The organism is Amycolatopsis sp. NPDC048633 (genome assembly GCF_040650695.1).
Classification (GTDB): domain Bacteria; phylum Actinomycetota; class Actinomycetes; order Mycobacteriales; family Pseudonocardiaceae; genus Amycolatopsis.
Map to the genome: position 1 here is coordinate 166,336 of NZ_JBEZHS010000011.1, position 55,256 is coordinate 221,591.

Here is a 55,256-nt window from a genome sequence, read left to right on the forward strand (position 1 = left end):
CCGGAGACGATCGTCCAGCGCCAGCCGTTCCCCGGCCCCGGCCTGGGCATCCGCATCATCGGCGCGGTCGACGCCGAGCGCCTCGAGACCCTGCGCGCGGCCGACCTGATCGCCCGTGAGGAGCTGACGGCGGCCGGGCTGGACCGCAGCATCTGGCAGTGCCCGGTGGTGCTGCTCGCGGACGTCCGCAGCGTCGGCGTCCAGGGTGACGGCCGGACCTACGGCCACCCGATCGTGCTGCGCCCGGTGTCGTCCGAGGACGCCATGACGGCGGACTGGACGCGCCTGCCGTACGAGGTCCTCGAGCGGATCTCGACCCGCATCACCAACGAGGTCGCGGAGGTCAACCGGGTGGTCCTGGACGTGACGTCCAAGCCGCCGGGCACCATCGAGTGGGAGTAAGTCCCCAGACGGACTCGAGGCCCCGGCGTGGGATCCGGGGCCTCGAGAGTGAGTGGTGACTTCGGCTCAGCGCCGGCGTTTGCTGCCGAACGACGCGCCCAGGAGCAGCAGCCCCACGAACACCGCGCCGCCGGCGATCACCCAGCGGAAGTCGAACTGGGGCAGCCAGCTCGCGCCGTCCGAGAGGACGTAGGCCGACACGAGCAGCGTCGCGACCCCGACGATCAGGGTGAAGACGTCCAGCCCGCCGCGCTTCGCCGGCGGCTGGGTCTCCGTCACATTGTCGTAGGCGTAAGGGTTCTGGTCAGCCACGGCGCACCTCCACGTTGCCCACGCTGTTCTTCACGTGCAGGGTGATCTTCTGGCCGCCGGGGCCGTCGGTGCCGTAGTCGGTCCCGGTCAGCGAGTCCTGGCTGATGCCGTCGGACGAGCGGTCGAAGCACTCGGTCGAGCCGGCGCCGGTGTGGCAGTCGAAGGTGACGTCCGCCGTTTCCGGCACGATGACCGTGGTGTCGCCCGCGCCGTTGACCACGTTGGTGGTGATCGGCGAGCTGCCGGCCGGCAGCTTGGTCAGGTCGAGGTCGAGGTCGCCCGCCGCGTGCTGGTAGAGCGGCTGCACGTCGGTCACGGAGTGCGGGGTCCACGTGCGGTCGCCGGCGCCGCCGCGGAAGTCGAAGTTCTCGAACGGCGCGGTCGTCAGGACCATCCCGGCGATCGCCAGCGGGACGGCGAGCCCGATCAGGCCGCGCCCGCCGCGGGCGAACGCCCCGGTGACCAGGCCGATCCCGACCACGCCGAGCACCAGGCCGATGATGTGCTGCGCGGAGAACCAGCTCGCGCCGTTGAGGTTCGCCAGCACGCCGCCACCGGCGGTCAGCACGGCGACCGCGAAGGTCGCCGAGCCCACCTTCGAGTTCCGGCGCCGCTCAGGCCGCTGGTACGTCGGCGGCGCGGGAGGCGGCAGCTGCGAGGACGGCGGCTCGGGCAGGTCCCAGCCGGCCGGGTCGGCGGCGAGCGGGTCCCAGCCCGGCTTCGTCTCCGCCGCCGCGGTCGCGGTGTCGGTCATGGTGAAGGCTCCGTTCCCGGTGAAGGCGGTCGACTGCGCCCGCGAGACGACCGGGGCGGGCCGGTTCTCCTGGCCGCGGCTGCGGTGCAGCAGGTAGAGCGCGATGGCGATGAGGGCGAAGCTGATGAGGGCGCCGCCGTCGAACCACGAGCCGCTGAAGCTGCCCCCGACGCTGACGACCGTGAGGACGCTCAGCACGACGGCGAAGGCCGGCGACACCGACGACCGGCCGCGCCCGATCAGGCTCTCGAAGCCGGACACCTCGTCGCTCTCGCCCGGCAGGAAGAGCCAGCCCAGCAGGTAGAAGGGAACGCCGAAGCCGCCGAAGATCGTCGCGACCACCAGGGCGATCCGCACGACGACGGGATCGATCCCGTACCGGTACCCGATGGCGGCGGCCACGCCGGCCACCTTCCGCCCGGCGTGCGGCCGCCGCGGCCTGCTGACCCAGAAGTCCTTGACGGTCTCCTCGAAGCCGTTCAACGGACTCGGCTTCGGTGCCCGTGTCTCACTCGCACCACTCATACCGAAGAGCATGCGGCACGCGGGATCGGCGGACATCCGGGATGGTCCCTGAGGTTTCCCGGAGGTGGGTTCCGGGGCGCGGAACCGGATCAGGGACTTCCCCGATGGAACCCCACGCCCCTGCGTGTGACCATGGACCACGTGCAGGAAGCCCTCGACCACGTCGCCACCGACCAGGTGGCCATCCCGGACAAGCCCAAGATGTTCCGGCGCCGGTCCGGACGGGCGATCGCCGGGGTCGCCGGTGGGCTCGCCGACCACCTCGGGGTGCCCGTCCTCTGGGTGCGGACGGCCTTCGCGCTGCTCGCCGCCCTGAACGGGGCCGGCCTGCTCGCCTACGGGCTCCTCTGGGTCTTCGTCCAGCAGCAGACCGAAGAAACCGCGAAGGCACCGACGTCGAAGGAGCGCCAGCAGGCGTTCGGCCTGATCGCGCTCGGTGTCGGCCTCGCCGTCGCCAGCGGGACGCTCACCGGGTTCATCAGCGGCTGGGTCGCCGTGCCGCTCGCCATCGCGATGATCGGCCTCGCGGTCGTCTGGCGCGAAGCCGACGAGTCGCAGCGCCGCCGCTGGCGGGTCGGCGCGAAGGACGGTTTCGCGGGTGCCTTCCTCGGCGGGGGCGGCTGGTCGGCCGCGATCCGGATCGTCGCCGGCGTCGCGCTGGTGATCACCGGCATCGGCGTCGTCGCACTCCGCAGCGGCAGCCTCGACCAGGTCCAGTTCGCCCTGATCGCCGTCATCGCGACGCTGATCGGCGTCGCCGTCCTGACCATCCCGTTCTGGCTGCGGCTGGTCCGGGACCTGTCCGACGAGCGCAAGGCCCGCATCCGCACCGACGAACGCGCCGAGATCGCCGCGCACCTGCACGACTCCGTCCTGCAGACGCTCGCGCTGATCCAGAAGCAGAGCGAGCAGCCGCGCGAGGTCGCGCGGCTGGCCCGCAGCCAGGAACGCGAGCTGCGCGGCTGGCTCTACGGCCCGAACGGCTACGGCAAGCCGGCCGAGAAGACCGAGGAAACCGCGGCCACCGGGCAGCTGTCCGAAGCGCTCGCGACGGCGTGCGGCGAGGTCGAGGACACGTTCGCGATCTCCGTCGGCCAGGTCGTCGTCGGCGACGCCGAGCTGGACGACTCGCTGGTGGCGCTGGTCCAGGCCGCGCGCGAAGCGATCGTCAACGCCGCCAAGCACGCGGGCGTCGAGGAGGTCAGCGTCTTCGCCGAGGTCGAGCCGACGGCGGTGACGGTGTTCGTCCGCGACCGCGGCAAGGGCTTCGACCCCGACCTCGTCCCGGACGACCGCCACGGGCTCGCCGACTCGATCCGCGGCCGGATGACCCGGCACGGCGGCACGTGCAAGGTGCGCACCGCGCCGGGGGAGGGCACCGAAGTACAGCTCGCCATGCCGGTGAAAGCGGGCAAGGGGGCCGCGTGAGGCGGCTATGCTCGGGGGTCAGGGCTAGCGAGGGAGAGTCGTGACTGAGAACCAGCGGGAACCGGTCAAGGTGTTCCTCGTCGACGACCACGCGTTGTTCCGCGCGGGGGTCCGCACCGAGCTCGACTCGATCACGGACGAAGTCCGCGTGGTCGGCGAGGCCGGTTCGGTCGCCGAAGCGGTGGCCGGGATCGCGCGCACGAAGCCCCAGGTGGTGCTGCTCGACGTCCACATGCCCGACGGCGGCGGCGCCGAGGTGCTGCGCCGCGTCCGTCCCGACCTGCCGGACGTGGTGTTCCTGGCGCTGTCGGTGTCCGACGCGGCGGAGGACGTCATCGCGGTCATCCGAGCGGGAGCGCGCGGGTACGTGACGAAGACGATCTCGTCGAAGGAGCTGGTCCGCGCGGTGGTCCGGGTTTCGGACGGCGACGCGGTGTTTTCGCCGCGCCTGGCGGGCTTCGTCCTGGACGCGTTCGCCGACCGCCCGGGCTCGGCCCCGATCAACGACCCGGAGCTGGACCTCCTGACCCCCCGCGAGCGCGACGTCCTGCGCCTGCTGGCGCGCGGGTACGCGTACAAGGAGATCGCGTCGGAGCTGTTCATCTCGGTGAAGACGGTCGAGACGCATGTGTCGAGCGTCCTGCGGAAGACCCAGCTCTCGAACCGCTACGAGCTCTCCCGCTGGGCCTCCGACCGCCGTCTCGTCTGACCTTCAGTCCGCCAGAGGAGCGAGAGGCCGGGGCGCGCGCCCGGTGGTGTCGTCACCAAGCCCATCCGCCTGGTCACCCGGCACGTCCAGGGCCCCTCGCTCCGGCTTCTGGAGGCGGGTCAGCGCGACCCCGCCGAGGACGACCACCATGCCCGCGATCACCCGCGGGTTCAGCTGCTCGCCCAGGAACACCGCGCCCAGCAGCACCGAGACCACCGGCAGCAGGTACCCGACCACCGACGCCGCGACCGCGCCCTCGCTCGCCAGGAGCTGGTAGTTCAGCGCGAACGCGATGCCCGTCGACCCGATGCCCAGCACCAGGACGGCCAGCAGCGGCCCGGTGGACACGTGCACCGGCGTGAACCCGCCCGCCGGCAGCGCCAGCACCAGCATTCCGCTGGCCAGTAGCATCTGCCCGGCCGAGATCGCGTACGGCGAAGAGGTCGAAGAAGACAGGTACTTGCCCTCGTAGACGAACGCGAAGCCGTAGCTCGCCGCCGCCGCGAGGCACGCCAGCGCGCCCCAGCTCAGCAGCCCCGACGCCTGCCACGGCGCGAAGATCAGCAGGATGCCGCCGAGGCCGACCAAGAGCCCCAGCAACCGGGCCCCCGCCATCCGGGACGACGCCCCCATCATCGGCGCGGCCAGCAGCACCCACAGCGGCGTCGTCGAGTTCAGCACCCCGGTGATCCCCGAGTCGACGGTCGTTTCGCCGATCGCGAACAGCAGGAACGGCAGCGCGTTGTGGAAGAACGCCGCGACGGCCAGGTGACCCCACGTCCGCCGGTCGCGCGGCAGGCGGACCCGCTGCAGCCGGCACAGCGCCAGCAGCATCACCGCGCCGAGCACGAGCCGCGCCAGCACCAGCTGCACCGGCGAGAACATCCCGAGCCCCAGCTTGATCCAGAAGAAGCTCGAGCCCCACATCAACGCCAGCGCGGCGATCCTCAGCAGGGTCTTCGACTCGCCCACCCAGTCCTCCTTCTCCGATCAAGCGCCAGCTTCGCCCCGCCGAGACGTAAGGACAAGCGAAATTAACTGCAGGGACGCTTAAGCTCAGCTGTACGATCAGGGCATGCTCGACGTCCGCCGCATGCAGGTCCTCCGCGCGGTGATCACCAGCGGCTCGATCACCGCCGCGGCCCGCAACCTCGGCTACACGCCGTCCGCGATCAGCCAGCAGCTGTCGGCGCTGGAACGCGAAGCCGGCACCGAACTGCTCGAACGCGTCGGACGCGGCGTCCGGCCGACGGCGGCGGGCGCGCTGCTGTCCGAGCACGCCGAGACGCTGAGCACCGAGCTCGCGAAGGCCGAGGCGGCGCTGACCGAGCTCAAGGAGGGCCGCATCGGCCGCGTCTCCATCCGCTACTTCGCGACGGCCGGCGCGTCCCTGGTCCCGCCTGCCATCGCCGCGGTCCGCCGCGAGCACCCCGGCGTCCGCCTCGACCTCAAGCTGGTCGAACCCGACGACCCGATGATGGACGTCGAAGCGGGCAACGCCGACGTCGCGATCACCGTCTTCCCGCGCAAGCGCCAGCCCGGCAAGGGCGTCGAGCTCGTCCACCTGCTCGACGACCCGTACCGGGCCGTGCTGCCGAAGACCCACCCGCTGGCCCGCAAGCGCGTGCTCGACCTGACGGAGTTCGCCGAGGAGCCCTGGGTCGGCGTCGACGGCCTGCCGGGCGTCTGCCGCGACATCCTCGAGAGCGCCTGCGCGTCGGCCGGGTTCGCGCCGAACGTCGTGGTCGAGTCCGAGGACTACCAGACGGCGCAGGGGTTCGTCGCCGCCGGCATCGGCGTCAGCCTGATCCCGGAGCTCGGGCTCGGCGCGCAGCACCCCGGCGTCGTCGTCCGCAAGATCCGCAACCCGGAGCCGATCCGCGCGATCCACGCCGCGATCGCGTCGCGCGCGTCGGGCCACCCGGCCGTCCGCACGCTGCTCGAAGCCATGCGCGCGGCGACCGCCAAGGTCGCTTAGACGAAGAACAGCTCCGAGACGAGGATGCCGACCAGCACGGCCGCGAGGATCGCGGCCACCGTGATCAGCGTCTTCTTCGAGACCGGCAGGTTCCACGCCTGCGCTTGCGGCTGTGCCTGCGGTTGCGGTCCCGGCGCGTACTGCGTCGGCGGCGCCACGGGCTGCATCCGCTGCGTCTCCTCCGCCGAGGAGTAGCCGGGCGCGGCGACCGGGACCTGCTGCTGGAACTGCGGTCCCGACGGCGGCATCGGCGGCCCCGCGGGCGCCAGCCCCGGGTTGAACGGCGGGGGCGGGGGCGGCGGCATCCCGGGTGCGGTCGGCGGGATGAACGCCGTCTCGCGGCCTTCGGTGATCGCGCTCAGCGAGCGGACCGTGTCGGCCATCGTCGGCCGGGTGGTCGGATCGGACCGCAGCATCTTGCGCAGCGCCGCGGTCAGCACGCCCGCGTTCTGCGCCGGCCGCTCGGACGACTGCCCGTCGTCCCCGAACGGCGGCACGCCTTCGACGGACGTGTACAGCGTCGCGCCCAGGGAGAAGACGTCCGCGGCCGGTGTCGGCGGCAGTCCCCGCGCGACCTCGGGCGCCACGTACGCCGCGTGGGGCCCGCCGCCGCTGATGCCGATGTCGGTGAGCTTCACGCCGCCGTCGTCGGCCAGCAGCACCGTGCCCGGCTCGAGCGTGCGGTGCACGAACCCGGCCGCGTGGATCGCGGCGAGCGCGTTGCCGAGCTGGATCCCCAGGTGCGACGCCTGGTCGGGGGTGAGCCGGCCGTGCTCGGCGAGGAACGTCGCCATGCTGCGCGACGGGATGTACTCCATCACCAGCCAGACGTCCTGGCCGTCGGGCAGCACGTCGAACACCTTGATCGCGCTGGGGTGCTCGATGCGGGCGGCGTCCTTGCCCTCCTGCATGGCGCCCGCGCGCGCCTGCTCAGCGCGGTCGCCGCCGCCGACGGGGAGGTACATCCGCTTCATCGCGACGGTGCGGAACAGCCGCGTGTCGAACGCCAGCCACACGATGCCCGCGCGGCCGCGGCCGATCGGCTGGTCCAGCCGGAACCGGCCGCCGACGATGGTGCCTTCAGAGCTCAACACAAACCTCGGGCGGTCAGGGGTTGTTGCCGGTCGGAGGGGTTTCCGACGTGACCGGCGTCGTTGTCACTGGTGTCGTCGTTTCCGGCGGGGTGGTCTTCGGCGTGGTCTTCGGAGTCGTGGTCCGCTCCGTCTCGGTCTGCCGTGACGTGGTCCGCTTCGACGACGAGGTCGTCTCCGAGACCGGAGGCGGCACGTCCGCCGTGCTGGGCGACTCCTCCGTCGTCGACGGCAGCGACTCCGACGTCGCGGCGGGCGTCGGCTTGTTGCTCGAGATCGGCGAAGCCGGCGCCTCAGGATTGTTCGGGCTCAGCAGCCAGACGGCCAGCGCGACCAGGCCCACGACCACGATGCCGCCGATGATCGCCGGGCGCTTCCAGGCGCCGGGCTTCTCGTCGTCATCGTCGACCGGGCTGGTCTGCGGGCGCCGCGGCGGGGGCGGCGGGGCCGGCTCGTCGTCGTAGTCGTCGTAATCGTCGTCCGCGTACGGGCCCTGCTCGTGCGGGGGCACCGGCACCGCGCGGGTCGCGGCCAAGCCGGGTGGCACGCCGCCGGCGTAGTGCTGGTCGTCCTCGGGGTAGCGCCGGTACCCGTCGTAGTCGTCTTCCGGGTAGCCGGTGCCTTCCGGGTAGTCGTCCTCGTCGTAGTACGGCACGGCCTGCGTCGGGGCCTGGCCGCCGTCGAGCAGGCTGCCCGAGTGTCCCGCGGGGATCTCGTCGAACATCTGGGTCGCGTTCGGGTCCGCGAGGGCCGCCGCGCCCAGGACGCCCGCGGACGGCGCCAGCATGGTCTCTTCCGACGGTCCGCCGAGCGGCAGCTCACCGCGGGCGACGGCCGCCAGCAGCTCTTCGCACTCCTCGGCGGTCGGCCGGTGCTCGATGTCCGGGTGCAGCAGCACGGCCAGCACGCTGGCCAGCGGACCGGACTGGCGCGGCGGGTTGATCTGCCCGGCGGCGACCGCGTGCAGCAGGCTCAGCGTGTTCTCGGACAGCCCGAACGGCGGCTGGCCCTCGCACGCGGCGTAGAGCGTGGACCCGAGGGAGAACACGTCGGACTCCGGGCCGGGATCGCCGCCGATGGCGACCTCGGGGGCCAGGTAGGCGGGGGTGCCGGCGATCATCCCGGTCTTGGTGACCGTGACGTCGTCCTTGGCGCGGGAGATGCCGAAGTCGGTGATCTTCACGACGCCGTTGGCGCCGAGCAGGATGTTGCCCGGCTTGATGTCGCGGTGGACGATGCCGACCGCGTGCGCCTCGCGCAGCGCCGCGGCGACCTGGGCGCCGATGCGCGCCACCTCGGGCGGCGGCAGCGTGCGGCGTTCCTGCAGCACGGCGGCCAGGCTGGTGGAGTTGAGGTACTCCATGATCAGGCACGGCTGCCCGTTGTCGTCGGTGACGACGTCGAAGACGGAGATCGCGTTCGGGTGGTGCAGCCGGGCCGCGATCCGGCCCTCGCGCATCGTCCGCTGCCGGGCGTCCTCGGCGTCGTGCTCGTCCAGGTGCGCCTGGAGCAGGAGCTGCTTGATGGCCACGGTGCGGCCCAGGACCTCGTCGTGCGCCCGCCAGACGGCCCCCATCGCGCCCGTGCCGATCCGGCCGTCGATGCGGTACCGATCGGCGACCAGGCGACCCTCGTCGCTCACGCGACCTCCCTTTGGGCTCCGACTTCACCAGGGCGTGAGGATCGGTGCCTGGTGACGCGGCCACACGCACGCCGCTTCGCTGGAGCGTATGCACATGTCGTGGGCTGTGTGCCGACTCTCTCGAGATCGGCCCGTGACAAGGCTAGGCGCTCACTCTGCGCACACGAATCCGGTACGGGCACTTGAACCACGGGTAAAGGGGTGATCGCCCAGGGCTACATGTATTGGGCCGAGACGAGCTCGGCTTCGGTGATCAACCCGCCCGTGTCCGCGACCCGGAACAGCTGGGTCACGCGCACCAGGGCGCCGTCCGGCCGGTGGAGCGTCGCGACCGCGAGGATCGAGCCGTCCGGCTTGATCTGCGTGTCGGCTTCCTGGACGTCGATGGCGTCCATGGCGCTCCAGCTGCGGACGAGCTCGCCCGCAGCGCCGTCGGCCAGCGAGGGGCTCAGCAGCGAGAGCGCGCCCGCCGAGTCCCGCGCGATGGCGGCGTAGAAGTCTTTGACGGCCTGGATCTTCCGGGCCGCGCTGCGCGCGTCGGCGGCCTTGTCCGGCACCGCGTCCTTGGTCTCCGGCACGGCCTGGGTGCGCGGGGTGCCGCCGGTCGACTCCGCGGCCGACGGTGCGCCACCGGAGTGCGTGCCCGGCGTCGAGGCGCTGTGCTGCTCGGGCGCGCCGCCCCCGGCCTGGTGCTGCGGGACGGCGAGGCCGCCGAGCTCCGCGGCACCGTTGAAGCCGGCGGGCGTGGACTGGCCGCCTTCGGACACCGCGCGGTTCGCGCTGGTCAGCATCGGCGCGGCGACCACCGCGCCGGCGACGAGCGCCCCGGCGGCGACCAGTCCGGCCAGCTTGGCGCGGCGGACGAACCGGCTCTCCGGCACGTCGGCGTCGGGGTCCTGTGCGGGCTCGCGGACGGGCTCCGGACGCGGAGGCAGGAACCTCTGCGGGTCGCGGAAGACCTGCTCGAGATAGTCGCGGTCGGCGTCGCCGACACCGTCGAGAATCTCGGCCGGGATCACGTCCTCGACGCGGACGGCGTTGGGTACCTCACGCCGTGTGCGCTGCCGATCAAGCACGAATGTCCTCGCTCTGGGGTTCCGGGGACGGTCGCTCGGCCGTTCGGCCGGGCTTCCGTTGGTCCGGATGGCCGACTCGTGGCCGGTTCCGGATCCGCTGTCGTCAGGTAACCCTGTGCGGACGGACACCACCAGGCTCTGTCGCCGGAATGCCGTCGCCATACGACGAGCGGCAGCTTATGTCACCCACCCGGACCAGGGGTAACCGCTCGGCGCACCGCACGTGCATCGGAACGGGCGAACCGCACGTGCAGGGTTGGTTACTGGCCGTCAGCGGCGATTTTGTCGCCGTCCCCGAACGTCAGCGTGCGTTCTTCGATCGTCTTGGAACCGTCGGTGTGGGTGATCTCGACGGTGTTCACCGTGACGCCGCGCTGCTGGTCGATGCTGATCTTCCGGACCTCGAAGTAGGCGACGCCGGCGTACCGCTCGGCGAGGGCCTGCGGGCCCTGGTCGTGCAGGTCACCCGTGGTCACCGCCGACGCCGCGGCGGGGTCGGTGGTGACGGTGTTGAAGAACTTCTCCGAGTTGTCGCCCATGGTCTGGGCGTCCGGCGGGAAGGAGTACCACCAGGGCGGTTTGACCGGGGTTTCGCGCTGGGCGGGCGCGACGGGTGGCTTCTGCGGCCGCCCGCTCGGCGTGGTCGTGCCGGTCGTCTTCGAGCCGGCGGTGCTGTCTGCCGGCGGGGGCGGGGGGACGCCGTCGACGGGGCCGGCCCCGCCGCCACTGGTCCGCCCGGCGGGCTTCTCGGACGACGGCGTGCTGTCGTCCGGTCCCGGCGCGGAACCGCCCTGCCGGGACGGCGGCTCGGCCTCGCCGGTCGGGTCGATGACGGTCGGCGCGCCCTGGTAGCCCGGCCACGCGCCCTGCACGGCCTGGTCCACCGGCGGCTTCCCGACCATGTAAGACCCGGCGAAGAGCAGCCCGACGACCACGGCGCCGGACGCGCCGGTGGCGAACCAGGCCGCCTTCCGCCACGTCTTGGGCGGGGTCACGGACGCGGGCACCGACCCGATGGTGAAGCCGCCGAGCCCGTCGATCGGGGGCGCCGCGTAGATGCGGACGTCGTCGTCCTCCTGGTCCACCTGGTCCACGCAGCGCGGCTGCGGGGTGGCGAGCTTGACGCGGGTGCGCCGGGCGGCCTGGTCGGCGCGCGTCTCGGGCCGCGGCGGCTCGACGGGCTCGAGGTCTTCCTCCAGGGGGAGGCTGCCGTGCGAAGCGGGGAACAGCGGGGGCGCCGGCCGCCGGTCCCGGGGCTGGGGCAGCGACGGCTGGGGGAGCGGGAGCGCGCCGGACATCGGCTGGGCGAGCGGATACTCGCCGGACCTCGGCTGCGCGAGCGGATGCGTCCCGGACATCGGGTGCGCGAGCGGATACTCGCCGGACCTCGGGTGCGCGAGCGAGTACTCCCCGGACGACGGCTGGGGGAGCGGCTGCGTCCCGGACCTGGGCTGCGCGAGGGGAAGGGACCCGGACACGGGCGGGTCGACCGGCGCCGGGCCGGCCGCGTGGCGCCGCCCGGCGCGGTTCGGGGGCAGCGGGGGCGTCCAGCCGTCCGTGCCGCCGAGCCGGTGCCGCCCGGGATGCGCGGGCGCGCTGCCGCGTCCGTGGAACTCCGTGCCGTGGGTCATGTCAGCTCGACCATCCGGCGGTCCGGTCGTGACGCCGTCCGGCGGCGGGAAGACCCGATCGGAGCACTGTCCTCACGAGCGGAATCTCGTTCGGAATCCTGCGCAGATGCACGCGCATGCGACACTGGGCGCGCGGGGCCGATGCCCCCGCGCGTCCTCCGGGCTTCGCCCGACCCAGACGCAAGGGTCCTCACGTCGTCAACCCTAGGAGCATCCGGCGTAGAAAGTCGCCCCCAAACCTGCAAGTTGCACAGGTTTCACTCGGTCGGGCGCGACCGATAGGGGGAAGGTGACGCTCCGGATTCTCACCCAGCGAAATCAGCCCAGCTCAGGCGATTCAGCCTCCGGTGCGGTAACGGTCGCGGGTCGACTGCAGCGCCTTCGTCGCCACCACACCGCTACCCGCCGCGACGAGGATCGCCACGATGTCGAGCGTCGGTCCCCCGGCCGTGAGCAACCAGGCGAACAGCGCCGCCGCGGTGGTACCGCCGGCAACAGCCCAGCGGCCGCGGACGTACTGCGCGACCGGCGCGCCGCCGGCCCGCTTACCCGCCGCGTTGTTCAACATCGCCAGATACCCCACATGGCCCAGCGCGGCCAGCACGCTCGCGAGCGCGACGATGACGGCGATGAGGTTCACGAGCCAGTCCATGACCACAGTCTGCCTGCCGCCGGGTCACCCCTGCCTCAGGGAAGACCCGGAATTCGGACAACCGTTACCGGCCGAGCCTGCCGCGGCCGAGGTTCAGCAGCGCCATCGCCAGCTGGCGGCCGTCCGGGCCGAGCTCGCGGTAGCGCGCGAGCACGTCCATCTCGCGGTTGTAGACGATCCGCGTGCCGCCGGCGGCCATCCGCGCGGCCCCGATCGTCTTGGACACCTCGACCCGGCGTTTCACCAGCCGCAGGATCTCCTTGTCCAGCCAGTCGATCTCCTGCCGGAGCGACGCGATGTCGTCCCCGGCCGGGGTGTCTTCGGCGGGCTGGCCGTCGGCGTTCGTCGCGTGTGCGTTCATCGGGACCTCTCCCTCGGGGCCCGGACCCGGCCCCTGGGACGGCGACAGCCCCGGGTCCGTGGACTCCGGGGCTGGCGTGATGGCGGTTCGGGCACTACGCGATCACGGGAGCCGGAGTCCGGGTCCCGTAAAAAAATCGCTCTGCGTGCCGCATGGGTTCAGTATGGCACAGCCGCACCGGGCCGCTCCCGGAACGAGCGCACCCTGGCATGAACGAAGAGGCTCACCGCGAGCCAGAACATCGGGAACGCCGGCCAGAAGAACCCGGCGCCCAGCACCGCCCAGCGCACGATCACCAGCACCGCGATCGCGACCACCACGGCGAGGTGCAGGCGCAGTGCCGGGTGCCGCCGCAGCGCGGCCCGGGTGAGCGGGAAACCGGGCCGGGCCGGTGCGGGCCGCGGCAGGTCGGTGGTGAGCTCGGCCAGCTCGTCGGTGAACCGTGCGCGGTAGACGTGGGTGAGGCGCTCTTCGACCTCTTCGAGGGTGAGCCGGCCTTCGGAGCCGGCGGCCTGGACGGTGGTGGCGACGCGTTCGCGATCGGCGTCGGCGGCCCGGATGCGGGCGGTGCGGTTGTCTTCCATGTCCGCCGATGCTCCGCGCGGCGGGCCCGCCGCGCGTCGGGCGCCAGGCGACATCTCCCGCTACGCCTGCCGCGGTAGCCCACCCGCCCGGGGTAGCGTGGACAGACGATGGACACCCTCTTCGATCTCCCCGCCGAGACCCCCGCGCGCAAGCCCGCTTCCGGCGGGCCGGCCGATCTGCTCGAGGACCTGAACCCGTCCCAGCGCGAAGCCGTCACCCATGCCGGTGGCCCGCTGCTGGTGGTCGCGGGCGCGGGATCGGGCAAGACCCGGGTGCTGACCCGCCGGATCGCCTACCTGCTCGGGCAACGCCGCGTGCACCCCGGCGAAGTCATGGCGATCACGTTCACGAACAAGGCCGCCGCCGAGATGCGCGACCGCGTCGCCGCGCTCGTCGGGCGCCGCGCGAACGCGATGTGGGTGTCCACGTTCCACTCGATGTGCGTGCGGATCCTGCGCCGGGAAGCCAAGACGCTGGACATGTCGTCGAGCTTCTCCATCTACGACTCGGACGACACGAAGCGGCTCATCACGCTCGTGGCGCGGGACCTCGACATCGACCCGAAGCGTTACGCCGCCCGCACTCTCGCCATCCACATCTCGAACCTGAAGAACGAGCTGGTCGACCCGGACGAGGCGGCGGCCAACGCGGCCAACGACCTCGAGCGCCGCGTCGCCGAGGTCTACGTCGAGTACCAGCGGCGGCTGAACCAGGCCAACGCCTTCGACTTCGACGACCTCATCATGCGCACTGTCTCGCTGCTGCAGGCGTTCCCGGCCGTCGCCGAGTACTACCGGCGGCGCTTCCGCCACGTGCTGGTCGACGAGTACCAGGACACGAACCACGCGCAGTACACCCTGGTCCGCGAGCTGGCCGGGACCACGCCGAACGAGTCGGGCGTCGAGCCGGCCGAACTGGTCGTCGTCGGTGACGCGGACCAGTCGATCTACGCCTTCCGCGGCGCGACGATCCGCAACATCGAAGAGTTCGAGCGGGACTTCCCGAACGCGCACACCATCCTGCTGGAGCAGAACTACCGCTCCACGCAGACGATCCTGTCCGCGGCCAACGCCGTCATCGAGCGGAACCCGAACCGGCGCGCGAAGCGGCTGTGGACGGATTCGGGCGACGGCGAGAAGATCGTCGGCTACGTCGCGGACAACGACCACGACGAAGCCGCGTTCGTCGCGGGCGAGATCGACGCGCTGGCGGAGAAGGGCGAAGCCGACTACTCCGACGTCGCCGTCTTCTACCGCACCAACAACCAGTCCCGCGTCTTCGAAGAGATCTTCATCCGGCTCGGCCTGCCGTACAAGGTCGTCGGCGGCGTGCGGTTCTACGAGCGGCGCGAAGTCCGCGACATGGTCGCGTACCTGCGCGTGCTGGCGAACCCGGAGGACACGGTCAGCCTGCGGCGCGTGCTGAACGTGCCCAAGCGCGGCATCGGCGATCGCGCGGAAGCTGTCGTGGCGACGCACGCCGAGCGCGAGCGGATCTCGTTCGCGGCTGCGCTGCGGGACGCCGTCGAAGGCAAGGTGCCGCTGCTGAACCCGCGCTCGGTCAAGGCGATCAGCGGGTTCGTGGCGATGCTCGACGAACTGGGCGTGCTGCTCGAGAACGGCGCCGAGGTGCACGACGTCCTCGAAGCCGTGCTGGAGAAGACCGGCTACCGCATCGAGCTCGAGGAGTCGGACGACCCGCAGGACCACACGCGCGTGGAGAACCTGGACGAGCTCGTCACGGTGGCGCGGGAGTTCACCGAGATCACCGCCGAGGTCGTCGCGGACGAGAACGCCGAGCTGGTCGTGGAGCCCGGGGTGCCGGCGCCCGGGTCGCTGCCGGCGTTCCTCGAGCGCGTGTCGCTGGTGGCGGACGCCGACTCGGTGCCTTCGCCCGACGGCGGCGAAGAAGGCGACGGCGGCGCGGGCGTGGTCACGCTGATGACCGTGCACACCGCGAAGGGCCTGGAGTACCCGGTGGTGTTCTGCACCGGCTGGGAGGACGGCGTCTTCCCGCACATGCGTGCGCTGGGCGACCCGACCGAGCTGGCCGAAGAACGGCGGCTGGCGTACGTCGCGATCACGCGGGCGCGCAAGCGGTTGTACGTCTCGCGCGCGATCACGCGCTCGGCTTGGGGCCAGCCGTCGATGAACCCGGCGTCGCGGTTCCTTGACGAGCTGCCGGGCGACCTCGTCGACTGGCGGCGGCTGGAGCCGTCCAGCGCCGGCTTCGGTTTCGGGTCCGGTTCGCGTGGGGGTGGCACCCCGCGGGCGGCGACCACGTGGGGCGGCCGCCGGACTTCTTCGCCGTCTTCCTCTTCGGGCACACCGTCGTTCGGCAAGGGCTGGAAGGAAACGGTGGCGCTGAAGCTGGACGTCGGCGACCGCGTCAGCCACGACAAGTACGGCCTGGGCACGGTGATCTCGTGCGACGGTGTCGGCCCGCGCGCGACGGCGACGATCGACTTCGGCGCGGCGGGCAAGGTCCGCCTGATGCTGATCGGCAGCGTCCCGATGGTGAAGCTCTAACACCCGTCCGAGTGAACCCGGCGGCGATCCCGGCGATCGCCGCCGGAATCGTCGTACCCCACCGGTAGAACGGACCCCGTAATCGAACACGAGTTCGACCGAGGGGGTAGTGTGGTGTGGACGCGGTGCTGTTTCACCTGTTGGCCGAAGGGGTACAAAAATACCTGCGAGGAGTCCTGGGGACGACGGTTCCGGATCGGGGTCCGGGCCCTTCGGGGGCTTCAGGAATTCCTTCGCGTGCGGGAGCGGAGGCGTGCCGGCTGGCCGCCGCCTGGCGAGCGCTGCTCAGGCAGCACGAGCTCGGAGCGGACGGGCGATGTGTCACCTGCGGCCGGGGACGCCGCTGGACGACACGTCGGGCCGCGCGTGTCCGCTCCGCGGGGGGCGCAGGGGGACCTGTGTCCTGGGGCTGGCTGCCGGTGCGCAGGTCCGCGGAGCTGTGCACGGTGTGGCAGGTCGCGGTGGCGTACTTCATCCGCCGCTTGCCGGGCGGGCAGCGTTAGCCGTTTCCGGGCGCTGAGACCCTTTCCGGCGGCTTCTGCGGGGCCGAGGGTGGTCCCGGGTGCTCCGGGACGTGTGGAGCGATCTGGAGAGCGTTCGGCTGCCGGCGTGGTTCCGACCCGTGTGCCGGCTGTGTTTCACCGCGCTGCGAGGGAGATCCGTCGCGCGTGGGCCGTCGTTGCGGCTGTCCGCCGTGTGCCGGCCAGGGTGCCTGCCTTGCCACTGCGGACCGTCGAGGTGTCCCGGCCGGAGCGAGTCCACTCGGCTGAGGAGCGTCATCGGCCCTCAGCGGCGAATCATGGCTCTACGGCCGGGTTTCCCGGTGCGGCGGCTTGTTTCGCGAGCCACCGGTCTGGAGCGAACGGATCAGAGGACGATGCCGCGCGAGGCCAGCCAAGGCCGGGGGTCGATCTTCTTGCTGCCGTTCTGCCACACCTCGAAGTGCAGGTGCGGGCCGGTGCTCTGGCCGCGGTTGCCGATCTCGGCGATCTGCTGGCCGCACTTGACCTTCTGGCCCTCCTTGACGGAGAAGCTGTTCATGTGGCCGTAGACCTGGATCGTGCCGTCTTCCATCTGGACGCGCACCCAGAGGCCGAAGCCGCTGGCCGGGCCGGCGTCGATCACGGTGCCGTCGGAGGCGGCGTAGATCGGGGTGCCGATCGAGTTGGCGATGTCGATGCCGAGGTGGCTCGTGCCCCACCGGGCACCGAAGCCCGAGGTGAAGGTGCCGTGGGCCGGCAGGCAGGTCTTGGGGCGAGCGGCTTCTTCGGCGGCGCGCTTGGCGGCGTCGGCTTCGCGCTGCTCACGGGCCTGGGTGATGGAGGCGCTGTCGGAAACCTTGGCGGCTTCGGCGGAGGCGTCGACGACGTGGCCGGTCGGCAGGAGCTCGGGGGCGCCCCCGGTGCCCGCACCTCCCGCGGTGAGCGAAGCGCTGGCGTCCTGGCTGTTGGCCAGCGGCGCGACGGCCGCGTCGGAGTCGGTGACTGTCTTGAGGGTCGAGCCCGCAGCAGCAGCGGCGAACGCACCGGCCGCGACAGCGGCCACCACGACCCGGCCACGAAGGGCCGAAGAGGGCGGGGCGATGCGGTGCGCACCCCGGACACGAACGACCGCACCTTCAAGTGCGTCCTTCAGTGCCGGGGAAGGAGCTTGGCCGCCGGGGGAGCGGTGTGAAGCCAAGACAGGGCCTTCCATCGTCGGGGAGCCGGGTCGGAGGACTGCGGGCGGGGGAACCCGGTGAGCCAACCTCGGGGGTGGTTCGCTCGTCGTCCTGCTTCGTGACCTGACTGTAATGGGGACCCGGGGACGATAACGAAGGGGCACCGCTGTAGGCAAGATCGGCCCCGCGCCTCGGCCGATCGGGTGGCGTGGATCTTGCGCCCACCTGTGGAAATTACTCAAAGTTAAAGAGGGTTTACTGCTTTGGTTGTGACTTGCCTTACAGGTCTTGCGGGCGGTTATGGACCGACCGACGGCTTCCGGGCACGAGGGGGCCGGAATAAGGGTTTGCCAGGGGATGTTTAAGCCTCTTCGACGCCCAGGGCGGGCTCGCCGGGGCCTCGGCAGTGGACTCGCCAAGGTTCGGGCGGCAGGTCGACGCGACCGTTCATCGACACCCGTGAACCGCTCACCGACTCGCGTTTGAACCTGGCTCACAAGTGCCGGTTTTGTCCGACTTCTCGGGTCGTCCGCGGCTGCGCAGGTCGCCCGTGACCGAGTCACGCCTCCGACCACCGCGGATCTACGCGCGCCCCCGGCAGCCTCAGGGGCGGCGTCGCCGACACACACACCAACCGGCACCGCTCGACGACTCGCGCCCCGCTGGGACGTCCCGCACCGCCGTGGCTTGCTAGCGTCGCGACCGATGCCCCCACGCTCAGAGCCTCCGACCGGGAGCACCCCCGGCTCCCCGGCCTCCCCGCAGGACCCCGCGGCCACCCGATCCACCGGCAAGCGGAAGCCTCCTCGCGCACAGACTTCCCGGCAGAAGCCCGCCGAAACCACCGAACGGGCAAAAGCCAAGCCCGCCCACCCCGCCCCAGCGACGGCCCGCCCGGAGCCCACCGGCGCAGGGAACACCCGCCCCGAACCCACCGACGCGGCGAAGTCCGGAGCCGGGCCTGCGAGCGCACGCTCTGAGAACACCCGGTCCGAGCCCGCCGACGCGGCGAAGGCCAGGCCTGCCCGGGCGGCGGAGGCAGGGGCCGGGCCTGCGAGCACCCGCGCAGCCACCACCCGGTCCGAGCCCGCCGACACGGCGACCGCCAAGCCCGCCCGGGCGGCGAAAGCCGAGGCCGGGCCTGCAAGCGCCCGCGCAGCGACCGCTCGCTCCGAGTCCACCGACGCTGCCAAGGCCAGGCCCGCCCGAGCGGCGAAGGCCGAAGCTGGCCCCGCTAGCGCCCGCGCAGCGAAGGCCCGACCCGCATCTCCTTCAGCGGCAAAAGCCCGCCCCGAGCCCGCCGACCCCACGCCAACCTGGGCCGAAGACACCACCCCGTCCCGCCCCCTGACCATCGCGGTCGCCCTCGCCGCCCTCGGCGCCATCTCCCTCACCGCCGCAGCCGTCGTCCCCGTTTCCCCAGCCGCCGCCCCCGGCTTCACCAGCTGGCCTTGGCTCGCCGTCCTCGCGCTGGCCCCCGCCATCGCTGCCGTCTGGACCGCCGCCGCCGGGAAGCCTGCCCTCGCCAAAGGCCTCCTCCTCGGCCTCGCCGCCCTCGCGCCCGGCCGGCTGGTCCTCGACCTTCAGTTCGCCGTCAACGGCCCCCTCGCCATCCGGCCCGAGCTCTACCTCGCCGACCGCTTCATCGGCGGCTCGGCCGTCGGCGGGGGGTTCTGGCTGCTCGTCGGCGGGCACCTGCTCACCGGGGCCGCCGGGGCCGCCGCCTGGAGCGCCGGCCGCCGGGACGAGGAACCCGAACGGCGGCGCTGGCGCCTGCTCGTCCCGCTGCTCTCGGTGGCCGCTTCGGTCGGGCTGCTCACCGCCCCCGTCGGCTCCGGCAACGGCTTCCTCCTCGCCCGCGCCGCCTTCGAAGGGCCCTGGCCCGCCCTCGGCGGCTACCTGCTGCTCGCCGCCGCGCTGCCGCTGGCCGCCGTCCTCGCGCTCGCCTCTCCGTCCGAAAGCACCGCCAGAGGCACCCTGCTCGGCCTCACCGCCGCCGCCTTCGGGGTCGCCGGGCCGCCCGTGCTGGCCGGGCTCCTCCGGGACGACCTCCACGTCACCTGGGGGCCCGTCCTGGTGCTCGCCGCGACCGCCGTCACCGCCGGGCTCGCCTTCACCCGGCTCAGCGAAACCCCGAAAGAAACCGAACGGGACGTCAAGGTCCCCGGCATCTTCTGGTGGCGGCTGACGACCGGCCTGCTCGGCCTCGCCACCGCCGTCGCCGCCCTGATCGGCACCTTCGCGCCGCAGGTCGCCGTCACCGCGCTCAACCCCGGTGCCGCCGCCCCGGTCAGCGCCGCCGCCGAAAGCCCCGCGCGGTGGTTCCTGCTCGTCGCCGCGCTCGTCGTCGCCGTTCCGGCGCTCGGCACGCTCATCCCGAAGACCGCACCGGCGGCCCGGCCCGTGCTCGGGCTCGCCTGGGCCGGGATCGTCCTGGCCGGCACCGCCGTCCTGAACACCGCGCTGACCGCCACCCAGGCCGGCAACCTCGCCGGGTTCGGGGGCGCGGACCTCGGCGGCACCTCCGGCGCCACCCCCGTCTTCACCTACGACCTCGGCGCCGGCGCCGCCTGGACGTTCGCCGCGCTCGTGCTCGCCGCCCTCGTCGCGCTCGCCGCCGCCGGGACCGGTGTCGTCGAACGGGAGGACGCCGACAACGGCAGCGAGCCGGGCAAGGACCTGCTCACCCCCGTCGTCGCCGGTGGGGTGCTGGCGGTCGCCGCGTTCGGGCTGCCCGTCTTCAGCGTGCCCGGCTACGTCGCGCCTGGGCTCTGGTCGAACTTCGACACGCCTTCGTGGGGCCTGCTGACCGCCGTCGTGGTCGTCGTCGGCGCGGCCGCGCTGGCGCTGCGGTCCCGGCCGAAGCCCGCGGCGGCCCTGCTGGCCGGTGCCGCCCTGCTCGCCGCGCTGCACGCCGCGGAGCTGCCGCTCGTCGGCGGCGCCCTCGGCGACGCGAGCCCGTCGACCGGCTTCTGGGTGGCCCTTGCCGCCGTGGTCGCGCTGCTCGTCGCGGCGGGCCTGTCGGCCGCCGGCGGACGCCGTGAGCCGTGAGCGGCTGCGGGTGCTCGTCGTCGAGTTCACCCGCCCGGACCCGGCCGCCGTCGCACTGGGCCGCGTGCTGCGCGACGAAGGCATGGAGGTCGTCCACGCCGGACCGCTGGACACCGTCGAGCAGATCGTCCGCACCGCCGAGCAGGAGGACCCGGACGCCGTCGGCGTGCTCGGCGAGCGCCCTCCCCAGGACCTGAACACCCACTTGAAGGACGTCCGCGTCTTCACGGCCGAGGACTTCGGGACCCCGGAAGAAGCCGCGAAATGGCTGTCCGGTGGGCGGTCTCACACCGCGGACGCACCGTCTGACCGCGTACGGTGACCGACTTCACCAGGTGCGGAGTCCCCTGCGTCTGCGCAGGTCGCTAACCTCGACTGGTCCGACAGCGCGGTCCGGTCGCGGACCACCTGCAGTGGCGTGTCGTCAGGAGACTGGAGTAGTGGACCTCTACGAGTACCAGGCGAGGGATCTCTTCGCCGCCCACGGAGTACCGGTTCTGCCGGGCTCGGTGGCTAGCACCCCCGAAGAAGCCAAGGCCGCCGCGGAGCAGATCGGTAACCAGGTCGTCGTCAAGGCGCAGGTGAAGGTCGGCGGCCGTGGGAAGGCGGGCGGCGTCAAGCTGGCCCAGACGCCGGACGAGGCGAAGGAGAAGGCGGAAGCCATCCTCGGCCTCGACATCAAGGGCCACATCACGCGTCGCGTGCTCGTGGCCGAAGCCTCGGACATCTCGTCCGAGTACTACTTCTCCTTCCTGCTGGACCGGGCGAACCGCACCTTCCTGGCGATGGCCTCGTCCGAAGGCGGCATGGAGATCGAGCAGCTCGCGGTCGAGCGCCCCGAAGCGCTCGCCAAGATCCCCGTCGACTCGATCGCCGGCGTGGACAAGGCGAAGGCGCTCGAGATCCTGAAGGCCGGCAACTTCCCGGCCGACATCATCGACGAAGCCGCCGACGTCGTCGTGAAGCTCTGGGAGACCTTCGTCTCCGAGGACGCCACCCTGGTCGAGGTCAACCCGCTGGTCCGTGACCCGCAGGACAAGATCATCGCCCTCGACGGCAAGGTCACCCTCGACGAGAACGCGGACTTCCGCCAGCCGGGCCACGAGGCCCTGGTGGACAAGGACGCGGAGAACCCGCTCGAGGCGAAGGCCAAGGCCAAGAACCTCAACTACGTCAAGCTCGACGGCCAGGTCGGCATCATCGGCAACGGCGCGGGCCTCGTCATGTCCACTTTGGACGTCGTGGCGTACGCGGGCGAGAAGCACGGCGGCGTGAAGCCGGCGAACTTCCTCGACATCGGCGGCGGCGCGTCGGCCGAGGTCATGGCGGCCGGGCTGGACGTCATCCTCAACGACACCGACGTGAAGAGCGTCTTCGTCAACGTCTTCGGCGGCATCACCGCCTGCGACGCGGTCGCGAACGGCATCGTCGAAGCCCTGAAGATCCTGGGCGACGAGGCCGCCAAGCCGCTGGTCGTCCGGCTCGACGGCAACAACGTCGTCGAGGGTCGCAAGATCCTGGCCGACGCGAACCACCCGCTGGTCACCGTGGTGGACACAATGGACAACGCGGCCGACAAGGCCGCCGAGCTCGCCGCGGCAGGTGCGTGAGATGTCGATCTTCATCAACGAGAACAGCAAGGTCATCGTCCAGGGGCTCACCGGCTCCGAGGGCATGAAGCACGCGACCAAGATGCTGAAGTCCGGCACGAACATCGTGGGCGGCGTCAACGCCCGCAAGGCCGGCCAGACGGTCACCATCGAGGGCAAGGACCTCAAGGTCTTCGGCACGGTCGAAGAGGCGATCAAGGAGACCGGCGCCGACGTGTCGGTCATCTTCGTGCCGCCGAAGTTCGCCAAGGACGCGGTCCTCGAGGCGATCGACGCCGAGATCCCGCTCGCCGTGGTGATCACCGAGGGCATCCCGGTGCACGACTCGGCCTACTTCTGGGCGCACGCGGTCGCGAAGGGCGGCACGACCCGGATCATCGGGCCGAACTGCCCCGGCGTGATCAGCCCCGGCAAGTCGAACGCGGGCATCATCCCGGCCGACATCGCCGAGGCCGGCGCGATCGGCCTCGTGTCGAAGTCCGGCACGCTGACCTACCAGATGATGTACGAGCTGCGGGACATCGGTTTCTCCACCGCGGTCGGCATCGGCGGTGACCCGATCATCGGCACCACGCACATCGACGCCCTCGAGGCGTTCGAGGCGGACCCCGACACCAAGGTCATCGTGATGATCGGCGAGATCGGTGGCGACGCCGAAGAGCGCGCCGCGGCGTACATCAAGGAGCACGTGACGAAGCCGGTCGTCGGTTACGTCGCGGGCTTCACCGCGCCCGAGGGCAAGACCATGGGCCACGCGGGCGCCATCGTCTCCGGCTCCTCCGGCACGGCCGCCGCCAAGAAGGAGGCCCTCGAGGCCGCCGGCGTCAAGGTCGGGAAGACCCCGAGCGAGACCGCCGTCCTGGCACGTGAGCTGTACAACAACCTCGGCTGAGTTCGAGGCGTAACTCCTGGTGAGGCCGGGCACCGCACAGGTGCCCGGCCTTTCCGCGTTTCGGGACGAAACCTCCCGAGGTATTCACACGTCTGATGGGCTGGTGGCCTGCGAGTGCGCTAGCGTTCGGCGCACACAAGCCGCCTCGTCTTTCCCGGGCGCCCTCGTGCCCCGGAGTGCCGGTCGAACCGACAGGAGTGCATCCCGATGACCTTCCCCAGCGGTGGGCCTGGCTACCCCCAGCAGGGTGGCGGCCAGCAGCCCCCCGGACCGCCGCCGTCCAGTGGCTTCCCCGCGCAGCAGCAACAGCCGCACTCGCACCAGTCGCCCTCGGGCGCCGCGAACCTGACGCAGAACCTGCCGCTGCTGCTCGCGCTGGGCGTCGCGGTCTTCGGCCTCGTCCAGTACTTCCTCGGCTTCTCCGACAACGCCGACGTCGGCAACGGCACGTTGCTCCTGCTCGCCGGTGGCCTGCTCGCCGCGATGCACGCGCTGCCGAAGGGGCCGAAGACGCTGCCGTTCGCGGCGCTGCTCAGCGTCCTCGGCGCGCTCGACGTCCTGGACACGCTCGTCTCGTTGCAGACGACGCCCGGCATCGTGACCGTCATCCTGATCCTGGGGATCCTGCAGATGCTCGCCGCGGTCGGTGCGGTGCTGATCGAGTACGACGTCGTCAAGCCGCCGGCGCCGAAGCCCGCCGCGCCCTCCTACGGCGGCCAGTACGGCCAGCCCGGTCAGCAGCAGTACGGCCAGCCGGGTCAGCCCGGTCAGCAGTACGGCCAGCAGCAGCCGGGCCACGGGCCGGTTTCCCAGGCCGGGGAGCCGTCGGCGCCGTTCTCGCAGGGCCAGTACGGCTCGCCGAACCCGCCGTCGACCACGCCGCCGCCGGGACCGCAGGCCACGACGTACGCCCCGATGCAGGGCCAGTTCTTCCAGCAGCCGCCGTCCGACAGCCCGGGCACGCCGCCCGGGGGCTTCGGCAAGTCGAGCTGACGCGAACCGCGTGAAAACACCCGCTGTGACGCTCCGTGTCACAGCGGGTGTTTTGCACTCCGGGGTTACCCGACCGGGTGGGTTAGCTTCGCCACGCAGGTCGGAGGCGGCGTGGCTCACCCGTACGGACCAGCCCGGATGTCAGGGTGCGGATCATGGACGTGCTCGCTGACTCCCGCGAGGAGCCGGTGGGCGACCTCGAACCCGACGTCGAACTCTCCCGGGCGGCACGGGTGCGGGTGTTGCTCGCCGCCGCCCTCGGTCCGCTGGTCACCGGCTACGCCGCCATCGCGACCGTGCTGACGCTGGTGGCGCTCACCGCCCCGCGCACCGTCTTTTCCGGCACCGGCGTGCTGCTGGCCGCCGGGCCCGGCTGGCTTGCCGCGCACCAGGTACAGCTCGACCTCGGCGTCCACCCGCTCGGGGTGCTGCCGCTCCTGCCGACGCTGGGCGCACTCGCGCTCGCCTCGCGGACGGCGTCCGGCGCTGCCGTGCGCCTCGGCTGCCGGTCACCCCGTGAAGCGCTGCCGGTGTTCGCCACGATCACCGGCGCGCACGCGCTGTTCGGGCTCGTCATCGCGCTCTGCGCGCAGGGCTCGTCGGTGACGGCGAACCCGCTGGTCGCCTTCGCCGTTCCGGGGCTGCTCGCCGCGGCGGCTTCGGCGGTGGGCATCGCCCGGTGCTGCGGGCTGCCGGACGTCGTCGCCGAGCGCCTCGACCCCCTCGCCCTGCGCGGGGTCCGGGCCGGCGCGCTGGGCCTCGCGGTGCTGGTGGCTTGCGGCGCCGTCGTGTTCACCGTCGCGACCGCGCTGTCCTGGCGGACGGTCGCCGACATGTACGAGCCCGCGCTCGGCAGCAGTTTCGGGATGTTCCTGCTCTCAGTTCTGTACCTGCCGAACGCCGTGACGGCCGTGCTCTCGTTCGTCACCGGGCCCGGCTTCTCGATCGGCGACCTGAACGTCGGGATGTTCGGCTACCGCGGCGGGGCCGTTCCCGGCATCCCGCTGCTGGGCGGCCTGCCCGAGCACCACGCGGCGTGGTGGCCGGCGCTGCTGGCCCTGCCCGCGGCGACCGGCGTGCTCGTCGGCTGGGCGCTGCGCAAGGTGGACGCGGACCCGGCGCAGCGCATCCGCGCCGTCGCGGTGGCGGGTGTGGTCGTCGCGCTCGGCTGCGTCCTGCTGGGCACGCTGTCCGGCGGACGGCTCGGCGACGGCCCGTTCGACCCGGTGAGCGTGCCGGTCGGCGTCGCGTCGGTCGTCGCGTTCTGCTGGATCGTCATCCCGGGCTCGTTCACGGCGTTCTTCGCGGGTGAGCACGAGCCGCCGGCGCCGCCCGAAGCGTTCGAAGACAACCAGGCCTTCGAAGACGCCGAAGAGGTCGACGTCGACGAAGCTGCCGAAGCCGTCGAGGAAATCGAAGCGTCCGAAGAGGACGAAGAAACCGAAGAGCCCGAAGAAGAACTCGACGAGGACGCGGAGTTCGAAGCCGAAGCCGACGCCGAACTCGGCCTCGAAGAACCGGCCCAGGACGTCCCCGCGGACGACGAGGCTGTGACCGGAGGCACCGAGACCTGCGGCGACGTCGGGCCGGCCGAGACCGACCGTTAGGGTTGACGCGACCTGGTGAAGCGCCGTGCGCCCTGGCTGCGCACCGCCGGCGGCTAAGGAGCCTGCTCTGTCTCAACGGTTGGAGCTGCCCACTCCGGTGAAGCTCGTCGTGCTCGCGTCGGGCTCCGGCACCCTCCTGCAGGCGGTGCTGGACGCCACCGGGCGGTCCGGCTTCCCGGCCAAGGTCGTCGCCGTCGGCGCCGACCGCACCGGCATCGAGGCCCTCACCCGCGCCGAACGCGTGAGCATCCCGGCGTTCACGGTCCGCGTCGCCGACCACCCCGACCGCGCCGCCTGGGACAAGGCGCTGGCCGAGGCCGTCGGGGCCTACCAGCCCGACCTGGTCGTCTCCGCCGGGTTCATGAAGATCCTCGGGAGCGAGTTCCTCGGCCGGTTCACGGTGGTCAACACGCACCCGGCGCTGCTCCCGTCGTTCCCCGGGATGCACGCGGTGCGCGACGCGCTGGAGGCCGGGGTCAAGGTCACCGGCTCGACCGTGCACTTCGCGGACGCCGGGGTCGACACCGGGCCGATCATCGCCCAGGAGGCGGTCGTCGTGGAGCACGACGACACCGAAGACGTCCTGCACGAACGGATCAAGGCCGTCGAACGCAGGCTGCTGGTGGAAACGATCGAGCGACTCGGCCGCGGTGGCTGCACCGTGGACGGACGAAAGGTGACATTTCGTGAGCACTGACCTGGGACGGCGCCCGGTCCGCCGGGCACTGATCGGCGTCTCGGACAAGGCGGGCCTGCTGGACCTCGCGACCGGCCTGCACGCGGCCGGCGTCGAGATCGTCTCCACCGGCGGCACGGCGAAGGTCATCGCCGACGCGGGTGTCCCGGTCACGCCGGTCGAAGACGTCACCGGCTTCCCCGAGTCGCTGGACGGCCGCGTCAAGACGCTGCACCCGAACGTGCACGCCGGCCTGCTGGCCGACCAGGGCAACGCCGACCACGTCGCGCAGCTGGAGAAGCTCGGGATCGCGGCGTTCGACCTGCTGGTCGTGAACCTGTACCCGTTCACGCAGACCGTCGCGTCCGGCGCGAGCCCCGAGGACTGCGTCGAGAACATCGACATCGGCGGCCCGGCGATGGTCCGCGGCGCGGCGAAGAACCACGGCAGCGTCGCGGTCGTCGTCGACCCGGCCCGCTACGGCTGGGTTCTGGAGCGCGTCGCCGACGGCGGCTTCGACCTGACCGACCGCAAGCGGCTCGCCGCGCAGGCGTACGCGCACACCGCGTCCTACGACATCGCGGTCGCGTCGTGGTTCTCCAACGTGTACGCGCCCGCGGACGACTCCGGCTTCCCGGACTTCTCCGGCGTCAGCTGGGAACGCGGCGAGGTGCTGCGCTACGGCGAGAACCCGCACCAGAAGGCCGCGCTGTACAAGGGACACCGGGCCGGCCTGGCGCACGCCGAGCAGCTGCACGGCAAGGCGATGTCCTACAACAACTACGTCGACACCGACGCCGCCCGCCGCGCCGCGTTCGACTTCGCCGAGCCCGCCGTCGCGATCATCAAGCACGCCAACCCGTGCGGCATCGCGGTCGGCACCGACGTCGCCGAGGCGCACCGCAAGGCGCACGCGTGCGACCCGGTTTCGGCCTACGGCGGCGTCATCGCGACGAACCGGCCGGTCAGCCGCGAGGCGGCCGAGCAGATCGCCGAGGTGTTCACCGAGGTCGTGCTGGCACCGGACTTCGACGCCGAGGCCCTGGAGATCCTGCAGCGCAAGAAGAACATCCGGCTGCTGAAGCTCCCCGAGGTCGCGCCGTCGCCGATCGAGTTCCGCCAGATCTCCGGCGGCGTGCTCGTGCAGACCGTCGACGCGATCGACGCCGCCGGTGACGACCCGGCCACCTGGCAGCTGGCCACCGGCAACCCGGCCGACGAGCAGACCCTGCGCGACCTCGAGTTCGCGTGGCGCTCGCTGCGCGCGGTCAAGTCGAACGCGATCCTGCTGGCCACCGACGGCGCGACCGTCGGCGTCGGCATGGGCCAGGTCAACCGCGTCGACTCGTCGCGGCTGGCGGTCTCGCGGGCGGGCGACCGGGCCAAGGGCTCGGTGGGCGCGTCGGACGCGTTCTTCCCGTTCCCGGACGGCCTGGAAGTGCTGGTCGAGGCGGGCGTCCGCGCGGTCGTGCAGCCCGGTGGCTCGGTCCGCGACGCCGAGGTGATCGCGGCCGCGGAGAAGGCGGGCGTCACGATGTACCTGACGGGGACGCGCCACTTCGCGCACTGACCCGCGCTTCGAGAGGGAGGGCTCGATGCAGCAACCACCGCCGTACGGACAGGGTCAGCCGGGCCACGGGCCGCAGGGGCCGTATCCCCAGCAGCCCGGCTACCCGCCGGGGTACCAGCAGCAGGGGTACCCGCCGCCCGGCTACGGCGGGCCGATGCAGCCGCCGAAGAAGAAGCGGACCGGGCTGATCCTCGGCATCGTCGGCGGCGTGGTCGTGCTGCTCGGCGCGGGCATCCCGCTCGGCATCTTCGCGAGCGACTACTTCGCGAGCACCGGCGCGGCACCGTCGTCGTCGCCGGTGCCCGCCGAGTGCCAGGTCCCGGCCCAGGCGCTGGAGAAGGCGGGCTTCCCGAGCTTCGCGCTGGGCGGCCCGGGCACCGCGAACGTGCCCGGGCTGAAGCAGGTCAACTGCAGCTGGAAGCCCGGCCCCGACGAGAACGTCCGCGACGCCACCCTGAGCGTCCGGCTCACCGGGTACTCCGGGGAGAACGCGCGGGACTCGGCGAACCACCTGTACGAGCCGATCGCCCCGGCGGTCCCGCCGACCGACGTGCCGGGCGTCGGTGACAAGGCGGTGCTGGTCCGGCTGGTCACGAAGAGCGCCTTCAGCGGTTCCGAACTACACGTCCTGAAGGGCACGACGGTCGTCATCGTCGAGGTGTCCGGCTGGGACAAGGGGTTCTTTTCGAACTCGCCGATGCCGCAGCAGGAGACCGACGACGCGGTGAAGGCGGTCGGCACCGAGATCGTCAAGAAGCTGCGCTAGGGCGGAACAACGCGTAGATCACTTCGTCGCGCCAACCGCCGTCGCGCCAGGTGACCTCGCGCAGCACACCTTCGCGGTGGAACCCGGCCCGCTCCAGCGTCTTCTGCTCGGCGGCGTTCCCGCCGTCGGTGAACGCCTCGAGCCGATGGGCGCGGGTGACCGAGAAGAGGTGCGCGACGAGCAGCCGGTGCGCAGCCAGTCCGATGCCCCGGCCGCGGTGGTCCGGCAGCAGCGTCAGGCCGATCTCGAAGCAGCCGCCCGCGGGCCCGCCGCGGTCGGCCGCTTCCCAGCTCGCCAGGCCGGCGACGACGTCGTCCGCCGTCACGGCCAGCGTCGAGTCGTGTGGGCCGAGGTAGCCGTCCTCGGCCCAGCGACGGCGGCGCACCCGCGGGTCCGTGAACCCGGTCCACTGGTGGGCGCCCAGCACCGCCGGGTCGGTCGCGAAACGGTCCAGGACCGGCAGGTCCTCCTCGCGGAAGGGCCGCAGCGCGACGTCGTTCACGCGGGGGCGGGCAGCGTCTTGCAGAGCGCGACGGGGAACTTCGGCTCGGCCGCCCGGATCTCCGGGCAGCCGGCCGACTTGACCTGCGCGAACGACGTCCAGCCCGTGGTGCCCCAGCGGAAGACCGCGCGGGCGGGCGGGTCGGTCTGGCGCACCAGCAGGTCGAGGACCAGCCAGTTCGGGTCGCAGACGCGGGTGGTGCCCGCGCTCTCGGCGCCCGCCGCGGACACCGCCGCGCCGATCCACGCCGGGTCGCAGTGGTCGGCGGGCGGGGCGCAGGTGCCCTGGGGAGCGCAGTGGCCCCAGCCGGCGCCGAGCTTGTGCCAGGCGTTGCCGTTGTCGCCGTTGAGGATCACCGTGCGGTCGGCGACCGGCGTGGACGTGGCCAGCCGCAGCTCGGCGGGCACCTTGTCCTGGCAGCCGCCCGCCGCGGGCCGGGTCGAGTAGACGACGTCGGCGCGGACGTCGGTCTTGGTCTCCACGATCTGTTCGATGCGCGGCTCCCGGACGCAGCCGGGGTCCTTGCCGGGCAAGGCGACCTGCACGAACAGGCTGCCGTCGTCCGGGCCTGGGCGGATCCCGGTGACGTCGGCGCGGAACGAGCGCCACTCGGCGCCCATCGTCGTCGGCCCGGAGGCCGCGGCCTTGGCGCCGGGCACCCCGCCGCCCGCGGTGAGCACGACGGCCAGCACCGCACCCGCCGCGACCAGCGCTCCGGCGATCCACAGAACCGGCCGTTTGGTCATCGCCCACCCCCAGAAGTCCACCGGGGAATCTAGCCGACGCCACAGCGTCAGGCGGGCGGACCGGGTTTTTAGCGCTGTGTGACGTCCTTCTCGAGGTAGACGGCGCCGCTGATGTGGCCGCCGGCTTCGGGCGCGTCGGTGAGCCGGTAGCCGGCCCGCTGGTAGAGCGTGATGTTGCGGGTGCTGCGGGCCCCGGTGAACAGGGCGAACCGGCGTGCTTCGGCGGGCACGTGCGCCTCGGCGTGCTCGAGCAGCCGGCGCCCGAGCCCGCGACCGGCGAGGTCCGGCGCGACCATCAGCCGGCCCAGCTCCCAGCGGTCGTCTTCCAGCCGGGCGCGGACCGCGCCGACCAGCCGGTGCTCGTCGCGCAGGACCCACACCGACCAGGTCTTCGTCCAGTCGCGGACGTCTTCGAGGGTTTCGTGCAGCGCGGGGATGTCGAGGGTGTCGTTGAGGACGGCCTCCTGGACCCAGCAGCAGCGTTGCAGGACGAGCAGTTCCGGGCAGTCTTCGGGCCCGGCTTCGGTGAGCTCCACGCGGTCTGTTTAGCGATCGCGGTTGGGCGCGGGCAACTTCATTACCTTGGCGGGGTGACCGTGCGGCGTCGGCTTTCGCCGGCGCGGGAATGCTGGCGTCGCCTTCCTGGGCACAGCACAGCACATGCCACGAGTGGGTGACTTGACACCTCGGGTGGTTCGCGGTTGACTCGTACACGTCGAACAGGTGTTCGACGTGTAACCGCCGCCTTCCCCGCGGCGAACCAGTGCCGTCGGTCGTGTTTTGGGAGAGGCCCGACCGCCGGCCTAGTCCGTGGTGGGGAGGTGCGTGCGGTGACCGCAGTGGTGGAGCCGCCGGTGGCCCGGCTGGCGGCCCTGCCCGGGGTCAGCACGGCGAGCCGGGTCGCGGCCCAGGCCGAGCGGGCGCGGGCGACGGGAAAGGTGCTCCCGGTCGTCCCGGCGCTCGCCGGGCTGCTGCCCGCCGCCGGGCTCCGGCGCGGGAGCACGGTGGCGGTCCACGGGGGAACGTCGCTGCTGTTCGCGCTGCTCGCCGAAGCCACCGCCACCGGATCGTGGGCAGCCGTGGTCGGCATGCCATCGCTGGGGCTGGCGGCGGCGGCCGAGTACGGCGTGGACCTCGGCCGGGTGGCGCTGGTCCCGCGTCCGGGCGCGGAGCTCCCGGCGGTGGTCGCGGCGCTGCTCGACGGCGTCGACCTGGTGGCGCTCAACGCGGAGAAGGTCCAGGCAGCCGTGGCGCGGCGGCTGTCGGCCCGGGCCCGGCACCGCGGGGCGGTGCTACTGGCGTCCGGCGCATGGCCGGGGGCCGACGTCGAGCTGTCGTGCCGGTTCTCGGCGTGGTCCGGTCTGTCGGACGGTTACGGCCACCTGACCGAGCGACGGGTCCAGGTCCGAGTCCACGGCCGCGGCGCGGCGGCCCGCCCAGTCTCGGCGGACCTCCACCTCCCCGGCCCCACCGGAACCCCCACCCCGCACCGCCTCCCCCTCGAAAAGGAGGCAACAGCATGACCATCCGTCCAAAGTGGACCCCCACCCCAACCCGGCCCGGCACGCTCGCCGGCCAGCAGCAGTGTCGACCCTCCGATCACGCGAGTCGACCGCTCAATCACGCGTGTCGACCCTCCAGGCACGCGGCCCGACTCTCTGGGTGCGCGGGGCGGCCCTCGGGGTACGTGTGTCGACCTTCCGATCACGCGAGTCGACTGCCCAATCACGCGAGTCGACCGTCCATGTACGTGAGCCGACCCTCCGGGTACGCGAGCCGACTCTCCAGGTACGTGTGTCGACCCTCCAACCACGCGAGTCGACCCCGCAAACACGCGTGTCGACCGCTCTGTCACACCCGCCCGGCGGGCGTTCGCCGGCCGCGCGAGGAGGGCGCATGACCGTCCCCGCGCAGCGTCGTTCCGCCGGCCTCCCCACCCGGATGCTCGTCCTCTGGTGTCCGGACTGGCCCGTGGTCGCCGCCTCGGCCGTCGGTGGGGTTCCTGTCACCGCGCCCGCCGCTGTTTTCAGCGCCAACCGCGTTGTCGCCGGCAATGCCGTTGCCCGGCGGAACGGCGTCCGGCGGGGGATGCGGCGGCGGGAAGCGCAGTCGAACTGTCCGGACCTGGCCGTCTTCGCCGCCGACGATGGCCGCGACGCGCGGCTCTTCGAGGCTGTCGCGAGGGCAGTCGAGGCACTCGTCGTCGGGGTCGAGGTCGTGCGGCCGGGGCTCGTCGCCGTTCCCGTCGCCGGCGCCGCCGGGTACTTCGGCGGGGAACACGCCCTCGTCGAGCGGCTCGTCGACGAAGTGTCCGCCGCGGCCGGCGTCGAATGCCAGGTCGGCGTCGCCGAAGGGCTCTTCGCCGCGACGCTCGCCGCGCGGTTCGGGGAGTTCGTCGAACCCGGGCGCGTCGCCGAGTTCCTCGCTCCGCTGCCCGTCACCGAGCTCGACCAGCCCGGCGCCGACCGCGCGGAACTCGTCGACCTGTTGCGACGGCTCGGGTTGCGGACGCTCGGCGCGTTCGCGGACCTCCCCGAGCGCGACGTCGTCAACCGGTTCGGCGCCACTGGCCTGCTCGCCCACCGGCTGGCGCGGGGCCGCTCCGAACGTCCACCTCTGCGGCGACGCCCGCCGCCCGAGCTGACGCTCGCCGAGGAGTTCGACCCGGTCGTCGAGCGGGTCGACGTCGCGGCGTTCCTCGCCAAGGGGCTCGCGACGCGGTTCTGCGCCGGCCTGGCCGGGCACGGCCTGGCCTGCACGCGGCTCGGCGTCTACGCGGTCACCGAGGAGGGCGAACACCTCGGCCGCGCGTGGCGGTGCGCGGAACCGCTGACGCCCGCCGGGGTCGCCGACCGCGTCCGCTGGCAGTTCGAAGGCTGGCTGCGCGCCGCGCCGGGCCGGCGTCCGACGTCGGGTGTGGTGCGGCTGCGGCTGGAGCCCGAGGAGATCGTCGAAGGGCGGTCGCTGCAGCTCGACCTGTGGCAGAACGGTCGTTCCGACGAGGACGACGAACGCGCGGCGCGGGCGTTCGTGCGGGTCCAGGGGCTGCTCGGGCCGGAGGGCGTGGTGACGCCGTTGCTCGACGGCGGGCGTGACCCGGCTGGCCGTGTCCGGCTGGTGCCCTGGGGCGACCCGCGCGAGCGGACGGCGCCGGCCGACGCGACCTGGCCGGGGCGGCTACCGGCACCGTCCCCGGCGACGGTCCTCGACCGCCCGGTGCCGGCCCAGGTCTTCGACGCCGAGGGTCGGCCGGTCGGCATCACATCGCGCGAGCAGCTCACGGCGGTCCCGCGCGGGCTGAGCATCACCGGCGGCCCGCAGCGGGAGGTCGTGGGCTGGGCGGGGCCGTGGCCGCTGGCGGGCGACCGCCGAAGACCGGGCCCGCGGCGGGCGCGGCTGCAGCTGCTGCTCGCGGGCGAGCCGGACGACCCGCCGGACGCGGTGCTGGTGCACTGCGCGGGCACGGAAAATCCACTGTGGACGGTCGAGGGAGTGTACGACTGAGCATGGACGAGGACTACGCACGAAAGCTCCGGTCCTGGCTGCGCGCCGAACCGGGGGCCACGCCCCGCCGGGCCGAGGAGGAGCGCGAGTGGCTGCGCGAAGTACCGGCTCCGGCGACCGACGGCGGAAGGGTGCCCGGCGAGCAGCTTCGGCCGGGCGCGGGCGACGGGAGCTGGGCGGCCGACGAGCGGCAACCGGCACCGGCGTACGACGGGGGATGGCCCGTCGGTGAGCAGCTTCCGGCACCCACCCCTGACGGAGGCGCTGCTGCCGACCACCTCCCGCCACCCCAGCCTGACTCGGACCAACGCTGGTCGGTCCGCGGCCAGCTGCCGGAGGTGCCCGCCACCCAACCCGATGCCGACGATGAGTGGGTGTGCCCGGTGATCGTGCTTCCGGTTCCGCGCTTGTCACAGGAGAACGGCTGCCGCATGAGCGCAGCCGAAGTCCGGAGCCGCCGGAATCATCCGTCGGGTCGGCTGCGCGAGGAGACCGCCGCTGAGCCGATCAGCGAAGCCGAAGCCTGGAGCCGCCGGAATCACCCGTCGGCACGACTGCCGGAGACAACCGCCGAGCCCTGCCCTCTCAGCGAAGCCGAAGCCGAAGCCGAAGCCGATGCCGCAGCACGGAGCCGCTGGAACCACCCCAGCAACTGGCACCGCCGCCGCCGGGAGGCACGAGCCGCCGAGCGGGACGAGCCCGGGAGCCGCTAGATGGGCTGGAACAACCCACCCGTCCGCTGGAAGGACCTCGCCCGCACCCTCGCCGGCGGGGTGCCTGCCGGCGACCACGGCGACAGCCCCGCCTGGGGCCGCCGTCGCGAGGCCTACCAGCGTCCCGATGACCTCCCCGCCCGCCGCAACGACGATGGCGGCGAGGCCGTCCGCGTCCCCTACGCCGAGCTGCACTGCCACTCCAACTTCAGCTTCCTCGACGGCGCCAGCCACCCCGAGGAACTCATCGAGGAAGCCGCTCGCCTCCAGCTCGACGCCATCGCCCTCACCGACCACGACGGCATGTACGGCGTCGTCCGCTTCGCCGAGGCCGCGCGGGAACTCGGCGTCAACACCGTCTTCGGCACCGAGCTCAGCTTCGGCCTCCAAAACCCGCAGAACGGCGTCGCCGACCCCGAAGGCGAACACCTCCTGCTGCTCGCCCGCGGTGACCAGGGCTACCGGGCCCTCTGCCGCGCCATCACCGCCGGCCAGATCCACGAAAAAGCCGAAAAAGGCAAGCCCAGCTACGACCTCGGCGCGGTCGCCGAGGAGGTCGCCGGGCAGTGCGTCGTCCTCACCGGCTGCCGCAAAGGCGCCGTACGCTCCGCCCTCGTCACGCACGGCCCAAGAGCCGCCGCCGAGAAACTGAAGGAACTCACCGAAAGATTCGGCCGCGACAACGTCTACGTCGAGCTCACCGACCACCGCCAGCCGCTCGACAGCACCCACAACGACGTCCTGACGCAGCTCGCCGAGGACCTCGGCCTGCCGACCGTCGCCACCACCGCCGCGCACTACGCCCGTCCGGAACGCGCCCCGCTGGCCGACGCGCTCGCCGCGATCCGCGCCCGCCGCGGCATCGACGAGCTGGAAGGCTGGCTGCCCGCGGCCGGGACGGCGTTTCTCCGCAGCGGCGCCGAAATGGACGTCCTGTTCCGGCGCTACCCCGGCGCTGTCCGCCGCTCCGCCCTCCTGGGCATGGAATGCGCGTTCCCGCTCAAGCTGATCGCCCCGAAACTGCCGCCCTTCGACGTCCCCGAAGGCCACACCGAGACGACCTACCTGCGCGAACTCACCCGAAAAGGCGCGGAGGAGCGCTTCGGAGGCAAAGAGCACGAAGAGAAGGCCACCGAACAGATCGCCCACGAGCTGGAAATCATCGAGAAGCTCGGCTTCCCCGGGTACTTCCTGATCGTCTGGGACATCGTGCGGTTCTGCAACGACAACAACATCCTTTGCCAGGGAAGAGGTTCGGCCGCGAATTCGGCCGTCTGCTACGCGCTCGGCATCACGAAGGTCGACTCGGTGGCCAACAAGCTGCTCTTCGAGCGCTTCCTCGCCCCGGACCGCGACGGCTACCCCGACATCGACCTCGACATCGAGTCCGACCGCCGCGAAGAGGCCATCCAGTACGTCTTCGAGAAGCACGGCCGCCTCCGGACCGCCCAGGTCGCCAACGTGATCACCTACCGAGCGCGGTCGGCGGTCCGCGACGCCGCGCGGGCGCTGGGCTACTCGCCGGGCCAGCAGGACGCCTGGAGCAAGCAGATCGACCGCTGGGGATCGTTGCGCAGCACCGAAAAGGACCACGACCACGACATCCCGGACGACGTCGTGCAGCTCGCGTTCGCGCTCGAGGACTTCCCGCGCCACCTGGGCATCCACTCCGGCGGGATGGTCATGTGCCACGAACCGGTGAGCCAGGTCGTGCCGGTGGAGTGGGCGCGGATGGCCGACCGCAGCGTCATCCAGTGGGAGAAGGAGGACTGCGCGGCCGCCGGGCTCGTCAAGTTCGACCTGCTGGGCCTCGGCATGCTCTCGGCGCTGCACTACATGCTCGACCTCGTCGCGGAGTACAAGGGCGAGAAGATCGACCTCGCCGAACTGGACCTCACCGACCAGAACATCTACGGCATGCTCTGCCGCGCCGACGCCATCGGCGTGTTCCAGGTCGAGAGCCGCGCGCAGCTGGCCACGCTGCCGCGGCTGCGGCCCACGGAGTTCTACGACCTCGCGGTCGAGGTGGCGCTGATCCGGCCCGGCCCGATCCAGGGCGGTTCGGTGCACCCGTACATCCGCCGCAAGCAGGGCATCGAGGAGTGGGACTACGACCACCCGCTGCTGAAAAACGCGCTGCACAAGACCAAAGGCGTCCCACTGTTCCAGGAACAGATGATGCAGATCGCGCTGGACGTCGCGAACTTCACCGCGGCGGAGGCCGACCAGCTGCGGCACGCGATGGGCTCGAAACGGTCGGACCGGAAGATGGACCGGCTGCGGCAGCGCTTCCTCGACGGCGCCGCGGCGAACGGCGTCGAAGCCGAGCTCGCCGGGAAGATCTTCTTGAAGCTCAAGGCTTTCGCGAACTTCGGCTTCCCGGAGAGCCACGCGCTGAGCTTCGCGCACCTGGTGTTTTCGAGCGCCTACTTCAAGTTCTACCACCCGGACGCGTTCCTGGCGGGCCTTTTGCGCGCGCAGCCGATGGGCTTCTACTCGCCGCAGTCGCTGGTCGCGGACGCGCGGCGCCACGACGTCACCGTCCACGGCCCGGACATCAACCGCAGCCTGCCGCACGCCACCCTGGAAGCGGGCGGCGGGAAGTTCCACGACGTGCGCACCGGGCTGAGCACCGTCCGGATGATCGGGGAGGACGTCGCCCAACAGATCGTCACCGAAAGACGAGCGAACGGCGACTTCGCCGACATGGCCGACGTCGCCCGCCGCGTGCGGCTGAAGACCCCGCAGATCGAGGCACTGGCCACGGCGGGGGCGTTCGAGAGCTTCGGCGGCGACCGCCGGCAGGCGCTGTGGACCGCGGGCGCCGTCGCCGGGGAACGCCCGGAGAAGCTGCCCGGCCTGATCGGCGGGCAGGCTCCGGTACTGCCCGGGATGGACGGCCTCGACCTCGCCGCGGCGGACGTCTGGGCCACCGGGGTGTCGCCGGACAGCTACCCGACCGAGTTCATCCGCGACCGCCTCGACGCGCTCGGCGTCGTCCCGGCGAACGGCCTGGCCGACCTCGAAGACGGCGCGCGCGTGCTGGTCGGCGGGGCGGTGACGCACCGCCAGCGCCCGGCGACCGCGGGCGGCGTCACCTTCCTCAACATCGAGGACGAGACGGGGATGGTCAACGTGATCTGCACGCTCGGCCTGTGGCAGCGCTACCACCGCGTCGCGCGCGCCAGCCCGGCGCTGCTGATCCGCGGGGTGGTGGAGAAGGCCGACGGCGTGGTCAGCGTCCTCGCCGACCGCGTCGAGGCGCTGCCGATGCGGATCAAGGCGAAGTCGCGGGACTTCAGGTGAGCGGGCGCCGGACGATCGTGACGATCTCGGGGCTCGTGTCCGTCACCGGGGTGCGGTCCCAGTAGCCGTACTGCTCGTCGACGACCAACCCGGCGTCGTCGATGAACTCGCCCAGGGACGGAACGTCGAGGAACCGCAGCGTGCTCTCGCTGTACCGCGGCGCGTCCCAGCTCGGGCTTTCGTACGTCGTCGTGAAACTGACGTACCCGTTCTCGAACGGCCCGACGTCGTTCCACGACCGCACTTCGCCGGCTTCCCAGACGTGCGAAGGTGTCCAACGCTCCCAGCCGCGGGCCGCCGGGTTGCGGGTGTCGAACCCGAACCGGGCACCGGGGCGCAACGCCCGCCGGATGGCGGCGAAGGCCGTGCGCAGCTCGTCGTCGGTCAGCAGCACCTGGAACGCGTGCCCGGTCATCACGGCGAAGTCGAACTCGCTGTCCCAGGCGGCGGTCGACAAATCGCCGTGCACCCACTCGACGTCGTCCCGGCGGCGGGCCTGGATGAGCATGCCCTCGGCGGGGTCGAGCCCGACGAGCCGTCCTTCGTGGCCGGACTCGCGGGCCCAGTGCAGCAGCGAACCGGTGCCGCAGCCGACGTCCAGCGCCGACTCCGCCGCCATGATCATCGGCAGGTAGAACGCGAAGTCGCCGCTGCTCTCCCGCGGGTTCATCGCGTCGTACAGCGAAGCGAGGTACGGGTCGACGTAGTCGTGGTCGGGCACGGTCGTCACCGTAGTGAGCGGGCCGGGAAAGCTCACGGGGTTTTCGGGGCCAGGCCGAGCAGTTCGGGGTGCGCGGCCAGCTCCTGCCAATGCGCGCCGGGGTCGGGGAGCAGCCGGCGCCGGTCGAGGTCCAGCAGGCCCGACACCGACGACACCGAGGCGACGAGCGTGCCGTCCGGCGCGTGGAACTCCTGCACCACCCGGGAAGTCTTGCCCTCGCCCCACTGGAACGCACAGTTGACTTCGACCTCGCCGTGCCTGAGTTCGCGGTGGAACCGCACGGTCGTCTCCAGGTTCACCGGGCCGATCCGGCGCGCGGCCAGCTCGGCCGGGTCGATGCCCGCGGCCTGAACGCACATCCAGCGCGCGTGGTCGGCGTAGGCGAGGTAGGCCGGGCCGCGGACGTGGCCGTTGACGTCGAGGTCGTCAGCGCGCACCGCGATGGTGACTCGGAACATGCGGACGATCGTGGCGCGGGGGCGCGGCTGCCGTCTGGAACTTTTCGGCCACCCGGACGAGTGCCGCGGGGGAGGAACCGGACAGGCGCCGGCATTCACGGCCGAGGTGGGACTGGTCGGCGTACCCGAGGTCGGCGGCGACACCGGCCAGCGACGCCCGCCCGGCGGCCAGGGGGTCCAGGAGACGCAGGAAGCGCTGGAACCGCCGGACGCGGTGCAGCTGCTTCGGTCCGGCGCCGACCGCGTGGACGAAGTGGCGCCTCAACGCGCGTTCGCTGAGCCCCACGGCGACCTCGGACGTCCGCGTGGTCGCGCCGAGGGCCTGAACGGCAGCCAGTACCCGCCGGTCCGGCGTCGCGCTCCGGCGGGCGACGAGCGTCTCGAGGATTCCACGCTGGGCCTCGGGATCAGCGGTCGCCGCCAGGACTTCTTCGGCGCGGCGGGCGTTCGCGCCCCAGAGGTCGCTCAGTCTCGTCACGGCCGACAGTTCCGGCATCGACGTGCCGAGCACGGCGGCCGCGGCCCCGCAGCGCAGCCGAACGCCGACACGGGACGCCGACGCCGGGACCCACAGCCGCAGGGGAGCGCCGACGGTGACGACCACCGTGAGCGCGTCGCCGTCCCAGACGAGGTCCGCGCAGCCGTCCGGGAGCACGCGCAGCGGCCGGGCCCAGCCGGTGCGCCCGTGCCAGCCGCAGGCCAGGACTCCGGTCAGCGCGGCGGGCGGCGCGACTTCGCGGTACACCGACCGCGCCCCGGCGACCGCCAGTGGCCGCAGCGGAACTCCCATGCGCCCAGTATGCAGCGGTCAGGAACTGTCCTATTTCGATCTTACGGTCATGACCACACCGACTGAGGAGGAACCATGGCCAACCCTGTTCCCGAGGGCTACACGACGGTCACCCCGTGGATCATCGGCCACGACACCGCCGGTCTGCTCGACTTCCTGAAGCGCGCGTTCGACGCCGAAGAGCTCGGCCGCGTCGCCGGCGAAGACGGGAAGATCGGCCACGCGGAGGTCCGCATCGGCGACGCGGTCGTGATGGCGTTCGACTCGCCCGGCGACTGGGCCGCGACCCCGGCGTTCCTGCGGCTTTACGTGCCGGACAGCGAAGAAACCCAGCGACGCGCGATCGAAGCGGGGGCGACCGAGGTGACCCGCCAGACGGTCTTGTTCTTCGGCGACCGCGTCGGCCGCGTGCGCGATCCCTTCGGCAACCTGTGGTGGATCCAGACCCGCCTGGAGAACCTGGACGAAGCCGAGATGGCGCGGCGCGCGCAGCTGCCCGAGTACGTCGAGGCGATGAACTACGTCCAGGGTGCGAAGCTCTAGCCGCAGGCGTGTGTGGCACCCTGGGGCCGTGCTGGAGACGGGGGAGGACTACCGCGAAGCGGTGTTGTCCGGGCAGTGGTGGGAAAAGCGCCGGTTCACCGGGTGCGACTTCACCGGGGCGGACCTGAGCGGGCTGCGCACGCGCGGCTGCACCTTCGACGACTGCCTGTTCAGCCGGGCCGACCTGTCCCGCTCGCGCCACGACGCGTCCGCGTTCCGTTCGTGCACCTTCGACCGCTCGGTGCTCGTCGAAAGCCGCTGGACGTCGTGCTCGCTGCTGGGCTCGACGTTCGCCGAGTGCGGGTTCGGCGGCATCGCCCTCACCGAGTGCGACCTCTCGCTGGCGTCGCTCGCGAAGGCGCGGCTGCGCAAGCTGGGCCTGTCCGGGCTGCGGCTGCGCGAAGCCAACCTGACCGAGGCCGACCTCGCCGGCGCCGACCTGCGCGGCAGCGACCTGACCGGCTCCCGGCTCCAGGCCGCGAAGCTCGACGGCGCGGACCTGCGCGGCGCGCGCCTCGACGCGAACGCCCTGGTCCAGGCCGATCTGCGGGGCGCCGAGGTCGACGTCGAGACGGCCATCGCCTTCGCCGCCGCCCACGGGCTCGTCATCCGCTGAAAACGCACTGACAGCACGAAGGCCCGGCAGACGAGCTGCCGGGCCTCCGCGGGAGATCAGTCGATCGGGGGTTCGCCCGGATCGAGCTCGATCAGGTCGCCCTCGGCGAGGAGCTCCTCGATCGACGCCGGGAGCAGGTACGCCGACCCGCCGCCCGGCTGGTTGAACCACGGGATCGCGACGCCGGCCAGCGCCTCGAGCGGCCGCTGCACCCGGTAGACGTGGTACGGCCGGTTCACCCACTCGGGCACCAGTGACCGCTCGGCGAACGGCGTGCCCGCCGCGTACGTCAGGTTTCCGGTCGGGCCGCCGAAGCGGTCCAGCTCGCTGCCCGCGGGCAGCTCGCGCAGCTCCTTGCCGCGGAACAGCGTCAGCGGCGGCTCACCGGCCATCGGCCCGATCGGCCACTGCTGCTGGCCACCGCCACCCCCGCCGTTGACGGCCGGGCGGGCCGGCTCCTCACGGCGCTGCGGTGCGGGTGAGGTGCCCGGCGGGATCATCGGGGCACCCTGCGGCGGCACCGGGGCCGCCAGGACGGTCGGCGCCGACGGCGGCTCACGCCGGGGCGGCGCGGGGGCCGCGGGCGGCGGACCGGCCTGCTGCCGGTCCATCGGCGGCGGTCCGGCCGGGACCGGCGCGGGCGGGGCGGGCTGACGCACCGGCGTCGGCGGCTCGTCGTCCTCCAGGTCGCCGAACAGCTCCTCGGCGCTCGTAAACGCCGTCTGCTCCTGGGCGGGCACCGGCTCCGGCTTGCGGACCGGGTACGACCCGGTCGCGACCTCCGGCGACAGCGTCGCGACGACCCGCTGCGGCACCGGTTCCGGCTCGGGTTCGGGTTCCGGCTCGGGGGCGGGCGGCTCGTCGGGCACGTGGCCCTCCGGGTTGAGCAGCAGCTTGCCGAGCATGAACGCGGCCGCGTCCTCGGCGTCGCCGAACACCGCGGGGTTGCTGAGCTTGCCGTCGTACCAGCCGACGCGCCAGCCGTCGTCGACCTGCTCGACGCTCCACCCGAGCTCGGCGGGCTCGCCCAGCTTGTAGCCGCTTTCGGGCACCTCGAGCTCGTCCAGCTTGCTCTGCAGGCCGGCGAGCACCGGGTGGTCCGGGGTCTCGCGGCGCAGCGCGCGGCGGCCCGAGCGGGGCGCGGCGGGCGGCTCGGCGGGCGGGGGCTGGGGCGCCGGCGGCTCCGGCACCGGCAGCACGCCGGGCACCTCGGGCTGGGTGATCATGGTCGGCGGACCGGGGTCGAACGCGGGGCGCTCCGGCGGCTGGAACCCGCCGCGGACCGGCTCGTCCGCCCGGGGCTGACCCGGGAAGGCCGCGTGGGCCGGCTCGTCCTGACCCGGGAAGGCCGGGTGGGCAGGCTCGTCGTCCAGCAGCTGATCCGGCTGGAAGGCCGCGTGCGCGGGCTCGTCGTCGATCCGGGCACCGGCGTCGAACGCGGGGTGTGCGTCGTCCTCGCGGTGCGCGGCCGGCTCGGGGAACTCCACGCCGTCGTGCGGGGTTTGGCCCGCGACCGGCTCGCGCGGCTCGTCCTCGTGCCCGATCGGCTGGTCGGGGACGTACTCCGCGGTCTCCTCGAGGTCGGGCACCCGGCCCGGCTCCGGCGACGTGCCGTTCGAGCCCGTGGCGTGCTCGGGGTACTGCTCCTCGCCGTAGGAGTCCTCCTCGGCGAAGCGGTCGTCGAACTCCTGGTCGTCGTAGCCCTCTTCGGCGAACTCGGTCTCTTCGGCGTAGGCGTGCTCCTCGGCCGGTGCCTCCGGCTCGGGGGCGTGCACCGCCGGCTCGACCGGCGCGGGCGGCTCCGGGTGCTGCTGGGGCGGCGGCGGCGCGACCGGCAGTGCCGGCGCGACCATGGTCGGCGGCGGTCCCGCGGGCGGCTGCTGCTGGGGCGGCGGGCCCTGCGGCGGCGGCCCGGCCGGGCGCTGCTGCGGGGGCGGCTGGTTGCCCCGGGTCAGGTACGCGCCGGCGGCCTGCAGCGTCGGCTCGTCGACCGGGGGCAGCTTGAAGCCGACCGCCCGGACGTGCTCGACCAGGTCGGACTCCGGCGAAACGCCGTACTTGCGCAGGTAGAAGTTCACAGCGGCGGGCCAGATCCACTGGCCGTCGCTGTGGAAGGCGACCGGGACGGTGGCCTCGGGCGTCGCGGCCAGCCGGTCGATGTCGTAGCCGCGCTCGGTGACGACCAGCGGCGCGTGGTCGAGGTACTCCAGCAGGCGGTCCTGCTCCTCGACCTCGAGGTCGGGCCGGTTGATCACCGGGCGGCCGGCGGGGCCGATCGTGTCGAAGATCCGGGCGATCCGGAAGTGCGGCCCGGGCTGCTCCGGGCCGAGCCCGGACATCCGCCGGATCAGCCACTCGGGCACGTTCTCCTCGGTGCGCGGGAACATCCGCAGCTCGTCCGAATAGGCCTGTGGCGGCGGCGCGAGGTTCCACACCGGCTCGTCACGGTTGTATTCGAGGTTGTAGCTGGACGGATGGTCGAGCTGGTAGCGCGCGTTGAACCACGTTCCGCGGCCGTCGCGGTACATGCCCCCGCGCAGCCTCCCGAAGAGGGTCGCGATGTCGTGGGTGGCGAGCCAGTCGTGCACCGTGCCGTCTTCGGTGACGATCTCGCCGGTCAGCTCGTGGTACCTCCCGACGGCTCGGTACTCCGCGGAGACCTTGCGCCAGTCGCGCGGGGCGGCACGGAGCAGGGCAAGTCCGATCTGCTTGACCAGGGTGTCCTGCTCGGTCGCGTTCAGCTGCGTCGTCGGTTGTGCCACGGAGACATTTTGACTGTTCGCGCGCGCGTGTGCACCCCGCATGTGGGTTTTGCCGCTCGGCGACCCGGCCGCACACGGTCTGACCTCGCGTGATGCGACGTGCGGTAGATCACAGCTTGATCGCGGGCAGCGTCGCGAGTGGACCGTGTGGGGTGACGATCACTCTACGGGCTGCGACCACCCGCGCCTGGAAGCGACGCGCGGGGGCCGCTTTGCCAGAATGGGCGTCGTGACGGCGAAGATTCTCGACGGCAAGGCCACCAAGAACGCCATTTTCGCGGAGCTCGAACCGCGCGTCGCGGCGCTGGCCGCGAAGGGGGTGACGCCGGGCCTGGGCACCGTCCTGGTCGGCGACGACCCGGGGTCGCACTCCTACGTGCGGATGAAGCACGCCGACAGCGCCAAGATCGGGATCAACTCGATCCGCCGCGACCTGCCGGCCGACATCACCCAGGAGAAGCTCGAGGCCGTCATCGACGAGCTGAACGCCGACCCGGCGTGCCACGGCTACCTCGTCCAGCTGCCGCTGCCGAAGCACCTCGACGCGAACCGCGTGCTCGAGCGCATCGACCCGGAGAAGGACGCCGACGGTCTCGCCCCGGTCAGCCTCGGCCGGCTGGTGCTCGGCCAGCGGGGCGCGCTGCCGTGCACGCCGTACGGGATCATCGAGCTGCTCAAGCGCCACGGCGTCGAGCTGAACGGCGCGCAGGTCACCGTCGTCGGCCGCGGCATCACCGTCGGCCGGACGCTGGGCCTGCTGCTGACCCGCCGCAGCGAGAACGCCACGGTCACCCTCTGCCACACCGGCACCCGCGACCTGGCCGCCGAGGTCCGCCGCGCGGACATCGTGGTCGCCGCGGCCGGCGTGCCCGGCATCATCACGCCGGACATGGTCAAGCCGGGCGCCGCGGTGCTCGACGTCGGCGTGTCCCACGTGGACGGCAAGCTCACCGGCGATGTTCACCCGGACGTGGCCGAGATCGCCGGCTGGATTTCGCCGAACCCCGGCGGCGTCGGCCCGATGACCCGGGCGATGCTCGTGAGCAACGTCGTCGAGGCGGCGGAACGCTCGGTCCAGGGCCGATGACCATGACCGAGGACCGGCGGGACGTCCACGACCGCCGGAGCCGGCGGGCCCGGTTCGCCCAGCTCCCGTTCACGGTGGTGCTGCTGGTGGTGGCCGTGGCCGCGGTGCGGATCGTCCAGTACCACTGGCGGGAGGGCACGGCGCTGATCGGCGTCGCGCTCCTCCTCGCCGGGGTGCTGCGGGCGGTGCTGCCGACGGAGCGGGCCGGGCTCTTGGCGATCCGCGGCAAGGTCGTCGACATCGTGACGTACGCCGGCCTCGCGGCGGCCGTGCTCTACGTGGCCTTGACGATCATCGGCGGCCCGTTCAGCTCCTCTTAGGACGCCATCGCGAGCTCACGCCGTTCGGCCTTGGCCTCGCGACGGTCCAAAGTGCCCGAGACGATCGCGAGCGAGAGTCCGAAGACGGCCAAGAGCGCGCCGACCCAGTTGGGGGCGACGAGGCCGAGGCCGCCCGCGATCACCAGGCCGTCGAGGTAGGCGCCGCATGGGGCACGGCGGCGATGGGGTCTGGTTTCGGAGTGGGTCAGGACGCCATCGCGAGCTCACGTCGTTCGGCCTTGGCCTCGCGACGGTCCAAAGTGCCCGAGACGATCGCGAGCGAGAGCCCGAAGACGGCCAAGAGCGCGCCGACCCAGTTGGGGGCGACGAGGCCGAGGCCGCCCGCGATCACCAGGCCGTCGAGGTAGGCGCCGCATGGGGCACGGCGGCGATGGGGTCTGGTTTCGGAGTGGGTCAGGACGCCATCGCGAGCTCACGTCGTTCGGCCTTGGCCTCGCGACGGTCCAAAGTGCCCGAGACGATCGCGAGCGAGAGCCCGAAGACGGCCAAGAGCGCGCCGACCCAGTTGGGGGCGACCAGGCCGAGGCCGCCCGCGATCACCAGGCCGCCGAGGTACGCACCGATCGAGTTGGCGATGTTGAACGCCGACTGCACCGCGGCCGACACCAGGGACGGTGTGCCGCCCGCCTTCTCCATGATCCGCGCCTGCATCATCGGGCCGATCATGAAGCCGGCGACGCCGACGAAGAAGATCGTGATCGCCGCGCCGACCTTGCCCTGCGCCGTGATCGTGAAGATGCCCAGCACGCAGGCCAGCGACAGCAGCGCGGCGTACAGGCCCGGCATCAGCGCGCGGTCGGCCAGGCGGCCGCCGAGCAGGTTGCCGATCGTCATGCCGACGCCGGCCAGGGACAGCAGCAGGGTGACGTTCGACGGCGAGTAGCCGGCGACGTCGGTCAGCATCGGCGTGATGTAGCTCAGGCAGGCGAACACGCCGCCCAGCCCGAACGTGACGATCGCCAGCGCGAGGTGCACCTGCGGCCGCTTGAACGCGCCGAGCTCGTTGCGTAGCGAGGCCTCCGCGGGGCGGCCCTGGTGGGGCACCAGCTTCGCGATGGCCGCCGCGGCGACCAGGCCGATCACAGCGACGACGCCGAAGGTGGCGCGCCAGCCGACCTGCTGGCCCAGGAGCGTGCCCAGCGGCACGCCGATGACGTTGGCCAGGGTCAAGCCGAGGAACATCATGGACACGGCCTTGGCGCGCTGGCCGGGGCCGACGAGGCTGGAGGCGACGACCGCGCCGGCGCCGAAGAACGCGCCGTGCGGCAGGCCGGCCAGGAACCGGAACGCGACGCCGAACTCCTGGTTCGGCGAGAGCGCGAACAGGACGTTGCCCAGCGTGAACAGGCCCATCATGGCCAGCAGCATGGTCTTGCGCGGCAGCCGGACGGCGACCGCGGTGAGCAGCGGGGCGCCGATGACGACGCCGAGGGCGTAACCGGAGATGAGGTAGCCGGCGGTCGGGATGTCGACGCCGAAGTCGGCGGCCGCCTGGGGCAGCACGCCCATCATGACGAACTCGGTGGTCCCGATGCCGAAAGCTCCGATGGCGAGCGCGAGCAGCGCGACGGGCACGGCACTCCTTCCAAGGTGGGTAAACGATTACTTGGCCGTTCCGGTCTCAGGTACTGGATCGGTTCAGTTCGCGGACACAAAAGAAGACAGCCATGCGGCCCCAGCGCCGTGGGCTGTCCTCAGCACAGTCCAACAAGGGAAGGGGTGCGTTGTCATCCCGATAACGGGTGACGATCCACACCGTAACGCGATGATCAGCGCGGAGCGGCCAGGACGCCGTCCAGCAGGCCGGGGAACAGCGCGTCGAGGTCGTTGCGGCGCAACGAGTTGAACCGGGTCGTCCCCTCCTGGCGGCCGGTCACGACGCCGGCCTGGCGCAGGATGCTCAGGTGGTGGGTGATTGTGGACTTCGTCACCGGCACGGTCAGCGCGCCGCACGCGAGCTCGCGGTCCGCCGCCGCGAGCTGGCGGACGATGCCCAGCCGCACCGGGTCGGCCAGCGCGCGGAGCACGCCTTCGACGGTGATCTCGTCCTGTGCCGGGTGGACGATCGGCGGCAGCGCGGCGGTCTTGGCCATGCGTCCATTGTACGACGCCGATCGAAATTGTCGGACCCGCGTAGTACGGTTGTTGTCGAACTACGACGTTCATCGAACCAATAGCTCGCTCGCTTGGGGGACCCACCCATGTCCACACCCTCGTCCTCGAGGATCTCGGTGCTGGCCTTCGGCGCGTTCGGCGTCGGGACCAGCGGCTACATCGTCGCCGGGCTGCTGCCCGCGCTGACCGGTGAGCTGCACGTCTCGGCCACCGCCGCGGCGCAGCTCGTCACGGCCTTCGCCATCGCGTACGCGGTCGGCTCGCCGATCTTCGCCGCCGTCACCGGCACCTGGGAGCGCCGGACGCTGCTGGTCGCCGCGCTCGTCGTCACCGCCGCCGGCAACCTGTTCGCGGCGCTCGCGCCCGGCTACGGCACCCTCCTGCTGGCCCGGGTGGTGACCGCGGTCGGCGCCGCGGTGTTCACCCCGGCGGCGAGCGCCGTCGCGGCACAGCTGACCGCCCCGGAACGCCGGGGCCGCGCGATCGCGCTCGTGTTCGGCGGGCTGACCGTCGCGCTCATCTTCGGCGTGCCGCTGGGCAGCCTCATTTCGCAGCACCTCGGCTACCGGACGGCGTTCGCGCTGGTCGCCGCGTTCTCGCTGGCGAGCGCGCTGGCCGTGCGGATGGCGCTGCCGTCGGTCGCCGCGCCGCCGCGGGTCACCCTGGCCGAGCGGTTCGCCGCCGGCCGCGACCCGCGCGTGCTCGTCATGCTGGCCGTGACGGTCCTCGGGTGCCTCGCCGCGTTCATGGTCTACACGTTCGTGTCCCCGCTGCTGGCCGCGACCGCGGGCGTCCACGGCACGGCGGTCACGGTGCTGCTCTTCTGCTACGGCGTCGGCGGCGCGGTCGGCAACTTCGCCGGTGGCCGGGCGGCCGACCGCTGGGGTTCACGCGCGCCGCTGCTCGTCGTGACGGCCGGGATCACCGTCGTGCTGGCGCTGCTGCCGATCGCGACGACGACGCCGATCGCGGCCGGCATCACGCTGTTCGTGTGGGGCGTGGCGACGTGGTCGTTCAGCCCGCCGGTGCAGCACCGCCTGATCGAGCTGGCCCCGGGCCACGCGGGTCTGGTGCTCTCGCTCAACGCGTCGGCGATCTACCTCGGCGTCGGCCTGTCCGGTGTGGTCGGGGGCGCGGTGCTGACGTCCGCCGGGCCGCTGGTGCTGCCCGAGGTCGCGGCGGCCCTGACCCTGGTGGCGCTGGTGCTCATCGGGACCGCGTGGGGCCGGGTCCGCGCGCCGCGGGAAGAGATCACCGTCTAGTCGGCGCGCGCCTGGACTTCGCAGTCCGGGCCCGGGAAGACGAGTGCCTCGTGCCCGTCGGCGAACCGCACCAGGTAGGGCGGGGCGCCGTCGGGCCCGCGGACTTCGAGGATTTCACCGCGCTGTTCCGCCGATCCGACGGTACGGCCGTGTACCTGGATTTCGTCTCCCACTCCTGCGTGCATGACGGCACCTCCGGGTCCAGGGTAGGAGCGCGGATCGTTCCGCGGTCCCGGCGAACGGGTTAGAATCCGGGCATGAGCACAGAAATCGGAGGCGCCGCGCCTCGGCGCCGGTGAGCCCCGCGGTCCGGGTCCGCACGCCCCGCGAGCTGCGGAAGTCCCGGCGCACCACCGCACATTCCTGTTGGGGCCACCTGGTGGCCGCCCCGCTCTGGCCGTTGCACGGCGCGAACCTCGGCACGCTCCTGCGCACCTGCGACGCGGTCGGCGCGTGCCTCGCGGTGCCGCGGTTCCCGTGGGTGCCCGAGGCGTTGCGGCGCGGAAACACGTTGCGGCGCCCGGCATGCGTGCACTGGGTGCACGATCCGCCGGGCTGGCTGGCCCGCGAACGGGCGGCCGGCACGCGGGTGGTCGGCGTCGAGCTGGCGGAGGAAGCGGTGCGGCTGGCGGACCTCCCGGCCGCCCGCGGCCGCACGATCGCCGTGCTCGGCCACGAGCAGATCGGCATCCCGCCGGAGGCCCTCGACCTGCTGGACACCGTCGTCGAAATCCCGATGGTGGGCACCGGAGCAAGTCTCAACGTCGCCGTGGCAGGGAGCCTCGTTCTGTACAAACTCGCTGGACTGCTGTGAGAAGGTCGGACGGTGGTCGAGGTGGTGGAGACGGTCCGGGGCCGGGGCGGCGAACTGGTCCTGCGCAGCGACGGCGAAGCGTTCGAAGTGATCGAGAACGGCGTCTTCCTGATGGACACGCGCAACGGCGAATCCGAGCGCCTCCTGGTGACCGGTGCCCTGTCCCCGGGGGCGAGCGTGCTGATCGGCGGCCTGGGCGTGGGGTTCTCCCTCCGCGCGGCGCTCGACGCGGGAGCGGCGTCCGTCGTGGTGGTGGAACGCGAGCCGGCGGTGATCGCCTGGAACCGCTCGGGTCCACTTCGGACAGTGCACGCGGACGCGCTCGCCGACCCCCGGGTTCGGGTGGTTCCGGCTGATCTCGTTTCGTGGCTTTTCCGGACGTCCGAGCGGTTCGACGCACTGTGCCTCGACGTCGACAACGGTCCTGAGTGGACAGTCACGGAAGGCAACGCGCACCTGTACTCCGACGCCGGGCTGGCGCGGCTGGCCGAGCTGCTGAACCCGGGCGGCGTGCTGGCGGTGTGGAGCGCCGGCGTGGCTCCGGCGTTCGCCGCGCGTCTTCGTGCGCACTTCGGGGACGTGCGCGAGGTCCCAGTCGAGGTCCCCCGCGGCGAGCCGGACGTGCTGTGGTTCGCCCGGAACTAGCGGTTGCGGAGAACGCGGCCTGGTGCGACCTGGTCTGCGGCGGGCGGTTCGGCCCGCTCGCGTGGACCAGCCGCACGCGCACGCCGGAGTACTACCCGGACGCGGTGACGCTCGACCCCGCCGCCACGGCCGTCGACGTCCTCCCGTTCGTCGACGGCTCGGCCGGCTGCTCGGTGAAGGACAGTTTCGCGACGCTGGAGCTGCCGGGCTTCTCGGTGCTGTTCGAGGCGACGTGGATCTCGTGCGGCCGGGGCGTTCCCGAGCCCGGCTGGCAGCGCACCGCTTCGCCGCTGGGGCTCTCGGTGGCGCTGCTGTCCCGCGGCGGGAACGGGGTCGTGGCCCATCGCGGCGACGGCGTGGTCGGGCTGTCGAACTTCTCGGGCCCGGACGAGGGCTGGCCCGGAGCGGTCGCGGCGGTGGCGGCCGCGTTCCCGGACGTCCCGGTCGTCGGCTACGAACACGGCGACACGCTGGAAGTCGCGCTGGCCCACGGCGCGGAGCCGCTCGGCGCGCTGAGGATCCTGGTGCGCTAGCTCGAGGCGGCCGCGGCCTTGGCGGCCTTCTTGAACGCGCGGACCTGGGCGAGCGTCTCGGCGCTCGTGACGTCGGCGATGGACCGCCGGGATCCGCGGTCCCCGTACGCCCCGGCCGCTTCGCGCCAGCCCTTCGGGGTGATGCCGCGCTGCTTGCCCAGCAGGGCCAGGAAGATCTTCGCCTTCTGCTCGCCGAACCCCGGCAACGCCCGCAGCCGCTTCAGGACCTCCGGGCCGTCAGGCTTCGGGCGGCCGTCGAGCCAGAGGCCCTCGGTGCGGCCGTCGTAGTTCTCGATGATGTGCTGCGCGAGCGCGTGGACGCGGCGGGCCATCGAGCCGCCGTAGCGGTGGATGGCGGGCGGCACGACGCACATCTCGACGAACGTCTCGACGTCGGTCGCGGCGATCTTCGCCAGGGAGAAGCCGTCCATCCGGTCGGCGATCTTGCGCGGGCCGGCGAACGCGTGCTCCATCGGGAACTGCTGGTCGAGGAGCATCCCGACGAGCAGGGCGAACGGGTCGTCGTTGAGCAGCTTGTCGGCGACCGGTTCGCCGGTCAGGTGCAGTTCACGCAGCATGCGGTCATCTTGACACAAGCGCCCGGCAGGTCAACGAGCCTTCGAGTACCGCGCCGGCGTCGTGCCCAGGTAGCGCTTGAAGTGCCGGGTCAGGTGGGCCTGGTCGGTGAACCCGGCGGTGACCGCCACTTCGGCGGCCGGCGCCCCGTCGAGCAGCAGCCGGCGCGCGTGGTCGACGCGGCGGCCCGTCAGGTAGCGGTGCGGCGGCAGGCCGAACCGGGCCCCGAAGCAGCGGACGAGGTGCGCCGGGTGCGCGCCCAGCGTCTCGGCCGCTTCGGCCAGCGTCAGCGCTTCGGGCAGCCTCGCGTCGAGGATGTCCCGCAGGTTCTCGGCGAGCCCCCGCTTCGGCTCATGGGACGCCGGCTGGCCCAGGTGGGTGCGCAGCCGCTCGGCGACGAGCGCGAGCCGGCTTTCGGCCTCGAGCGCGTCGCCCGGCTCGGCCAGGGACGCGTGCAGCTGGTGGATCCGGGTGCGCAGCAGCCCGTCCGCGACGCTCGGCTGGTCGACCGCCGCGCCGATGAGGTCCTCGCCCAGTACCGACGTGTCCAGGTAGAGCACGCGCTTGCGGAAGCCGTGGCTGGTCGCGGCGCGCCCGTCGTGCGCGACGTTCGGCGGCAGCAGCGTCACGGCCGGGCCGAGGGCGCCGTGGTGGTGGCGGTCGAGGTCGTAGCGGATGACGCCGTCGTCGACGATCAGCAGCGTCCACGTGTCGTGCGTGTGCAGCGGGTAGGCGTGCGTGATGAAGTGCGCGTGGAAGACCTCGGCGATCCCCGGGACCGCCGGCCGCCAAGCCGCGACGTGCGCCATGTCAAGAACGTACAAGACGCGGCGGTGACCGGCGGCGGAGTCTTTCCGGCATGACTTCTTTCGACACGAAGATCGCCGTCCTGCTGCGCGAGGACCTGGCGTCCTGGCAGCGGCTCAACGTCACCGCGTTCCTGGTGAGCGGAATCGCCCACGTGACGCCGGAGCTGATGGGCGATCCGTACCTCGACGCCGACGACACGGAGTACCTGCCGATGTTCGGCCAGCCGGTGATGGTCTTCTCGGGCACGGCGGACGTCCTGACGGCGGCGCACACCCGCGCGCTGGGCCGCGGCCTCCGGTTCTCGATCTTCACCGACGAGCTGTTCCACACGGGCAACGACATCGACAACCGGGCGGCGGTCCGCGCGGTGCCGGGGGAGAAGCTGGCGCTGGCGGGCCTGGCGGTGCACGGCCCGAAGAACGCGGTGGACAAGATCCTCAAGGGCGCATCGCTGCACCGCTGAGACCATCACGGGGCCGTCGCGTGCACCACGAAGACGCTGCTCACCCGGTCCCCGCGCTCGGCCGTGAACGTCCGCGCCGAAGCGTCGACGAACCCGGCTGACGAAGCCAAAGCCGCCGCCTCGGCGTCGTCGGTCGGGAACGTGATGTCCCTCGGCACGAACTCCGCGAACGCCCCCGAAGGCCGGAACCGCGCGCCCGACACGATCGAGAACGCCAGCTGTCCACCGGGGCGAAGCACCCGCAGCCAGTCGGCGAACGCGACCGCCCCGAGGAAGTGCAGCGAGGACGCGCACAGCACGACGTCGGCGGACCCGTCCGGCGAAGGCATCGGCACCGCCGGCCCGACCTGCCACGTGATCAGCCCCGAAGGATCCAGCGATGCGGCCTTCGCCGAAGCCTTCGCGACCATCGCCGGCGAAAGGTCGACGGCCAGCACGCGCTCCGGCTTCAGCCGCAACGCCGCGTAGGCGGCGAAGCCCGTCCCCGTGGCGACGTCCAGCACGAGCCCCGGCTCGGGCGGCAGGGGCGCGACCAGCGCGTCCGCCACCTGGGCGTGGAAGGTGTCTTCGTCGTAGTGCTCGGCCGTGCCGTCGAAAAGGGCAGCTCGCGATTCGTGGTCCACGGACCCAACCTAGCCGGGCCGACCAGTGGTTTTCAGCGGCCGGCGTCCCGCGAAGCCCAGGTCGGTGCGGTGGTACCAGCCCAGCTCGGGGTCACCTTCGAGCCAGCACAGCAGCACGTCGGTGCCGTCGAGCTCGGCCGGGAAGTCGACCAGCAGCGGCGCGAACCCCTTGAGCTCGGCGCCGGTGTGCTGGACCGTCGTCATCAGGTCGTCGAGCCGGGCCTGCGCGGCCTTCCACTCGGGCAGCCCGCCCAGCTCGGTCGCCCTCCCGCCCGGGCGCAATGACGCCGCGAGCTCGGCCGCGTCGGCCCGGACGCGCACCAGTTCGTCGAGGACCGGCCGCAGCTTCGCCAGTTCGTCGCGTGCCTCCGCGACGGTGAACAAACCCATCGGCCGATGATCCCACCGGCGTGGTTCAGGCCTCCCGGCGCCGCCGCACCAGCGCGTTGGCCAGCCCGCTGCCGACCAGCAGGAAGCCCACGCCGAGCAGGCCGCCGATGAACAGGAAGTCCATGACGCCGTACGCGATGTCACTCTTCGGCATGAGGTTCACCAGCCGGAAGCCCCAGTCGGGCACGGCCATCGCCGCGACCCCGGGCAGCACGCCGTAGATCAGCCCGCCCAGGATCGGGCCGACCGCCGACAGCGCGCCGAGCGACGCGACGACCAGCAGCAGGATCGCCCCGCCGGCCAGCAGCGCGATGCCCAGCGGGTCGCGGTTGGTGCTCAGCGTCGCCTGGATCAGCTGTTGCTGACGCAGCCCGCCCCAGCTCAGCAGGCCCAGCGCGACCGGGGTGAGCAGCAGCCCGCCCAGCGCGCTGACCAGGTGGGCGATCCCGCGGCGCGGCCGTTCGTCGAGCGCTTCCGCCGTTTCGTCGTAGTCTTCGTAGTCGTCTTCTTCGTACTCGGCGTACCGATGGGTCGACATGGCCGTCACCTCCCGCATGATGAGTTCACGGATGGCATCGTGCCCTGGTTCACCCGGAAGCGCGACGCTCGCTCGATGAGCGGTCGGATCGGCCTAACGGCAGGTCGTGCCCGGTGACCCTGACCACAATCGGCCGGGGGAGACTTGATACCGGCCACTACTGGAACCATCCAGGACGGTCAAGCAGTACGCTTGTACCGCTACCGGCGAGACGTATCGAAGTAACGCGAAGATCCGCGGAAGGAGCACCGCTGCTCATGGCCAAGATCAAGGTCCAGGGCACCGTCGTCGAACTCGACGGCGATGAGATGACCCGCATCATCTGGCAGTTCATCAAGGACAAGCTGATCCACCCGTACCTGGACGTGAACCTGGACTACTACGACCTGGGCATCGAGGAGCGGGACCGCACCGACGACCAGGTCACGGTCGACTCCGCGAACGCGATCAAGAAGCACGGCGTGGGCGTCAAGTGCGCCACGATCACCCCCGACGAGGCCCGCGTCGAAGAGTTCGGCCTCAAGAAGATGTGGCTGTCCCCGAACGGGACGATCCGCAACATCCTCGGCGGCGTGATCTTCCGCGAGCCGATCGTCATCCAGAACATCCCGCGGCTGGTGCCGACGTGGACGAAGCCGATCATCATCGGCCGCCACGCCCACGGCGACCAGTACAAGGCGACCAACTTCAAGGTCCCCGGCCCGGGCACGCTGACCATCAGCTACACCCCGGACGACGGCTCCGAGCCGATGGAGTTCGAGGTCGCGAAGTTCCCCGAGGGCGGCGGCGTCGCGATGGGGATGTACAACTTCAAGAAGTCCATCGAAGACTTCGCGCGCGCCTCGCTGCAGTACGGCCTCGACCGCGGGCTCCCGGTGTACCTCTCCACCAAGAACACCATCCTCAAGGCCTACGACGGCCAGTTCAAGGACGTGTTCGAGGAGATCTTCCAGAACGAGTTCAAGGGCGACTTCGACGCCAAGGGCATCTCCTACGAGCACCGCCTGATCGACGACATGGTCGCCGCGGCGATGAAGTGGGAGGGCGGCTACGTCTGGGCGTGCAAGAACTACGACGGTGACGTCCAGTCCGACACGGTCGCGCAGGGCTTCGGCTCGCTCGGCCTGATGACGTCGGTGCTGCGCACGCCGGACGGCCGGACCGTCGAGGCCGAGGCCGCGCACGGCACGGTTACCCGGCACTACCGCCAGCACCAGCAGGGCAAGCCGACCTCGACGAACCCGATCGCGTCGATCTACGCGTGGACCCGGGGTCTCGAGCACCGCGGCAAGCTGGACGGCAACCAGGAGCTGATCGGTTTCGCGAACAAGCTCGAAGAGGTCGTCGTCGAGACCGTCGAGAGCGGTCAGATGACGAAGGACCTGGCGCTGCTGATCAGCAAGGACCAGCCGTTCCAGTCGACCGAGGAGTTCCTCGCGACGCTGGACGACAACCTGGCGAAGAAGATCGCCCAGGGCTGAGCCGCTTTTTCGAAGGCCCCCTTCCCGATTTGCCGGGAAGGGGGCCTTCGTGTGTTCACAGCGTGTCACGTCCGGTCATGCGGACTGGCGCCTCCGGGTGGTTGCTGCGTCCGGCGCTGTCGGTCCGGGTAAAGGATTGCCTACCCTTGGCGGGGGGACGGGCACGCGGTTGGAGGAAGGCATGTCGAAGAAGACTCTGATCATCTTGGGCGCCATCGTCCTGGTCGTCATCGTCTACGTGATGAACACGGACAAGCAGGCTTCGGGAGCTTCGGCCACCGGCTGCAAGGTGACCGTGACCGCGGACGTCCTCAACGCCCGCGAGACGGCCGACGGCAACGCGAAGGTCGTCGGCAAGTACCTGCGCGACGCCCAGTTCGACGCGCTGCCGGGCGTGCAGAACGGCTTCCGGAAGGTG

General features: G+C 72.1%; 55 protein-coding genes and 2 pseudogenes (2 of these 57 only partly in view). 29 read left to right on the forward strand and 28 right to left on the reverse strand.

Going from position 1 to position 55,256, the window contains the following annotated elements; all coding sequences use genetic code 11:
• Nucleotides 1–402, forward strand: partial view of a glutamine-hydrolyzing GMP synthase gene (gene guaA, locus AB0C38_RS21725; protein ID WP_360675983.1) — the final stretch only. 1,155 nt of this gene lie to the left of the window's left edge; 402 of the gene's 1,557 nt are visible here — the last part of the coding sequence; its start codon lies off the left edge, out of view; it ends in the stop codon at nt 400–402.
• A gap of 66 nt (nt 403–468) precedes the next feature.
• Here the strand turns inward: guaA and AB0C38_RS21730 are convergent, their stop codons facing one another.
• Both AB0C38_RS21730 and AB0C38_RS21735 read right to left on the reverse strand, forming a co-directional pair.
• On the reverse strand, nt 469–714 hold the full coding sequence (locus AB0C38_RS21730; protein WP_360675985.1) for a hypothetical protein: 246 nt from the start codon (nt 712–714) through the stop codon (nt 469–471).
• Complete coding sequence (locus AB0C38_RS21735; protein WP_360675987.1) at nt 707–1,993, reverse strand: PspC domain-containing protein; 1,287 nt, start codon at nt 1,991–1,993, stop codon at nt 707–709. Before AB0C38_RS21735 ends, AB0C38_RS21730 begins: the two co-directional genes overlap by 8 nt.
• Nucleotides 1,994–2,125: 132 nt before the next feature.
• Between AB0C38_RS21735 and AB0C38_RS21740 the strand changes: the two genes are divergently transcribed.
• Entirely contained in the window at nt 2,126–3,421 is a 1,296-nt protein-coding gene (locus AB0C38_RS21740; protein WP_360675990.1) for a PspC domain-containing protein, read from the forward strand.
• Between the two features lie 40 nt (nt 3,422–3,461).
• Nucleotides 3,462–4,130, forward strand: a complete 669-nt coding sequence (locus AB0C38_RS21745; RefSeq protein ID WP_360675993.1) for a response regulator transcription factor — start codon at nt 3,462–3,464, stop codon at nt 4,128–4,130.
• 3 nt (nt 4,131–4,133) lie between these two features.
• On the opposite strand, the gene AB0C38_RS21750 is transcribed toward AB0C38_RS21745, so the two are convergent.
• Nucleotides 4,134–5,102, reverse strand: a complete 969-nt coding sequence (locus tag AB0C38_RS21750; RefSeq protein ID WP_360675996.1) for a DMT family transporter — start codon at nt 5,100–5,102, stop codon at nt 4,134–4,136.
• 103 nt (nt 5,103–5,205) lie between these two features.
• Here AB0C38_RS21750 and AB0C38_RS21755 point away from each other — a divergent pair, with 103 nt between their 5' ends.
• Nucleotides 5,206–6,108: a LysR family transcriptional regulator gene (locus AB0C38_RS21755; protein WP_360675998.1), complete on the forward strand. Its 903-nt coding sequence runs from the start codon at nt 5,206–5,208 to the stop codon at nt 6,106–6,108.
• On the opposite strand, the gene AB0C38_RS21760 is transcribed toward AB0C38_RS21755, so the two are convergent.
• The 7 genes from AB0C38_RS21760 to AB0C38_RS21790 all read right to left on the reverse strand — a co-directional run bounded on the left by AB0C38_RS21760 (nt 6,105) and on the right by AB0C38_RS21790 (nt 13,145).
• The gene (locus AB0C38_RS21760; RefSeq protein ID WP_360676001.1) at nt 6,105–7,199 is read right to left on the reverse strand and encodes a serine/threonine-protein kinase; all 1,095 of its coding nucleotides are present in this window, start codon (nt 7,197–7,199) and stop codon (nt 6,105–6,107) included. The two genes, AB0C38_RS21755 and AB0C38_RS21760, sit on opposite strands and share 4 nt — an antisense overlap.
• Before the next feature lie 16 nt (nt 7,200–7,215).
• A complete protein-coding gene (locus AB0C38_RS21765; protein ID WP_360676004.1) occupies nt 7,216–8,841 on the reverse strand; it encodes a serine/threonine-protein kinase in 1,626 nt (541 codons plus the stop codon).
• A 215-nt stretch (nt 8,842–9,056) separates the two neighbouring features.
• On the reverse strand, nt 9,057–9,917 hold the full coding sequence (locus tag AB0C38_RS21770; RefSeq protein WP_360676006.1) for a hypothetical protein: 861 nt from the start codon (nt 9,915–9,917) through the stop codon (nt 9,057–9,059).
• Between the two features lie 260 nt (nt 9,918–10,177).
• Nucleotides 10,178–11,548 (reverse strand): hypothetical protein, encoded by a 1,371-nt coding sequence (locus AB0C38_RS21775; RefSeq protein ID WP_360676009.1) that lies wholly within the window; start codon nt 11,546–11,548, stop codon nt 10,178–10,180.
• Nucleotides 11,549–11,885: 337 nt separating this feature from the next.
• Nucleotides 11,886–12,200, reverse strand: a complete 315-nt coding sequence (locus tag AB0C38_RS21780) for a hypothetical protein (protein WP_360676011.1) — start codon at nt 12,198–12,200, stop codon at nt 11,886–11,888.
• A 64-nt stretch (nt 12,201–12,264) separates the two neighbouring features.
• Complete coding sequence (locus AB0C38_RS21785; RefSeq protein ID WP_360676014.1) at nt 12,265–12,561, reverse strand: chorismate mutase; 297 nt, start codon at nt 12,559–12,561, stop codon at nt 12,265–12,267.
• 158 nt (nt 12,562–12,719) lie between these two features.
• A complete protein-coding gene (locus tag AB0C38_RS21790; protein ID WP_360676017.1) occupies nt 12,720–13,145 on the reverse strand; it encodes a DUF1707 domain-containing protein in 426 nt (141 codons plus the stop codon).
• Nucleotides 13,146–13,253: 108 nt separating this feature from the next.
• Here AB0C38_RS21790 and pcrA point away from each other — a divergent pair, with 108 nt between their 5' ends.
• A complete protein-coding gene (gene pcrA / locus AB0C38_RS21795) occupies nt 13,254–15,674 on the forward strand; it encodes a DNA helicase PcrA (RefSeq protein ID WP_360676020.1) in 2,421 nt (806 codons plus the stop codon).
• 867 nt (nt 15,675–16,541) lie between these two features.
• On the opposite strand, the gene AB0C38_RS21800 is transcribed toward pcrA, so the two are convergent.
• Entirely contained in the window at nt 16,542–17,222 is a 681-nt protein-coding gene (locus tag AB0C38_RS21800) for a M23 family metallopeptidase (protein ID WP_360676022.1), read from the reverse strand.
• Between the two features lie 817 nt (nt 17,223–18,039).
• On the opposite strand from AB0C38_RS21800, the gene AB0C38_RS21805 reads away from it, so the two are divergent.
• The 9 genes from AB0C38_RS21805 (at nt 18,040) to AB0C38_RS21845 (ending at nt 28,499) form a co-directional block, all read left to right on the forward strand.
• Nucleotides 18,040–20,385 (forward strand): hypothetical protein, encoded by a 2,346-nt coding sequence (locus tag AB0C38_RS21805; RefSeq protein WP_360676024.1) that lies wholly within the window; start codon nt 18,040–18,042, stop codon nt 20,383–20,385.
• Nucleotides 20,375–20,707, forward strand: coding sequence for a hypothetical protein (locus AB0C38_RS21810; RefSeq protein ID WP_360676027.1), 333 nt, complete (start codon nt 20,375–20,377; stop codon nt 20,705–20,707). Before AB0C38_RS21805 ends, AB0C38_RS21810 begins: the two co-directional genes overlap by 11 nt.
• Before the next feature lie 118 nt (nt 20,708–20,825).
• The gene (sucC, locus tag AB0C38_RS21815) at nt 20,826–21,995 is read left to right on the forward strand and encodes an ADP-forming succinate--CoA ligase subunit beta (protein ID WP_360676029.1); all 1,170 of its coding nucleotides are present in this window, start codon (nt 20,826–20,828) and stop codon (nt 21,993–21,995) included.
• 1 nt (nt 21,996) lies between these two features.
• Nucleotides 21,997–22,887 (forward strand): succinate--CoA ligase subunit alpha, encoded by an 891-nt coding sequence (gene sucD, locus AB0C38_RS21820; RefSeq protein ID WP_360676031.1) that lies wholly within the window; start codon nt 21,997–21,999, stop codon nt 22,885–22,887.
• Nucleotides 22,888–23,094: 207 nt separating this feature from the next.
• Complete coding sequence (locus tag AB0C38_RS21825; protein WP_360676033.1) at nt 23,095–23,880, forward strand: DUF5336 domain-containing protein; 786 nt, start codon at nt 23,095–23,097, stop codon at nt 23,878–23,880.
• Nucleotides 23,881–24,035: 155 nt separating this feature from the next.
• Nucleotides 24,036–25,487, forward strand: a complete 1,452-nt coding sequence (locus AB0C38_RS21830) for a DUF6350 family protein (protein ID WP_360676035.1) — start codon at nt 24,036–24,038, stop codon at nt 25,485–25,487.
• Nucleotides 25,488–25,566: 79 nt separating this feature from the next.
• Nucleotides 25,567–26,184 carry a phosphoribosylglycinamide formyltransferase gene (gene purN / locus AB0C38_RS21835; RefSeq protein WP_360676038.1) on the forward strand — a complete coding sequence of 206 codons (618 nt, stop codon included), beginning with the start codon at nt 25,567–25,569 and terminating at the stop codon, nt 26,182–26,184.
• Nucleotides 26,174–27,733: a bifunctional phosphoribosylaminoimidazolecarboxamide formyltransferase/IMP cyclohydrolase gene (purH, locus tag AB0C38_RS21840; RefSeq protein WP_360676041.1), complete on the forward strand. Its 1,560-nt coding sequence runs from the start codon at nt 26,174–26,176 to the stop codon at nt 27,731–27,733. The genes purN and purH overlap by 11 nt, the downstream gene beginning before the upstream one ends.
• 25 nt (nt 27,734–27,758) lie before the next feature.
• Nucleotides 27,759–28,499 (forward strand): hypothetical protein, encoded by a 741-nt coding sequence (locus AB0C38_RS21845; RefSeq protein WP_360676044.1) that lies wholly within the window; start codon nt 27,759–27,761, stop codon nt 28,497–28,499.
• On the opposite strand, the gene AB0C38_RS21850 is transcribed toward AB0C38_RS21845, so the two are convergent.
• The 3 genes from AB0C38_RS21850 to AB0C38_RS21860 form a co-directional block, all read right to left on the reverse strand.
• Nucleotides 28,483–29,001 (reverse strand): GNAT family protein, encoded by a 519-nt coding sequence (locus AB0C38_RS21850; RefSeq protein WP_360676047.1) that lies wholly within the window; start codon nt 28,999–29,001, stop codon nt 28,483–28,485. The two genes, AB0C38_RS21845 and AB0C38_RS21850, sit on opposite strands and share 17 nt — an antisense overlap.
• Nucleotides 28,998–29,747 carry a hypothetical protein gene (locus AB0C38_RS21855; RefSeq protein WP_360676050.1) on the reverse strand — a complete coding sequence of 250 codons (750 nt, stop codon included), beginning with the start codon at nt 29,745–29,747 and terminating at the stop codon, nt 28,998–29,000. The genes AB0C38_RS21850 and AB0C38_RS21855 overlap by 4 nt, the downstream gene beginning before the upstream one ends.
• A 68-nt stretch (nt 29,748–29,815) precedes the next feature.
• Nucleotides 29,816–30,283 carry a GNAT family N-acetyltransferase gene (locus tag AB0C38_RS21860; protein ID WP_360676052.1) on the reverse strand — a complete coding sequence of 156 codons (468 nt, stop codon included), beginning with the start codon at nt 30,281–30,283 and terminating at the stop codon, nt 29,816–29,818.
• Nucleotides 30,284–30,577: 294 nt separating this feature from the next.
• On the opposite strand from AB0C38_RS21860, the gene AB0C38_RS21865 reads away from it, so the two are divergent.
• From AB0C38_RS21865 to AB0C38_RS21880, 4 genes are all read left to right on the forward strand, one after another.
• Entirely contained in the window at nt 30,578–31,270 is a 693-nt protein-coding gene (locus AB0C38_RS21865; RefSeq protein WP_360676055.1) for a hypothetical protein, read from the forward strand.
• A 418-nt stretch (nt 31,271–31,688) separates the two neighbouring features.
• On the forward strand, nt 31,689–33,251 hold the full coding sequence (locus AB0C38_RS21870; protein ID WP_360676202.1) for a DNA polymerase Y family protein: 1,563 nt from the start codon (nt 31,689–31,691) through the stop codon (nt 33,249–33,251).
• A gap of 2 nt (nt 33,252–33,253) precedes the next feature.
• A complete protein-coding gene (locus tag AB0C38_RS21875; protein ID WP_360676057.1) occupies nt 33,254–33,964 on the forward strand; it encodes a hypothetical protein in 711 nt (236 codons plus the stop codon).
• Complete coding sequence (locus AB0C38_RS21880) at nt 33,965–37,270, forward strand: error-prone DNA polymerase (protein WP_360676060.1); 3,306 nt, start codon at nt 33,965–33,967, stop codon at nt 37,268–37,270.
• Here AB0C38_RS21880 and AB0C38_RS21885 read toward each other — a convergent pair.
• The 3 genes from AB0C38_RS21885 to AB0C38_RS21895 are packed head-to-tail and all read right to left on the reverse strand — an operon-like array spanning nt 37,263 to nt 39,239.
• Nucleotides 37,263–37,991: a methyltransferase domain-containing protein gene (locus AB0C38_RS21885; RefSeq protein WP_360676063.1), complete on the reverse strand. Its 729-nt coding sequence runs from the start codon at nt 37,989–37,991 to the stop codon at nt 37,263–37,265. The two genes, AB0C38_RS21880 and AB0C38_RS21885, sit on opposite strands and share 8 nt — an antisense overlap.
• Nucleotides 37,992–38,023: 32 nt before the next feature.
• Complete coding sequence (locus AB0C38_RS21890) at nt 38,024–38,449, reverse strand: acyl-CoA thioesterase (RefSeq protein ID WP_360676066.1); 426 nt, start codon at nt 38,447–38,449, stop codon at nt 38,024–38,026.
• Nucleotides 38,418–39,239, reverse strand: a complete 822-nt coding sequence (locus AB0C38_RS21895; RefSeq protein WP_360676069.1) for a helix-turn-helix domain-containing protein — start codon at nt 39,237–39,239, stop codon at nt 38,418–38,420. Before AB0C38_RS21895 ends, AB0C38_RS21890 begins: the two co-directional genes overlap by 32 nt.
• A 75-nt stretch (nt 39,240–39,314) precedes the next feature.
• Here AB0C38_RS21895 and AB0C38_RS21900 point away from each other — a divergent pair, with 75 nt between their 5' ends.
• Together AB0C38_RS21900 and AB0C38_RS21905 are read left to right on the forward strand one after the other, a co-directional pair.
• Nucleotides 39,315–39,782, forward strand: a complete 468-nt coding sequence (locus AB0C38_RS21900; RefSeq protein WP_360676072.1) for a VOC family protein — start codon at nt 39,315–39,317, stop codon at nt 39,780–39,782.
• A 28-nt stretch (nt 39,783–39,810) separates the two neighbouring features.
• Nucleotides 39,811–40,398, forward strand: coding sequence for a pentapeptide repeat-containing protein (locus tag AB0C38_RS21905; protein ID WP_360676075.1), 588 nt, complete (start codon nt 39,811–39,813; stop codon nt 40,396–40,398).
• A 56-nt stretch (nt 40,399–40,454) separates the two neighbouring features.
• Here AB0C38_RS21905 and AB0C38_RS21910 read toward each other — a convergent pair whose 3' ends face one another.
• Nucleotides 40,455–43,202 carry a glycohydrolase toxin TNT-related protein gene (locus tag AB0C38_RS21910; protein ID WP_360676078.1) on the reverse strand — a complete coding sequence of 916 codons (2,748 nt, stop codon included), beginning with the start codon at nt 43,200–43,202 and terminating at the stop codon, nt 40,455–40,457.
• A 187-nt stretch (nt 43,203–43,389) separates the two neighbouring features.
• On the opposite strand from AB0C38_RS21910, the gene AB0C38_RS21915 reads away from it, so the two are divergent.
• Nucleotides 43,390–44,247 carry a bifunctional methylenetetrahydrofolate dehydrogenase/methenyltetrahydrofolate cyclohydrolase gene (locus AB0C38_RS21915; protein WP_360676080.1) on the forward strand — a complete coding sequence of 286 codons (858 nt, stop codon included), beginning with the start codon at nt 43,390–43,392 and terminating at the stop codon, nt 44,245–44,247.
• Nucleotides 44,244–44,567, forward strand: a complete 324-nt coding sequence (locus tag AB0C38_RS21920; RefSeq protein WP_360676083.1) for a DUF3017 domain-containing protein — start codon at nt 44,244–44,246, stop codon at nt 44,565–44,567. The genes AB0C38_RS21915 and AB0C38_RS21920 overlap by 4 nt, the downstream gene beginning before the upstream one ends.
• Here the strand turns inward: AB0C38_RS21920 and AB0C38_RS21925 are convergent.
• The 4 genes and pseudogenes from AB0C38_RS21925 to AB0C38_RS21940 form a co-directional block, all read right to left on the reverse strand.
• Nucleotides 44,564–44,731, reverse strand: a pseudogene (locus AB0C38_RS21925) (MFS transporter); the annotation flags it as partial. The gene AB0C38_RS21920 and the pseudogene AB0C38_RS21925 sit on opposite strands and share 4 nt — an antisense overlap.
• Before the next feature lie 41 nt (nt 44,732–44,772).
• Nucleotides 44,773–44,940: pseudogene (locus AB0C38_RS21930) on the reverse strand (MFS transporter); the annotation flags it as partial.
• Nucleotides 44,941–44,981: 41 nt separating this feature from the next.
• Nucleotides 44,982–46,163, reverse strand: a complete 1,182-nt coding sequence (locus AB0C38_RS21935; RefSeq protein WP_360676086.1) for an MFS transporter — start codon at nt 46,161–46,163, stop codon at nt 44,982–44,984.
• 194 nt (nt 46,164–46,357) lie between these two features.
• Complete coding sequence (locus AB0C38_RS21940; protein ID WP_360676089.1) at nt 46,358–46,681, reverse strand: metalloregulator ArsR/SmtB family transcription factor; 324 nt, start codon at nt 46,679–46,681, stop codon at nt 46,358–46,360.
• A 108-nt stretch (nt 46,682–46,789) separates the two neighbouring features.
• Here AB0C38_RS21940 and AB0C38_RS21945 point away from each other — a divergent pair, with 108 nt between their 5' ends.
• Nucleotides 46,790–47,965 (forward strand): MFS transporter, encoded by a 1,176-nt coding sequence (locus tag AB0C38_RS21945; protein ID WP_360676092.1) that lies wholly within the window; start codon nt 46,790–46,792, stop codon nt 47,963–47,965.
• Here AB0C38_RS21945 and AB0C38_RS21950 read toward each other — a convergent pair.
• Complete coding sequence (locus AB0C38_RS21950) at nt 47,962–48,150, reverse strand: DUF1918 domain-containing protein (RefSeq protein ID WP_360676095.1); 189 nt, start codon at nt 48,148–48,150, stop codon at nt 47,962–47,964. The genes AB0C38_RS21945 and AB0C38_RS21950 overlap by 4 nt on opposite strands.
• A 110-nt stretch (nt 48,151–48,260) precedes the next feature.
• Between AB0C38_RS21950 and AB0C38_RS21955 the strand changes: the two genes are divergently transcribed.
• From AB0C38_RS21955 to AB0C38_RS21965, 3 genes are read left to right on the forward strand one after another with little or no spacing between them, the layout of a single operon-like run.
• A complete protein-coding gene (locus AB0C38_RS21955; protein ID WP_360676098.1) occupies nt 48,261–48,779 on the forward strand; it encodes a TrmH family RNA methyltransferase in 519 nt (172 codons plus the stop codon).
• Nucleotides 48,780–48,791: 12 nt separating this feature from the next.
• Complete coding sequence (locus AB0C38_RS21960; protein WP_360676101.1) at nt 48,792–49,424, forward strand: spermidine synthase; 633 nt, start codon at nt 48,792–48,794, stop codon at nt 49,422–49,424.
• The gene (locus tag AB0C38_RS21965) at nt 49,406–49,957 is read left to right on the forward strand and encodes a hypothetical protein (protein WP_360676104.1); all 552 of its coding nucleotides are present in this window, start codon (nt 49,406–49,408) and stop codon (nt 49,955–49,957) included. Before AB0C38_RS21960 ends, AB0C38_RS21965 begins: the two co-directional genes overlap by 19 nt.
• Here AB0C38_RS21965 and AB0C38_RS21970 read toward each other — a convergent pair.
• Together AB0C38_RS21970 and AB0C38_RS21975 are read right to left on the reverse strand one after the other, a co-directional pair.
• Nucleotides 49,954–50,535, reverse strand: a complete 582-nt coding sequence (locus AB0C38_RS21970) for an HhH-GPD-type base excision DNA repair protein (RefSeq protein WP_360676107.1) — start codon at nt 50,533–50,535, stop codon at nt 49,954–49,956. The two genes, AB0C38_RS21965 and AB0C38_RS21970, sit on opposite strands and share 4 nt — an antisense overlap.
• Nucleotides 50,536–50,565: 30 nt before the next feature.
• Nucleotides 50,566–51,342, reverse strand: coding sequence for an AraC family transcriptional regulator (locus AB0C38_RS21975; protein WP_360676110.1), 777 nt, complete (start codon nt 51,340–51,342; stop codon nt 50,566–50,568).
• Nucleotides 51,343–51,392: 50 nt separating this feature from the next.
• Here AB0C38_RS21975 and AB0C38_RS21980 point away from each other — a divergent pair, with 50 nt between their 5' ends.
• Entirely contained in the window at nt 51,393–51,806 is a 414-nt protein-coding gene (locus tag AB0C38_RS21980; RefSeq protein ID WP_360676113.1) for a DUF2000 domain-containing protein, read from the forward strand.
• A gap of 5 nt (nt 51,807–51,811) precedes the next feature.
• On the opposite strand, the gene AB0C38_RS21985 is transcribed toward AB0C38_RS21980, so the two are convergent.
• From AB0C38_RS21985 to AB0C38_RS21995, 3 genes are read right to left on the reverse strand one after another with little or no spacing between them, the layout of a single operon-like run.
• Nucleotides 51,812–52,429: a class I SAM-dependent methyltransferase gene (locus AB0C38_RS21985; RefSeq protein WP_360676115.1), complete on the reverse strand. Its 618-nt coding sequence runs from the start codon at nt 52,427–52,429 to the stop codon at nt 51,812–51,814.
• Nucleotides 52,430–52,438: 9 nt separating this feature from the next.
• Nucleotides 52,439–52,819, reverse strand: a complete 381-nt coding sequence (locus AB0C38_RS21990; RefSeq protein WP_360676117.1) for a DUF2203 domain-containing protein — start codon at nt 52,817–52,819, stop codon at nt 52,439–52,441.
• A 25-nt stretch (nt 52,820–52,844) separates the two neighbouring features.
• Nucleotides 52,845–53,357 (reverse strand): hypothetical protein, encoded by a 513-nt coding sequence (locus AB0C38_RS21995; RefSeq protein ID WP_360676120.1) that lies wholly within the window; start codon nt 53,355–53,357, stop codon nt 52,845–52,847.
• A 257-nt stretch (nt 53,358–53,614) separates the two neighbouring features.
• On the opposite strand from AB0C38_RS21995, the gene AB0C38_RS22000 reads away from it, so the two are divergent.
• A complete protein-coding gene (locus AB0C38_RS22000; protein WP_360676123.1) occupies nt 53,615–54,838 on the forward strand; it encodes an NADP-dependent isocitrate dehydrogenase in 1,224 nt (407 codons plus the stop codon).
• A gap of 181 nt (nt 54,839–55,019) precedes the next feature.
• Nucleotides 55,020–55,256, forward strand: partial view of an SH3 domain-containing protein gene (locus AB0C38_RS22005; RefSeq protein ID WP_360676126.1) — the 5' portion only. Its footprint extends 60 nt past the window's final position; 237 of the gene's 297 nt are visible here — the first part of the coding sequence; it begins with the start codon at nt 55,020–55,022; its stop codon lies off the right edge, out of view.

Coding starts and splice junctions, on each gene's coding strand:
- AB0C38_RS21735 (WP_360675987.1), bottom strand. CDS start 1,993: ATGAGTGGTGCGAGTGAGACACGGGCACCGAAGCCGAGTCCGTTGAAC.
- AB0C38_RS21740 (WP_360675990.1), top strand. CDS start 2,126: ATGGACCACGTGCAGGAAGCCCTCGACCACGTCGCCACCGACCAGGTG.
- AB0C38_RS21755 (WP_360675998.1), top strand. CDS start 5,206: ATGCTCGACGTCCGCCGCATGCAGGTCCTCCGCGCGGTGATCACCAGC.
- AB0C38_RS21775 (WP_360676009.1), bottom strand. CDS start 11,548: ATGACCCACGGCACGGAGTTCCACGGACGCGGCAGCGCGCCCGCGCAT.
- AB0C38_RS21780 (WP_360676011.1), bottom strand. CDS start 12,200: ATGGACTGGCTCGTGAACCTCATCGCCGTCATCGTCGCGCTCGCGAGC.
- AB0C38_RS21785 (WP_360676014.1), bottom strand. CDS start 12,561: ATGAACGCACACGCGACGAACGCCGACGGCCAGCCCGCCGAAGACACC.
- AB0C38_RS21790 (WP_360676017.1), bottom strand. CDS start 13,145: ATGGAAGACAACCGCACCGCCCGCATCCGGGCCGCCGACGCCGATCGC.
- pcrA (WP_360676020.1), top strand. CDS start 13,254: ATGGACACCCTCTTCGATCTCCCCGCCGAGACCCCCGCGCGCAAGCCC.
- AB0C38_RS21805 (WP_360676024.1), top strand. CDS start 18,040: ATGCCCCCACGCTCAGAGCCTCCGACCGGGAGCACCCCCGGCTCCCCG.
- sucD (WP_360676031.1), top strand. CDS start 21,997: ATGTCGATCTTCATCAACGAGAACAGCAAGGTCATCGTCCAGGGGCTC.
- AB0C38_RS21825 (WP_360676033.1), top strand. CDS start 23,095: ATGACCTTCCCCAGCGGTGGGCCTGGCTACCCCCAGCAGGGTGGCGGC.
- AB0C38_RS21830 (WP_360676035.1), top strand. CDS start 24,036: ATGGACGTGCTCGCTGACTCCCGCGAGGAGCCGGTGGGCGACCTCGAA.
- AB0C38_RS21845 (WP_360676044.1), top strand. CDS start 27,759: ATGCAGCAACCACCGCCGTACGGACAGGGTCAGCCGGGCCACGGGCCG.
- AB0C38_RS21855 (WP_360676050.1), bottom strand. CDS start 29,747: ATGACCAAACGGCCGGTTCTGTGGATCGCCGGAGCGCTGGTCGCGGCG.
- AB0C38_RS21870 (WP_360676202.1), top strand. CDS start 31,689: ATGCTCGTCCTCTGGTGTCCGGACTGGCCCGTGGTCGCCGCCTCGGCC.
- AB0C38_RS21875 (WP_360676057.1), top strand. CDS start 33,254: ATGGACGAGGACTACGCACGAAAGCTCCGGTCCTGGCTGCGCGCCGAA.
- AB0C38_RS21880 (WP_360676060.1), top strand. CDS start 33,965: ATGGGCTGGAACAACCCACCCGTCCGCTGGAAGGACCTCGCCCGCACC.
- AB0C38_RS21890 (WP_360676066.1), bottom strand. CDS start 38,449: ATGTTCCGAGTCACCATCGCGGTGCGCGCTGACGACCTCGACGTCAAC.
- AB0C38_RS21895 (WP_360676069.1), bottom strand. CDS start 39,239: ATGGGAGTTCCGCTGCGGCCACTGGCGGTCGCCGGGGCGCGGTCGGTG.
- AB0C38_RS21900 (WP_360676072.1), top strand. CDS start 39,315: ATGGCCAACCCTGTTCCCGAGGGCTACACGACGGTCACCCCGTGGATC.
- AB0C38_RS21910 (WP_360676078.1), bottom strand. CDS start 43,202: ATGCGGGGTGCACACGCGCGCGCGAACAGTCAAAATGTCTCCGTGGCA.
- AB0C38_RS21920 (WP_360676083.1), top strand. CDS start 44,244: ATGACCATGACCGAGGACCGGCGGGACGTCCACGACCGCCGGAGCCGG.
- AB0C38_RS21940 (WP_360676089.1), bottom strand. CDS start 46,681: ATGGCCAAGACCGCCGCGCTGCCGCCGATCGTCCACCCGGCACAGGAC.
- AB0C38_RS21945 (WP_360676092.1), top strand. CDS start 46,790: ATGTCCACACCCTCGTCCTCGAGGATCTCGGTGCTGGCCTTCGGCGCG.
- AB0C38_RS21950 (WP_360676095.1), bottom strand. CDS start 48,150: ATGCACGCAGGAGTGGGAGACGAAATCCAGGTACACGGCCGTACCGTC.
- AB0C38_RS21970 (WP_360676107.1), bottom strand. CDS start 50,535: ATGCTGCGTGAACTGCACCTGACCGGCGAACCGGTCGCCGACAAGCTG.
- AB0C38_RS21975 (WP_360676110.1), bottom strand. CDS start 51,342: ATGGCGCACGTCGCGGCTTGGCGGCCGGCGGTCCCGGGGATCGCCGAG.
- AB0C38_RS21980 (WP_360676113.1), top strand. CDS start 51,393: ATGACTTCTTTCGACACGAAGATCGCCGTCCTGCTGCGCGAGGACCTG.
- AB0C38_RS21990 (WP_360676117.1), bottom strand. CDS start 52,819: ATGGGTTTGTTCACCGTCGCGGAGGCACGCGACGAACTGGCGAAGCTG.
- AB0C38_RS21995 (WP_360676120.1), bottom strand. CDS start 53,357: ATGTCGACCCATCGGTACGCCGAGTACGAAGAAGACGACTACGAAGAC.
- AB0C38_RS22000 (WP_360676123.1), top strand. CDS start 53,615: ATGGCCAAGATCAAGGTCCAGGGCACCGTCGTCGAACTCGACGGCGAT.